The sequence below is a fragment of the Streptomyces kanamyceticus genome, from assembly GCF_008704495.1.
Lineage (GTDB): Bacteria > Actinomycetota > Actinomycetes > Streptomycetales > Streptomycetaceae > Streptomyces > Streptomyces kanamyceticus.
This window is the reverse complement of sequence record NZ_CP023699.1, coordinates 3,329,696-3,385,961: the sequence shown is the minus strand read 5'-3', so window position 1 is coordinate 3,385,961 and position 56,266 is coordinate 3,329,696. Positions and strand designations below refer to the sequence as shown.

The 56,266-nt window shown below is 70.2% G+C and carries 57 protein-coding genes (2 of these 57 cut by a window edge); 36 read left to right on the top strand and 21 right to left on the bottom strand.

Features of this window, described 5'->3' with window-relative positions; genetic code table 11:
• The 20 genes from thrB to CP970_RS13520 form a co-directional block, all read left to right on the top strand.
• Nucleotides 1-659, top strand: the 3' portion of a protein-coding gene (gene thrB, locus CP970_RS13615; protein WP_055543569.1) for a homoserine kinase. The gene continues 259 nt to the left of window position 1, outside the view; only the last 659 of its 918 coding nucleotides appear in the window; the start codon falls outside the window, past its left edge; its stop codon occupies nt 657-659.
• Nucleotides 660-1,047: 388 nt separating this feature from the next.
• Entirely contained in the window at nt 1,048-3,084 is a 2,037-nt protein-coding gene (rho, locus tag CP970_RS13610) for a transcription termination factor Rho (RefSeq protein WP_055543568.1), read from the top strand.
• A 338-nt stretch (nt 3,085-3,422) separates the two neighbouring features.
• Nucleotides 3,423-4,547, top strand: coding sequence for an LCP family protein (locus tag CP970_RS13605; protein ID WP_055543567.1), 1,125 nt, complete (start codon nt 3,423-3,425; stop codon nt 4,545-4,547).
• Between the two features lie 160 nt (nt 4,548-4,707).
• Nucleotides 4,708-4,929: a 50S ribosomal protein L31 gene (rpmE, locus tag CP970_RS13600; RefSeq protein WP_055543566.1), complete on the top strand. Its 222-nt coding sequence runs from the start codon at nt 4,708-4,710 to the stop codon at nt 4,927-4,929.
• Nucleotides 4,930-5,044: 115 nt separating this feature from the next.
• A complete protein-coding gene (gene prfA / locus CP970_RS13595) occupies nt 5,045-6,121 on the top strand; it encodes a peptide chain release factor 1 (RefSeq protein ID WP_055543565.1) in 1,077 nt (358 codons plus the stop codon).
• A gap of 80 nt (nt 6,122-6,201) precedes the next feature.
• A complete protein-coding gene (gene prmC, locus CP970_RS13590) occupies nt 6,202-7,041 on the top strand; it encodes a peptide chain release factor N(5)-glutamine methyltransferase (RefSeq protein ID WP_055543564.1) in 840 nt (279 codons plus the stop codon).
• Between the two features lie 47 nt (nt 7,042-7,088).
• Nucleotides 7,089-7,736, top strand: a complete 648-nt coding sequence (locus tag CP970_RS13585; RefSeq protein WP_055543563.1) for an L-threonylcarbamoyladenylate synthase — start codon at nt 7,089-7,091, stop codon at nt 7,734-7,736.
• Entirely contained in the window at nt 7,733-8,383 is a 651-nt protein-coding gene (locus CP970_RS13580; RefSeq protein ID WP_055543562.1) for an arsenate reductase/protein-tyrosine-phosphatase family protein, read from the top strand. Before CP970_RS13585 ends, CP970_RS13580 begins: the two co-directional genes overlap by 4 nt.
• Before the next feature lie 78 nt (nt 8,384-8,461).
• Nucleotides 8,462-9,733 (top strand): serine hydroxymethyltransferase, encoded by a 1,272-nt coding sequence (locus CP970_RS13575; RefSeq protein ID WP_079043100.1) that lies wholly within the window; start codon nt 8,462-8,464, stop codon nt 9,731-9,733.
• A gap of 124 nt (nt 9,734-9,857) precedes the next feature.
• A complete protein-coding gene (locus CP970_RS13570) occupies nt 9,858-11,201 on the top strand; it encodes an MraY family glycosyltransferase (protein WP_224058422.1) in 1,344 nt (447 codons plus the stop codon).
• A gap of 261 nt (nt 11,202-11,462) precedes the next feature.
• Nucleotides 11,463-11,900, top strand: coding sequence for a hypothetical protein (locus CP970_RS13565; protein WP_055543561.1), 438 nt, complete (start codon nt 11,463-11,465; stop codon nt 11,898-11,900).
• 276 nt (nt 11,901-12,176) lie between these two features.
• The gene (gene atpB / locus CP970_RS13560; protein WP_055543560.1) at nt 12,177-12,944 is read left to right on the top strand and encodes a F0F1 ATP synthase subunit A; all 768 of its coding nucleotides are present in this window, start codon (nt 12,177-12,179) and stop codon (nt 12,942-12,944) included.
• 78 nt (nt 12,945-13,022) lie between these two features.
• Nucleotides 13,023-13,277 (top strand): ATP synthase F0 subunit C, encoded by a 255-nt coding sequence (atpE, locus tag CP970_RS13555; protein WP_055543559.1) that lies wholly within the window; start codon nt 13,023-13,025, stop codon nt 13,275-13,277.
• Nucleotides 13,278-13,315: 38 nt separating this feature from the next.
• On the top strand, nt 13,316-13,864 hold the full coding sequence (locus CP970_RS13550; RefSeq protein WP_055543558.1) for a F0F1 ATP synthase subunit B: 549 nt from the start codon (nt 13,316-13,318) through the stop codon (nt 13,862-13,864).
• Nucleotides 13,861-14,685 carry a F0F1 ATP synthase subunit delta gene (locus CP970_RS13545; RefSeq protein ID WP_055543557.1) on the top strand — a complete coding sequence of 275 codons (825 nt, stop codon included), beginning with the start codon at nt 13,861-13,863 and terminating at the stop codon, nt 14,683-14,685. The genes CP970_RS13550 and CP970_RS13545 overlap by 4 nt, the downstream gene beginning before the upstream one ends.
• 112 nt (nt 14,686-14,797) lie before the next feature.
• Nucleotides 14,798-16,390 (top strand): F0F1 ATP synthase subunit alpha, encoded by a 1,593-nt coding sequence (atpA, locus tag CP970_RS13540; RefSeq protein ID WP_055543556.1) that lies wholly within the window; start codon nt 14,798-14,800, stop codon nt 16,388-16,390.
• Between the two features lie 20 nt (nt 16,391-16,410).
• Nucleotides 16,411-17,328 (top strand): F0F1 ATP synthase subunit gamma, encoded by a 918-nt coding sequence (locus CP970_RS13535; RefSeq protein ID WP_055543555.1) that lies wholly within the window; start codon nt 16,411-16,413, stop codon nt 17,326-17,328.
• Nucleotides 17,328-18,770 carry a F0F1 ATP synthase subunit beta gene (gene atpD, locus CP970_RS13530; RefSeq protein ID WP_055543554.1) on the top strand — a complete coding sequence of 481 codons (1,443 nt, stop codon included), beginning with the start codon at nt 17,328-17,330 and terminating at the stop codon, nt 18,768-18,770. Before CP970_RS13535 ends, atpD begins: the two co-directional genes overlap by 1 nt.
• Nucleotides 18,771-18,902: 132 nt before the next feature.
• A complete protein-coding gene (locus CP970_RS13525; protein ID WP_055543553.1) occupies nt 18,903-19,274 on the top strand; it encodes a F0F1 ATP synthase subunit epsilon in 372 nt (123 codons plus the stop codon).
• A gap of 126 nt (nt 19,275-19,400) precedes the next feature.
• Nucleotides 19,401-19,850: a DUF2550 domain-containing protein gene (locus CP970_RS13520; protein WP_055552327.1), complete on the top strand. Its 450-nt coding sequence runs from the start codon at nt 19,401-19,403 to the stop codon at nt 19,848-19,850.
• A gap of 121 nt (nt 19,851-19,971) precedes the next feature.
• On the opposite strand, the gene CP970_RS13515 is transcribed toward CP970_RS13520, so the two are convergent.
• The 3 genes from CP970_RS13515 to CP970_RS13505 form a co-directional block, all read right to left on the bottom strand.
• The gene (locus tag CP970_RS13515; protein ID WP_224058420.1) at nt 19,972-21,810 is read right to left on the bottom strand and encodes a glycoside hydrolase family 18 chitinase; all 1,839 of its coding nucleotides are present in this window, start codon (nt 21,808-21,810) and stop codon (nt 19,972-19,974) included.
• Between the two features lie 240 nt (nt 21,811-22,050).
• On the bottom strand, nt 22,051-22,701 hold the full coding sequence (locus CP970_RS13510) for a response regulator (protein WP_055552331.1): 651 nt from the start codon (nt 22,699-22,701) through the stop codon (nt 22,051-22,053).
• A complete protein-coding gene (locus tag CP970_RS13505) occupies nt 22,698-23,888 on the bottom strand; it encodes a sensor histidine kinase (RefSeq protein ID WP_055552333.1) in 1,191 nt (396 codons plus the stop codon). The genes CP970_RS13510 and CP970_RS13505 overlap by 4 nt, the downstream gene beginning before the upstream one ends.
• A 214-nt stretch (nt 23,889-24,102) precedes the next feature.
• On the opposite strand from CP970_RS13505, the gene CP970_RS13500 reads away from it, so the two are divergent.
• Entirely contained in the window at nt 24,103-24,681 is a 579-nt protein-coding gene (locus tag CP970_RS13500; protein ID WP_055552335.1) for a hypothetical protein, read from the top strand.
• Here CP970_RS13500 and CP970_RS13495 read toward each other — a convergent pair.
• From CP970_RS13495 to CP970_RS13485, 3 genes are read right to left on the bottom strand one after another with little or no spacing between them, the layout of a single operon-like run.
• Complete coding sequence (locus CP970_RS13495; protein ID WP_055552337.1) at nt 24,678-25,250, bottom strand: cob(I)yrinic acid a,c-diamide adenosyltransferase; 573 nt, start codon at nt 25,248-25,250, stop codon at nt 24,678-24,680. The genes CP970_RS13500 and CP970_RS13495 overlap by 4 nt on opposite strands.
• Before the next feature lie 13 nt (nt 25,251-25,263).
• Entirely contained in the window at nt 25,264-26,019 is a 756-nt protein-coding gene (locus tag CP970_RS13490) for an ABC transporter permease (protein WP_055552339.1), read from the bottom strand.
• Nucleotides 26,020-26,037: 18 nt separating this feature from the next.
• Nucleotides 26,038-26,829, bottom strand: coding sequence for an ABC transporter ATP-binding protein (locus CP970_RS13485; protein WP_055552356.1), 792 nt, complete (start codon nt 26,827-26,829; stop codon nt 26,038-26,040).
• Between the two features lie 71 nt (nt 26,830-26,900).
• Here CP970_RS13485 and CP970_RS13480 point away from each other — a divergent pair, with 71 nt between their 5' ends.
• The 4 genes from CP970_RS13480 (at nt 26,901) to CP970_RS13465 (ending at nt 31,766) form a co-directional block, all read left to right on the top strand.
• On the top strand, nt 26,901-27,542 hold the full coding sequence (locus tag CP970_RS13480) for a TetR/AcrR family transcriptional regulator (RefSeq protein ID WP_055552341.1): 642 nt from the start codon (nt 26,901-26,903) through the stop codon (nt 27,540-27,542).
• A 147-nt stretch (nt 27,543-27,689) separates the two neighbouring features.
• On the top strand, nt 27,690-28,538 hold the full coding sequence (locus tag CP970_RS13475) for a 3-hydroxyacyl-CoA dehydrogenase family protein (RefSeq protein WP_055552343.1): 849 nt from the start codon (nt 27,690-27,692) through the stop codon (nt 28,536-28,538).
• Between the two features lie 197 nt (nt 28,539-28,735).
• Entirely contained in the window at nt 28,736-29,059 is a 324-nt protein-coding gene (locus CP970_RS13470; protein ID WP_030792181.1) for an STAS domain-containing protein, read from the top strand.
• 208 nt (nt 29,060-29,267) lie between these two features.
• Nucleotides 29,268-31,766: an ATP-binding protein gene (locus CP970_RS13465; protein WP_055552346.1), complete on the top strand. Its 2,499-nt coding sequence runs from the start codon at nt 29,268-29,270 to the stop codon at nt 31,764-31,766.
• An 89-nt stretch (nt 31,767-31,855) separates the two neighbouring features.
• On the opposite strand, the gene nucS is transcribed toward CP970_RS13465, so the two are convergent.
• Nucleotides 31,856-32,527: an endonuclease NucS gene (nucS, locus tag CP970_RS13460; protein WP_055552348.1), complete on the bottom strand. Its 672-nt coding sequence runs from the start codon at nt 32,525-32,527 to the stop codon at nt 31,856-31,858.
• A gap of 242 nt (nt 32,528-32,769) precedes the next feature.
• On the opposite strand from nucS, the gene CP970_RS13455 reads away from it, so the two are divergent.
• Complete coding sequence (locus CP970_RS13455; protein WP_055552350.1) at nt 32,770-33,162, top strand: SCO5389 family protein; 393 nt, start codon at nt 32,770-32,772, stop codon at nt 33,160-33,162.
• A 72-nt stretch (nt 33,163-33,234) separates the two neighbouring features.
• On the opposite strand, the gene CP970_RS13450 is transcribed toward CP970_RS13455, so the two are convergent.
• Nucleotides 33,235-34,269: an LLM class flavin-dependent oxidoreductase gene (locus CP970_RS13450; protein ID WP_055552352.1), complete on the bottom strand. Its 1,035-nt coding sequence runs from the start codon at nt 34,267-34,269 to the stop codon at nt 33,235-33,237.
• Nucleotides 34,270-34,480: 211 nt separating this feature from the next.
• On the opposite strand from CP970_RS13450, the gene CP970_RS13445 reads away from it, so the two are divergent.
• Complete coding sequence (locus tag CP970_RS13445; RefSeq protein WP_055552354.1) at nt 34,481-34,822, top strand: hypothetical protein; 342 nt, start codon at nt 34,481-34,483, stop codon at nt 34,820-34,822.
• 11 nt (nt 34,823-34,833) lie between these two features.
• Here CP970_RS13445 and CP970_RS13440 read toward each other — a convergent pair whose 3' ends face one another.
• The 8 genes from CP970_RS13440 to mce form a co-directional block, all read right to left on the bottom strand.
• On the bottom strand, nt 34,834-35,673 hold the full coding sequence (locus tag CP970_RS13440; protein ID WP_398656929.1) for an ABC transporter permease: 840 nt from the start codon (nt 35,671-35,673) through the stop codon (nt 34,834-34,836).
• A gap of 92 nt (nt 35,674-35,765) precedes the next feature.
• The gene (locus CP970_RS13435; RefSeq protein WP_055549048.1) at nt 35,766-36,914 is read right to left on the bottom strand and encodes an ABC transporter ATP-binding protein; all 1,149 of its coding nucleotides are present in this window, start codon (nt 36,912-36,914) and stop codon (nt 35,766-35,768) included.
• 109 nt (nt 36,915-37,023) lie between these two features.
• A complete protein-coding gene (locus CP970_RS13430; protein ID WP_055549050.1) occupies nt 37,024-37,848 on the bottom strand; it encodes a hypothetical protein in 825 nt (274 codons plus the stop codon).
• Nucleotides 37,849-37,900: 52 nt separating this feature from the next.
• Nucleotides 37,901-38,671, bottom strand: coding sequence for an ABC transporter permease (locus CP970_RS13425; RefSeq protein WP_055549052.1), 771 nt, complete (start codon nt 38,669-38,671; stop codon nt 37,901-37,903).
• 3 nt (nt 38,672-38,674) lie between these two features.
• Nucleotides 38,675-39,652 carry an ABC transporter ATP-binding protein gene (locus tag CP970_RS13420; protein WP_055549054.1) on the bottom strand — a complete coding sequence of 326 codons (978 nt, stop codon included), beginning with the start codon at nt 39,650-39,652 and terminating at the stop codon, nt 38,675-38,677.
• A 121-nt stretch (nt 39,653-39,773) separates the two neighbouring features.
• Complete coding sequence (locus CP970_RS13415) at nt 39,774-40,709, bottom strand: coiled-coil domain-containing protein (protein ID WP_055549056.1); 936 nt, start codon at nt 40,707-40,709, stop codon at nt 39,774-39,776.
• A gap of 183 nt (nt 40,710-40,892) precedes the next feature.
• On the bottom strand, nt 40,893-44,840 hold the full coding sequence (scy, locus tag CP970_RS13410; RefSeq protein WP_055549058.1) for a polarized growth protein Scy: 3,948 nt from the start codon (nt 44,838-44,840) through the stop codon (nt 40,893-40,895).
• 247 nt (nt 44,841-45,087) lie between these two features.
• A complete protein-coding gene (mce, locus tag CP970_RS13405) occupies nt 45,088-45,528 on the bottom strand; it encodes a methylmalonyl-CoA epimerase (protein WP_055549060.1) in 441 nt (146 codons plus the stop codon).
• Between the two features lie 136 nt (nt 45,529-45,664).
• Between mce and CP970_RS13400 the strand changes: the two genes are divergently transcribed.
• Nucleotides 45,665-46,867, top strand: a complete 1,203-nt coding sequence (locus CP970_RS13400; RefSeq protein WP_055549062.1) for an acetyl-CoA C-acetyltransferase — start codon at nt 45,665-45,667, stop codon at nt 46,865-46,867.
• A gap of 45 nt (nt 46,868-46,912) precedes the next feature.
• A complete protein-coding gene (meaB, locus tag CP970_RS13395; RefSeq protein WP_055549065.1) occupies nt 46,913-47,869 on the top strand; it encodes a methylmalonyl Co-A mutase-associated GTPase MeaB in 957 nt (318 codons plus the stop codon).
• Nucleotides 47,870-47,946: 77 nt separating this feature from the next.
• On the opposite strand, the gene CP970_RS13390 is transcribed toward meaB, so the two are convergent.
• Complete coding sequence (locus CP970_RS13390) at nt 47,947-48,633, bottom strand: PepSY domain-containing protein (protein WP_055549067.1); 687 nt, start codon at nt 48,631-48,633, stop codon at nt 47,947-47,949.
• A gap of 161 nt (nt 48,634-48,794) precedes the next feature.
• Between CP970_RS13390 and CP970_RS13385 the strand changes: the two genes are divergently transcribed.
• Together CP970_RS13385 and CP970_RS13380 are read left to right on the top strand one after the other, a co-directional pair.
• The gene (locus CP970_RS13385) at nt 48,795-49,460 is read left to right on the top strand and encodes a response regulator transcription factor (protein ID WP_055549069.1); all 666 of its coding nucleotides are present in this window, start codon (nt 48,795-48,797) and stop codon (nt 49,458-49,460) included.
• Nucleotides 49,457-50,932 carry a sensor histidine kinase gene (locus CP970_RS13380; protein WP_055549071.1) on the top strand — a complete coding sequence of 492 codons (1,476 nt, stop codon included), beginning with the start codon at nt 49,457-49,459 and terminating at the stop codon, nt 50,930-50,932. Before CP970_RS13385 ends, CP970_RS13380 begins: the two co-directional genes overlap by 4 nt.
• Nucleotides 50,933-50,999: 67 nt before the next feature.
• Here the strand turns inward: CP970_RS13380 and CP970_RS13375 are convergent, their stop codons facing one another.
• From CP970_RS13375 to CP970_RS13360, 4 genes are all read right to left on the bottom strand, one after another.
• The gene (locus CP970_RS13375; protein ID WP_055549073.1) at nt 51,000-51,476 is read right to left on the bottom strand and encodes a MarR family winged helix-turn-helix transcriptional regulator; all 477 of its coding nucleotides are present in this window, start codon (nt 51,474-51,476) and stop codon (nt 51,000-51,002) included.
• Nucleotides 51,477-51,594: 118 nt separating this feature from the next.
• Nucleotides 51,595-52,350 (bottom strand): AIM24 family protein, encoded by a 756-nt coding sequence (locus tag CP970_RS13370; protein ID WP_055549088.1) that lies wholly within the window; start codon nt 52,348-52,350, stop codon nt 51,595-51,597.
• Between the two features lie 47 nt (nt 52,351-52,397).
• Nucleotides 52,398-53,048 carry an AIM24 family protein gene (locus tag CP970_RS13365; RefSeq protein WP_055549075.1) on the bottom strand — a complete coding sequence of 217 codons (651 nt, stop codon included), beginning with the start codon at nt 53,046-53,048 and terminating at the stop codon, nt 52,398-52,400.
• A gap of 1 nt (nt 53,049) precedes the next feature.
• The gene (locus CP970_RS13360) at nt 53,050-53,688 is read right to left on the bottom strand and encodes an AIM24 family protein (RefSeq protein WP_079043623.1); all 639 of its coding nucleotides are present in this window, start codon (nt 53,686-53,688) and stop codon (nt 53,050-53,052) included.
• 168 nt (nt 53,689-53,856) lie between these two features.
• On the opposite strand from CP970_RS13360, the gene CP970_RS13355 reads away from it, so the two are divergent.
• The 5 genes from CP970_RS13355 to CP970_RS13335 form a co-directional block, all read left to right on the top strand.
• Nucleotides 53,857-54,201 (top strand): DUF3817 domain-containing protein, encoded by a 345-nt coding sequence (locus tag CP970_RS13355; protein ID WP_055549077.1) that lies wholly within the window; start codon nt 53,857-53,859, stop codon nt 54,199-54,201.
• The gene (locus CP970_RS13350; RefSeq protein WP_055549079.1) at nt 54,198-54,491 is read left to right on the top strand and encodes an MTH1187 family thiamine-binding protein; all 294 of its coding nucleotides are present in this window, start codon (nt 54,198-54,200) and stop codon (nt 54,489-54,491) included. The genes CP970_RS13355 and CP970_RS13350 overlap by 4 nt, the downstream gene beginning before the upstream one ends.
• A gap of 240 nt (nt 54,492-54,731) precedes the next feature.
• Nucleotides 54,732-55,436 (top strand): hypothetical protein, encoded by a 705-nt coding sequence (locus tag CP970_RS13345; protein WP_055549081.1) that lies wholly within the window; start codon nt 54,732-54,734, stop codon nt 55,434-55,436.
• Nucleotides 55,433-56,122, top strand: a complete 690-nt coding sequence (locus CP970_RS13340; RefSeq protein ID WP_055549083.1) for a DUF4166 domain-containing protein — start codon at nt 55,433-55,435, stop codon at nt 56,120-56,122. The genes CP970_RS13345 and CP970_RS13340 overlap by 4 nt, the downstream gene beginning before the upstream one ends.
• A protein-coding gene (locus CP970_RS13335) for a TetR/AcrR family transcriptional regulator (protein ID WP_055549085.1) crosses the window boundary here: on the top strand, nt 56,119-56,266 show its beginning. 506 nt of this gene lie beyond the right edge of the window; the window shows 148 of its 654 coding nt (coding positions 1-148); it begins with the start codon at nt 56,119-56,121; its stop codon lies beyond the right edge, outside the window. Before CP970_RS13340 ends, CP970_RS13335 begins: the two co-directional genes overlap by 4 nt.

The window sequence follows — 56,266 nt, the reverse complement described above, 5'->3', positions numbered from 1 at the left end:
AGATCGTCTGCGCCAACCGCATCCCGCACGGCCGGGGCCTCGGCTCCTCCTCCGCCGCCATCTGCGCCGGAATCGTCGCCGCGCGCGCCGTGACGATAGGTGGCGAGGCCAAGCTGGACGACGCCGCGCTGCTCGAACTCGCCACCGAGATCGAGGGGCACCCCGACAACGTCGCCGCGTGCCTGCTCGGCGGATTCACGCTCTCCTGGATGGACGGGGGAGCGGCGCGCGCGATCAGGATGGAACCCGCCGATTCCATCGTTCCGGTGGTTTTCGTGCCGGGAAGGCCCGTCCTCACCGAGACCGCGCGCGGACTGCTCCCGCGCACCGTCCCGCACGTCGACGCGGCCGCCAACGCGGGCCGGGCCGCGCTGCTCGTCGAGGCCCTGACCAGGCGCCCCGAGCTGCTCCTGCCCGCCACCGAGGACCGTCTGCACCAGGAGTACCGCACCCCGGCCATGCCGGAGAGCGCCGCCCTGGTGGAGCGGCTGCGCGCCGACGGCGTGCCCGCGGTGATCTCCGGCGCGGGGCCCACGGTCCTCGCGCTGGCCGAAGACAGTGCGGCCGACAAGGTCGCACGTTTGGCAGGAGAGGGCTGGGCGGCCAATCGCCTGGCGCTCGACGCCACAGGCGCGAGCGTGCTGCCGCTTGCGCCCTGAGGCGGGAAAACGCGCGAATCCGGGGTGTCCGGGTTCGGAGAGGGGGAATGTTTGTTGGATCCGGTAGTGTTAATCTCAAGTCTGCACCCGACCCCACCATGGCGAGGTGCTTTGTGTCCCCGTCCGGGACAACCATTCTTCCGGGAGCCTCCCAAACTGTTCTGTGCCTCGCACTGAACGGTCCTGAGCACGCTCCGGAACCGGCGTGACCGAGCCGGGTGACACCGCACATCAGTGGCACCGCACCGGGAATCGCCATCACCAGTGAATTCTTCCGCCGCGTTGGCGGACCACCGCCCCGGCACGTTCCCCACCACAGGGACCGCCGGACAGCACAACCGGTCGCCGAGCCAGACAGGCCGACGTCCGCTCCAGGGAAGGACCCTTCGTGAGCGACACCACCGATCTGATGGGCGTGACTGCCGACACGCCCGCCACGGACGCCTCCGCGGCGCCTGCCACCGGTGCTTCGGCCGGGTCCCGGCGGCGCCGCGGCACCGGCCTCGAGGGCATGGTGCTGGCGGAACTGCAGCAGGTCGCATCGGGCCTTGGGATCAAGGGCACCGGGCGCATGCGCAAGAGCCAGCTGATCGAGGTCATCAAGGAGGCGCAGGCAGGGGGCGGAGCCCCGGCGAAGAGCGCCGCCGCCGCGGACACCGCGGAGACCAAGCCGAAGCGCCGCGCCACCTCCAAGGCCCGTACGGGCGAGGACGCCGCGGAGAGCACCGGCAAGGCGGGCAAGGCCGCCGACAAGAGCGAGGGCGGCAAGGCCGAGAAGGTCACCGCCAAGGCCGCCGCCCAGCAGCAGATCGACATCCCCGGCCAGCCCGCCAGCGAGGACAAGGCCGCGGGTGAGCGTCGTCGTCGCAGGGCCACCGCCGACGCGGGCAGCCCGGAGACCGTCACCGCCGAGGCGAAGGGCGAGTCGAAGGCCGAGGCCAAGGGCGACGCGTCCGAGGCCAAGGGCGGCGAGGGCGCCGGCGACAACGCCGAGGGCCGCCGCGACCGCCGCGACCGGCAGGGCCGCGGCCGTGACCGCGACCGCCGCGGCAACAAGGGCGACGACCAGCAGCAGGGTGGCGGCCGCCAGGACCGCCAGGACCGTCAGCAGCAGGGCGGCGGCCGTCAGGACCGCCAGGACCGGCAGCGGGACAACGGTCCGCAGGACGACGACGACTTCGACGGCGGCCGCCGCGGCCGCCGCGGCCGTTACCGGGACCGCCGGGGCCGTCGCGGCCGTGACGAGGGCGGCTTCGGCAACGAGCCGCAGGTCTCCGACGACGACGTCCTGATCCCCGTTGCGGGCATCCTGGACATCCTCGACAACTACGCCTTCATCCGTACGTCGGGTTACCTCCCGGGTCCGAACGACGTGTACGTCTCGCTCGCCCAGGTCCGCAAGAACGGCCTGCGCAAGGGTGACCACATCACCGGAGCCGTCCGCCAGCCCAAGGACGGCGAGCGCCGCGAGAAGTTCAACGCGCTCGTCCGCCTCGACTCGGCGAACGGCATGGCGGCCGAATCCGGGCGCGGGCGACCGGAGTTCAACAAGCTGACGCCCCTTTACCCGCAGGACAGGCTCCGCCTGGAGACCGACCCGGGCGTGCTCACCACCCGCATCATCGACCTCGTCGCGCCCATCGGTAAGGGACAGCGCGGTCTGATCGTGGCCCCGCCGAAGACCGGCAAGACCATGATCATGCAGGCGATCGCCAACGCGATCACGCACAACAACCCCGAGTGCCACCTGATGGTCGTCCTGGTCGACGAGCGTCCGGAAGAGGTCACCGACATGCAGCGGTCGGTGAAGGGCGAGGTCATCTCCTCGACCTTCGACCGTCCCGCCGAGGACCACACCACGGTCGCCGAGCTCGCCATCGAGCGCGCCAAGCGTCTGGTGGAGCTGGGCCACGACGTCGTCGTGCTGCTCGACTCGATCACGCGTCTGGGCCGTGCGTACAACCTCGCCGCCCCGGCCTCGGGCCGCATCCTGTCCGGTGGTGTCGACTCGACGGCGCTCTACCCGCCCAAGCGCTTCTTCGGCGCCGCGCGCAACATCGAGGACGGCGGCTCGCTGACCATCCTCGCGACCGCGCTCGTCGACACCGGTTCGCGCATGGACGAGGTGATCTTCGAGGAGTTCAAGGGCACCGGCAACGCCGAGCTCAAGCTCGACCGCAAGCTCGCGGACAAGCGCATCTTCCCCGCGGTGGACGTCGACGCGTCCGGTACCCGTAAGGAAGAGATCCTGCTCGGCAGCGACGAGCTCGCCATCACCTGGAAGCTGCGTCGCGTGCTGCACGCGCTCGACCAGCAGCAGGCGATCGAGCTGCTCCTGGACAAGATGAAGCAGACGAAGTCGAACGCGGAGTTCCTGCTCCAGATCCAGAAGACGACCCCGGCGCCGGGCAACGGCAACGACTAGTCGTCCTCAGCAGTCAAAAGGGCCGCCCCGTCACGCTGGTGACGGGGCGGCCCTTTTGTTGCGGATGGCGCGCATGGTGCGGAACGAGACCAAAGCGAGACCTTGGCCACACACATAAGAGATTCTCACGATCACGCGCAGTAGTCCGGACCTGAGGGAAACCGCAGGTGAGGGGCCGAAAAGCAGTGCCGTTGCGTACGGCGCGTAGCGGTGTGAACCCGGGGCGCTCACAGGGCGCTGTGCAACCCTTCAAGCGGTTTCGACGTCTGACAAGTGACGAAAAACCGCGCCTGTCCCTGAAAGCAGGGGGTTACCGACCGACGAGGACTGAGGAGCAGATGACCGACGAGAGCACGCCGGCCGATACGACGCCGAAGCGTCAGCGCGGCGGAGGCGGCCGACGCCGCAAGCCCCGCCCCACGCGCCACAAGGTGCTCGTCGGCACGGCATGGGCCGCGGCCTCGGTGGTCGTACTCGGCGGAGTGGGCGCCGGCTACGTGTACTTCAAGCTCAACGGCAACATCAAGGGCGTCGACATCAACGCCGCGCTCGGCACCGACCGCCCGCTCGACGTCGACAACGGCTCCCAGGACATCCTCGTCCTCGGCTCGGACTCGCGCTCCGGTGACAACGCCAAGTACGGCAAGGACGAGGGCGCGGCCCGCTCGGACACCGCGATGATCGTCCACGTCTACAAGGGCCACAAGAAGGCCAGCATCGTCTCCATACCCCGCGACACCCTGATATCCCGGCCCCAGTGCAAGTCCGTGGACGGCAAGACGACCGACCCCGGCGGCCAGCGGCAGATGTTCAACACGGCGTACGAGGTCGGCGGCCCGGCCTGCGCCGTCAAGACCGTCGAGCAGATGTCCGGCATCAGGATGGACCACTACCTCGAGGTCGACTTCACGGGCTTCAAGAAGCTCATCGACACCCTCGGCGGCGTCGAGCTCACCACGAAGCAGCCCATCAAGGACGAGAAGAGCCACCTCGACCTCGACGCGGGCAAGCACACCCTCGACGGCGAGCAGGCGCTCGGCCTCGTCCGCACCCGGCACGGCGTCGGTGACGGCAGTGACCTGGGCCGCATCCAGCTCCAGCAGGCGTTCATCAAGGCCCTGCTCAACCAGGTCAAGGACGTCGGCGTCTTCAGCAACCCGAAGAAGCTCTTCGACCTCGCGGACGACGCGACCAGCGCCATCACCACCGACTCGGACCTGAACGACGTGAAGTCCCTGGCGAGCTTTGCCAACGGCCTCAAGGGCATCGGCGCGGGCGACATGAAGATGGTCACGCTGCCCGTCGAGTACGACCCCGCGGACCGCAACCGCGTGCTGCCCCTGGAGCAGGCGGGCAAGGAGGTCTGGGGCGCGCTCAAGGCCGACAAGCCCATCCCCAAGTCCGCCACGGACAAGTCGGCGGGCGACAAGGGCTCCGTGGGCTCCGTGGTGAGCAGCGACTGAGCCCCCGGGAAGAGCGGCCGGCGAGCCCTCAGGAATAGATCGGCCCCCACCCCGGTTTTGGGAGATACGGCCGGTCCTGGCAGACTGGTACGTCGGCCCCGGTTCACGTACGAGCAATCCGCGCGTACGACCCGGCGCCCTCCCGAAACTAGGAGACACCTTGAAGCGCGACATCCACCCCGAGTACTTCGAGACCCAGGTCAGCTGCACCTGTGGCGCGGAGTTCACCACCCGCAGCACGATCTCCAGCGGCACCGTCCGTGCCGAGGTCTGCTCCGAGTGCCACCCGTTCTACACGGGCAAGCAGAAGATCCTCGACACCGGTGGCCGCGTGGCCCGCTTCGAGGCCCGCTTCGGCAAGGCTGCAGGCGCCAACAAGTAGCGAGCCACTGCGCCGGTCATCGGCCGCCCTCGGGAGGGGGTGGCCGGGACCGGCGCTTTTGCCGTCCCGCAGCCAATTCGCGTAGAAACCTCGCGTAGAAAACCAGGAGCCCCCGATGTTCGAGGCGGTCGAGGAACTGATCGGCGAGCACGCCGATCTGGAGAACAAGCTCGCGGACCCGTCGGTCCACGCCGACCAGGCCAACGCGCGCAAGCTCAACAAGCGCTATGCCGAGCTGACCCCGATCGTCTCGACGTACCGCGCCTGGAAGCAGACCGGTGAGGACATCGAGACCGCGCGCGAGTTCGCCGCCTCCGACCCGGACTTCGCCGCCGAGGTCAAGGACCTGGAGCGGCAGCGCGAGGAGATCACCGAGAAGCTGCGCCTGCTGCTCGTGCCCCGGGACCCGTCCGACGACAAGGACGTCATCCTGGAGGTCAAGGCGGGCGCGGGCGGCGACGAGTCGGCGCTCTTCGCCGGTGACCTGCTCCGCATGTACCTGCGGTACGCGGAGCGCGTCGGCTGGAAGACCGAGATCATCGACGCCACCGAGTCCGAGCTGGGCGGCTACAAGGACGTCCAGGTCGCCGTGAAGACCAAGGGCGGCCAGGGTGCCACCGAGCCGGGACAGGGCGTCTGGGCCCGGCTGAAGTACGAGGGCGGCGTGCACCGCGTGCAGCGCGTGCCCTCCACCGAGTCCCAGGGCCGCATCCACACCTCGGCCGCCGGTGTCCTGGTGACGCCCGAGGCCGAGGAGATCGACGTCGAGATCCACGCGAACGACCTGCGCATCGACGTCTACCGCTCCTCGGGTCCCGGCGGCCAGTCCGTCAACACCACCGACTCCGCGGTGCGCATCACGCACCTGCCCACCGGAGTCGTCGCCTCCTGCCAGAACGAGAAGAGCCAGCTCCAGAACAAGGAGCAGGCCATGCGTATTCTGCGTTCCAGGCTGCTCGCGGCGGCCCAGGAGGAAGCGGAGAAGGAGGCCGCGGACGCGCGCCGCAGCCAGGTCCGCACCGTCGACCGCTCCGAGAAGATCCGGACGTACAACTTCCCGGAAAACCGGATCTCGGACCACCGCGTCGGTTTCAAGGCGTACAACTTGGACCAGGTGCTCGACGGCGACCTCGACGCGGTCATCCAGGCCTGCGTCGACGCGGACTCCGCCGCCAAGCTCGCCGCCGCGTAACACCCCCGCCCGTCCACAGCTCAGCCCGGAGGACCAGCGTGCAGCAACATCTTGGGGGGCGACCCCCAAACCCCCGCGGCGTGCTGCTCGCGGAAGTGGCCCAGGCCACCCAACGCCTCGCCGACGCGGGCGTGCCCTCGCCGCGCAACGACGCGGAGGAGCTGGCCGCCTTCGTACACGGTGTGAAGCGGGGCGAGCTGCACTCCGTCAAGGACGCGGACTTCGACGCCCGCTACTGGGAGACGATCGCCCGCCGCGAGGCCCGCGAGCCGCTCCAGCACATCACCGGGCACGCCTACTTCCGGTACCTGGAGCTGCAGGTCGGCCCCGGGGTCTTCGTGCCGCGGCCGGAGACCGAGTCGGTCGTCGGGTGGGCCATAGACGCCGTGCGCGCCATGGACGTGGTCGAGCCGCTGATCGTCGACCTGTGCACCGGGTCGGGCGCCATCGCGCTCGCCCTCGCGCAGGAGGTCCCGCGCTCGCGGGTGCACGCCGTGGAGCTCTCCGAGGACGCCCTGAAGTGGACCCGGAAGAACGTCGAGGGATCCAGGGTCAAGCTCTCCCAGGGCGACGCCCGTGACGCGCTCCCCGAGCTCGACGGACAGGTCGACCTGGTGGTCTCCAACCCGCCGTACATCCCGCTCACCGAGTGGGAGTACGTCGCGCCGGAGGCCCGCGACCACGACCCCGAGCTCGCCCTGTTCTCCGGCGAGGACGGCCTCGACCTGATCCGCGGCATCGAACGCACCGCGCACCGGCTGCTCCGCCCCGGCGGTGTCGTCGTCGTCGAGCACGCCGACACCCAGGGCGGCCAGGTGCCGTGGATCTTCACCGAGGAGCGGGGCTGGGCCGACGCGGCCGACCACCCCGACCTCAACAACCGGCCGCGCTTCGCCACCGCCCGCAAGGCGATGCCGTGACCACCAAGACGTCAAGCCAGCAGTACGTGTACGAGGAGGCCCGCTAAATGGCACGGCGATACGACACCAACGACGCGACCGACCGTACGACCGGTCTGCGCGAGGCCGCGTCCGCCGTCCGCCGTGGCGAGCTGGTCGTGCTGCCCACCGACACCGTCTACGGCATCGGTGCCGACGCCTTCACCCCGGAGGCCTGCGCCGATCTCCTGGACGCCAAGGGCCGCGGCCGCAACATGCCGACCCCCGTCCTCATCGGCTCACCGAACACCCTGCACGGCCTGGTCACCGACTTCTCCGAGTCGGCCTGGGAGCTCGTCGACGCCTTCTGGCCCGGCGCCCTGACCCTGGTCGCCAAGCAGCAGCCGTCCCTCCAGTGGGACCTCGGCGACACCCGCGGCACGGTCGCCATCCGCATGCCGCTGCACCCCGTCGCCATCGAACTGCTCACCGAGGTCGGCCCGATGGCCGTCTCCTCCGCCAACCTCACGGGCCACCCGGCCCCCGAGGACTGCGACGCCGCCCAGGAGATGCTCGGCGACTCCGTCTCCGTGTACCTGGACGGCGGCCCGACCCCCGGCATCGTCCCGTCGTCGATCGTCGACGTCACGGGCAAGGTGCCGGTGCTGCTGCGGGCGGGCGCGCTCTCCGCCGAGGAGCTGCGCAAGGTCGTACCCGACCTCGAGGTGGCGAATTGACAGCCCCTGAGACGGGGCGTGGCATAGCGGGCTTCCCGGGCTCTGCGGGCGCGTTCCGCATCCTCCACGTCAGCACCGGCAACGTGTGCCGCTCGCCGATCACCGAGCGGCTGACCCGGCATGCCCTGGCCGACCGGCTCGGCGACCCCTTCACGGGCGGTCTGATCGTGGAGAGCGCGGGCACCTGGGGCCACGAGGGCGCCCCCATGGAGACCAACGCCGAGACCGTCCTCGCGGACTTCGGCGCGGACGCCACCGGGTTCATGGGCCGCGAGCTCCTCGACGACCACGTCATCCGCGCCGACCTCGTCCTGACGGCGACCCGCGACCACCGGGCGCAGGTCATCTCGATGGGCCACTCGGCGGGCCTGCGCACGTTCACGCTCAAGGAGTTCACGCGGCTCGTGCGGGCCATAGACCCGACGACCCTGCCCGACCCCGACGAGGGCGTGGTGGAGCGCGCCAGGGCCCTGGTGCGCGCCGCGGCGGCCCTGCGCGGCTGGCTCCTCGCCCCCAACGTGGAGGCCGACGAGGTGTACGACCCCTACGGGGCACCCCTGCCCTTCTTCCGCTCGGTCGGCGACGAGATCAACCAGGCCCTGGACCCCGTGGTGACGGCCCTGACCGGGGTGAACGCCCACACCTAGACTCCGGGCCCGCGCGGGCCCGCCCCCGCGGGCCTACATTGGATCTGAGGTCACCCCCGCACGGCCCCGGAGCCCACCATGTCGCTCAGCACGGTCACCACGGAGGGCACCGCGTCCAGCGGCGCCTCCGTCGCGTACACGGATCTCGACGCGCTGCGCCGACAGGACCCGGAGCTCGCCGACGTCCTGGTGGGGGAGGTCGTGCGGCAGTCCGACTCCCTGCAGCTGATCGCCGCGGAGAACTTCACCTCGCCCGCCGTCCTCACCGCCCTGGGCTCCCCGCTCGCCAACAAGTACGCGGAGGGCTACCCCGGCGCCCGGCACCACGGCGGCTGCGAGCTCGTGGACGTCGCCGAGCGGATCGCCGTCGACCGCGCCAAGGCGCTCTTCGGCGCCGAGCACGCCAACGTACAGCCGCACTCCGGGTCCTCCGCGGTGCTCGCCGCGTACGCCGCGCTGCTGAGACCGGGGGACACGGTCCTCGCGATGGGACTGCCGTACGGCGGACACCTCACGCACGGCTCACCCGCGAACTTCTCCGGACGCTGGTTCGACTTCGTCGGCTACGGAGTGGATCCCGAGAGCGGCCTCATCGACTACGACCAGGTGCGCGCCCTGGCCCGTACGCATCGCCCCAAGGCCATCGTCTGCGGCTCGATCTCCTATCCGCGGCACATCGACTACGCGGCCTTCCGCGAGATCGCCGACGACGCGGGCGCCTACCTCATCGCCGACGCGGCGCACCCGATGGGCCTGGTGGCCGGGGGAGCGGCGCCCAGCCCTGTGCCGCACGCGGACGTGGTCTGCGCGACCACGCACAAGGTCCTGCGCGGCCCTCGGGGCGGCCTCCTGCTGTGCGGGGCGGAGCTCGCCGAACGGATCGACCGGGCCGTCTTCCCGTTCACGCAGGGCGGCGCCCAGATGCACACGATCGCCGCCAAGGCCGTCGCCTTCGGCGAAGCGGCAACACCGGCCTTCACCGCGTACGCCCATCAGGTGGTGATCAACGCACGGATGCTGGCCGAGGGTCTTGCCGCCGCCGGTTTCGCGATCACCACCGGCGGTACGGACACCCATCTGATTCTGGCCGATCCGACACCCCTGGGAGTCGACGCACGCACCGCCCGCGGCCGACTCGCGGCGGCCGGGATCGTCCTCGACACGTGCGCGCTGCCGCACGGCGACACCCGCGGTCTACGGCTGGGAACCGCCGCCGTCACGACCCAGGGGATGACCGCGCCGGACATGGTGCGCATCGCGGGACTGCTGGTCGACGCGGTGCGCGAAGACCCGAACGTACGAGAAGAGGTACGCGAACTGGTGGGCAGGTTTCCGCCGTATGCGGGCTAGGACGGGGTGGGCGCGTCCGTGACCTGCGCGTGATCGTGCAACCATCGTCGCTACCCGGAAGTCCCCAACCATATGCGCGCGAAGCTAGGGTGTGGGGCTGAGATGGCCAGCGATATCTGTGGGGATGCCCGTGCGTGAATACCTGCTGATCCTCTGCATCACGGCCGCGGTGACCTACTTGCTGACCGGCCCGGTGCGGAAGTTCGCGATCGTGGCCGGCGCCATGCCGGAGATCCGCGCTCGTGACGTACACCGGGAGCCCACGCCCCGGCTCGGCGGTATCGCGATGTTCTTCGGCCTGTGCGCGGGGCTCCTGGTCGCTGATCACCTGCCGAACCTGCGGGGAGTCTTCGAGAACTCCAACGAGCCGCGCGCCCTGCTCTCCGGAGCGGCGCTGATCTGGCTGATCGGCGTCCTCGACGACAAGTTCGAGATCGACGCCCTGATCAAGCTCGGCGGCCAGATGATCGCCGCGGGCGTCATGGTCATGCAGGGTCTGACGATCCTGTGGATCCCGGTCCCCGGCGTCGGCACGGTCTCGCTGACCCAGTGGCAGGGCACGCTGCTCACCGTCGCGCTCGTCGTGATCACCATCAACGCGGTGAACTTCGTCGACGGCCTCGACGGCCTCGCGGCGGGCATGGTGTGCATCGCCTCCGCCGCGTCCTTCATGTACGCCTACCGGATCTGGTACGGGTACGGCATCGAGGCCGCGGCCCCCGCGACGCTCTTCGCCGCCATCCTGATGGGCATGTGCCTGGGCTTCCTGCCGCACAACATGCACCCCGCCCGGATCTTCATGGGCGACTCGGGCTCGATGCTCATCGGCCTGATCCTCGCGGCGGGCGCGATCTCCGTCACCGGACAGGTCGACCCGGCCGCGATGAAGCTGAACTTCGGCGGCACCCGCGACGCCACGCACGCGATGCTCCCGGTCTTCATCCCGCTCCTGATGCCGCTGACGATCATCGCCATCCCGTTCGCCGACCTGGTCCTCGCGATCGTGCGGCGCACCTGGAACGGCAAGTCGCCCTTCGCCGCCGACCGCGGCCACCTCCACCACCGGCTCCTGGAGATCGGGCACTCGCACAGCCGCGCGGTCCTGATCATGTACTTCTGGTCGGCGCTCATCGCCTTCGGCACCGTGGCGTACTCGGTGCACTCCACGAGCGTGTGGATGCTGCTCCTCATCGTGGCGCTCAGCGCGGTCGGCCTCGTGCTCCTGCTGCTGCCGCGCTTCACACCGCGCACACCGCGCTGGGCCGAGGCGTTCGTGCCGCCTCGCTACCGCCGCAGCGGCGCGGCCGAACAGGGCGCCCACGGTGGGGCGGAGGGGGTGCACGGGGGAGCGGAGACCCCTGTGGACCAGGAGGAGAAGACGCCGGTCGCCGCGGGCGTCAACGGAGCGACCGCGATCGGCGCCCGTTCGCGCTTCCAGGATCGGCGCGAGGCGGGTTCGTCGCGCTGAGGCGCGACACTAAATCGCCCCATTACCAGACAAGTTGGCGCCGAGCGTGCACAGACGCGCAGGTTCACTCTCATGTGTGACAGTGAGCACACCGAGCAGGTAAAGACCTCATCAAATAGTTTGTGATACCGTTCACGAAACCCGGGGATAGAGCCGAAGGACCGTAGTGCGACGGTCCATTGGCCCGAGGGACCCTCTCGACCCGGGTCTACGCTCGTCCATGACGACACCCTGCCCCCATCAGTAAGCGGAGCTGCCGCCATGCCGTCTCAAGACACCCGAACTCTCCTTCAGTCCGCTGTGCCCACAGCCGCCGTCGGCGCGATCGTCGCCGTCATCAGTGGTGTGGTCGCGGGCGGCAAGGGAGCCATCGGGGCCGTCGTCGGCACTGTGGTCGTCATCGCCTTCATGGGGCTCGGCATGTACGCCTTGCAGCGGACGGCAAAATCGCTTCCGCAGCTGTTTCAGGCGATGGGCATGATGCTCTACGTCGCCCAACTCCTGCTGCTGCTCATCTTCGTGGGTCTGTTCAAGGACACTGATCTCTTCAATCCCAAGACATTCGCGCTCGCGCTCGTGATCGCGACCGTCGTCTGGATGATCGGCCAGGCCCGCGCGCACATGAAGGCGAAGATCCTTTACGTCGAGCCCGACTCCGATAACAGCGACAAGCCGGAGAAGTCGGGGTCCTCGCAGTGAAGGGTAGGGGCGGGATAAATGCCCGTTCGAGATGCTGCTATCGTCCGGTGCCAACTGCGGCACTGCTGGCGCGGGCATCTGAGCTGACGCCTGCACGATCGCGAGGCTCGATGCCTGAACGCCGCTCCCACTTCCGAAACACCAGTCCGGTGCCGACCCGCGGCTGCGCGCCGCGCCGACACGACAACGAGGTTGCCGTACCTATGCGTCACGCCGAAGGAGCCCGCGGTGAGTGCTGACCAAACTGAGCTCGCCTTTGACTGGAGCTGTCGGATCATGTCCGACGGATGCGGCTTCCCGGCTCCGGGCCTGCACTCGTTCCTCTTCAAGCCGATCTTCACGGTCGGCGGGTTCGAGTTCAACAAGGTGATGCTGCTCGCCCTGTTGACCACGCTCGTCGTCATCACCTTCTTCTATGCCGCTTTCGGCAAGGCCAAGGTGATTCCGGGCAAGCTCCAGATGATGGGCGAGGCGGGCTACGACTTCGTACGCCGCGGCATCGTCTACGAGACCCTCGGCAAGAAGGAGGGCGAGAAGTACGTCCCCCTGATGGTCTCGCTGTTCTTCTTCATCTGGATCATGAACATCTGGTCCGTGGTTCCGCTTTCGCAGTTCCCGGTCTCGTCGGTCATCGCCTATCCGGCCGTGCTCGCGCTGCTGGTCTACCTGATCTGGCTGCCGCTGACCTTCAAGCGCCATGGGTTCGTGGGCGGTTGGAAGAACGTCACGGGCTACGACAACTCGCTCGGTCCGATCAAGTGGCTCGTGTCGTTCATCGAGCTCTTCTCGAACCTGCTCGTGCGGCCTTTCACGCACGCGGTGCGACTGTTCGCCAACATGTTCGCCGGTCACCTGATGCTGGTGATGTTCACCGTCGCCTCCTGGTACCTGCTGAACAGCTACATGATCCCGGCCGCCGGTGTCTCCTTCGTGATGACCGTGGTCATGATCCTCTTCGAGCTTTTCGTGCAGGCCGTCCAGGCGTACGTCTTCGTGCTCCTCGCCTGCTCGTACATCCAGGGCGCTCTCGCGAAGCACCACTGAGCCAGCCCTCCTCCACAAGCCCCCAGATCGTCCGGTGGCCAACCCCCACCGGCCAGTGAAAGAGAAGGAAGTAACGGCATGTCCGCTGCTCTCGACATGGTCAACCTCGCCGCCGAGAAGGGCCTGCACGGCTCCACCGGTTCCATCGGCTACGGCCTCGCCGCGATCGGCCCCGGCATCGGTGTCGGCATTGTCTTCGGTAAGGGCACCGAGGCGCTGGCGCGTCAGCCCGAAGCTGCTGGCCTGATCCGCGCCAACCAGATCCTCGGCTTCGCCTTCTGTGAGGCGCTCGCCCTCATCGGCATCGTTATGCCGTTCGTGTTCGGTAAGTAAGCACTTCTTACTGACACTTTTCGACGAAAGGCATTGATGTGATCGCCAACCTGGTTCAGCTGGCGGCCGAGGAAGAGCAGAACCCGCTCGTCCCGCCGGGTCCTGAGCTGCTCGTCGGCGCCCTTGCCTTCGCCATCGTCTTCTTCTTCTTCTGGAAGAAGCTCCTCCCGAACATCAACAAGGTTCTGGACGAGCGCCGGGAGGCGATCGAAGGCGGTATCGAGAAGGCCGAGGCCGCTCAGACCGAGGCCCAGAGCGTTCTTGAGCAGTACAAGGCTCAGCTCGCCGAGGCTCGTCACGAGGCCGCGCGTCTGCGCCAGGAGGCGCAGGAGCAGGGCGCCCAGCTCATCGCCGAGATGCGGGCCGAGGGCCAGCGTCAGCGCGAGGAGATCGTCGCCGCCGGTCACGCGCAGCTCGCCGCCGACCGCAAGGCCGCCGCGCAGTCGCTGCGTCAGGACGTGGGCCAGCTGGCCACCGACCTGGCCGGCAAGCTCGTCGGTGAGTCCCTGGAGGACCACGCCCGGCAGAGCCGCACGATCGACCGCTTCCTCGACGAGCTCGAGGAGAAGGCCGAGGCAACTCGATGACAGCGCACGGAGCGAGCCGCGAGGCCCTGGCCGCCGCGCGTGAGCGCCTCGACGCGCTGACCGACAGCACCTCGGTCGACGCGAAGAAGCTCGCCGACGAGCTGGCCGCGGTCACCGCGCTGTTCAACCGTGAGGTCTCGCTGCGCCGGGTCCTGACCGATCCGGCACAGTCCGGTGAGGCCAAGGCCGAGCTCGCGGGCCGTCTCCTCACCGGCCAGGTGGGCGGCGAGACCGCCGACCTGGTGGCGGGCATGGTGCGCTCGCGCTGGTCGCGGTCGCGTGACCTGGTGGACGCCCTCGAGGAGCTGGCCGACCTCGCCGACCTGACCGGTGCGCAGAAGTCCGGCGCCCTGGACAACGTCGAGGACGAGCTCTTCCGGTTCGGCCGGATCGTCGCGTCGAGCACCGAGCTGCGCGCCGCGCTGACCGACCGCGCCGCCACCGGCACGGCCAAGGGCGAGCTGCTGCGCAGCCTGCTCGGCGGTCGCGCCGAGACCGTCACGGAGCGGCTCATCGAGCGCCTTGTGACCGCGCCGCGTGGACGTAGCCTGGAAGAGGGACTCGAGTCCCTCTCCAAGCTGGCCGCGGACCGTCGCAACCGCATGGTCGCCGTCGTCACCTCCGCCGTTCCGCTCTCGGACCGGCAGAAGGAGCGTCTCGGCGCCGTCCTGGCCAAGGTGTACGGACGCTCGATGCACCTCAACCTCGATGTGGACCCCGAGGTCCTCGGCGGGATCACGGTCCAGGTGGGCGACGAGCTCATCAACGGCTCGATCGCGGACCGCATCGAGGAAGCCGGTCGCCGCGTGGTCGGCCAGTAACTCAACAAGCATGACCTACGGCCCTAGTTGGGCCGTGCAGAGGATTCCTGGGGGCTGACCCCAGACCCCCCAAGAAAACTTTCGGGCCCAACAAGGAGAGCAGGGAACCCAGATGGCGGAGCTCACGATCCGGCCGGAGGAGATCCGGGACGCGCTGGAGAACTTTGTCCAGGCGTACAAGCCGGACGCGGCCTCGCGCGAGGAGGTCGGTACGGTCACCCTTGCCGGCGACGGCATCGCGAAGGTCGAGGGCCTGCCCTCGGCCATGGCCAACGAGCTGCTGAAGTTCGAGGACGGGACCCTCGGTCTCGCGCTTAACCTTGAAGAGCGCGAGATCGGTTCGATCGTCCTCGGTGAGTTCAGCGGCATCGAGGAGGGCCAGTCGGTCAGCCGTACGGGCGAGGTCCTGTCGGTCGCGGTGGGCGAGGGTTACCTCGGCCGCGTCGTCGACCCGCTCGGCAACCCGATCGACGGCCTCGGCGACATCGACACCGTCGGCCGCCGTGCCCTTGAGCTGCAGGCCCCCACGGTCATGCAGCGCAAGTCGGTGCACGAGCCGATGGAGACCGGCTACAAGGCCGTCGACGCCATGACCCCGATCGGCCGTGGCCAGCGTCAGCTGATCATTGGTGACCGCCAGACGGGCAAGACCGCCCTGGCCGTCGACACGATCATCAACCAGCGCGACAACTGGCGCTCGGGCGACGTGAACAAGCAGGTGCGCTGCATCTACGTCGCCATCGGTCAGAAGGGCTCCACCATCGCCTCCGTGCGTGGTGCGCTCGAAGAGGCCGGCGCGCTGGAGTACACGACCATCGTCGCCGCCCCGGCGTCCGACCCGGCCGGCTTCAAGTACCTGGCGCCGTACACCGGTTCGGCCATCGGCCAGCACTGGATGTACGAGGGCAAGCACGTCCTCATCATCTTCGACGACCTCTCGAAGCAGGCCGACGCCTACCGCGCCGTGTCCCTGCTGCTCCGCCGCCCGCCGGGGCGCGAGGCCTACCCGGGTGACGTCTTCTACGTCCACTCGCGTCTGCTCGAGCGCTGCGCGAAGCTCTCCGACGAGCTGGGCAAGGGCTCGATGACCGGTCTGCCGGTCGTCGAGACCAAGGCGAACGACGTGTCGGCGTTCATCCCGACCAACGTCATCTCCATCACCGACGGCCAGTGCTTCCTGGAGTCGGACCTCTTCAACGCCGGTCAGCGCCCCGCGCTGAACGTCGGTATCTCCGTCTCCCGAGTCGGTGGTTCCGCGCAGCACAAGGCGATGAAGCAGGTTTCCGGTCGCCTCCGTGTGGACCTCGCCCAGTTCCGTGAGCTGGAGGCGTTCGCCGCCTTCGGTTCCGACCTGGACGCCGCGTCCAAGGCCCAGCTCGAGCGCGGCCAGCGCATGGTCGAGCTGCTCAAGCAGCCGCAGTACGAGCCGATGGCGACCGAGGACCAGGTCGTGTCCGTGTGGGCCGGTACCACCGGGCGCATGGACGAGGTGCCGGTCAAGGACATCCGTCGCTTCGAGCGCGAGCTGCTCGAGTACCTGCACCGCAAGGAGCAGGGCCTCATGACCTCCATCAAGGAGGGCGGCAAGATGTCGGACGACACGCTCACCGCTGTCAGCGACGCCATCGCGGAGTTCAAGAAGCAGTTCGAGACCTCGGACGGGAAGCTTCTCGGCGAGGACGCTCCGGCCGCCGCCGGTAAGTGACGACGGAAGGGACCTGACTCATGGGAGCCCAGCTCCGGGTCTATAAGCGTCGCATCAAATCCGTCACCGCGACCAAGAAGATCACCAAGGCGATGGAGATGATCGCCGCCTCGCGTGTCGTCAAGGCACAGCGCAAGGTGGCGGCCTCCACGCCGTACGCGACCGAGCTCACGCGCGCGGTCACCGCGGTCGGCACGGGCTCGAACACCAAGCACCCGCTGACGACGGAACCGGAGGCGGCGACGCGCTCCGCGGTGCTGCTCCTCTCGAGCGACCGCGGTCTCGCCGGTGCCTTCAACTCCAACGCCATCAAGGCCGCGGAGCAGCTGACCGCGCGTCTCGAGGCCGAGGGCAAGGAGGTCGACTCGTACATCGTCGGCCGCCGTGGTCTGGCCCACTACAAGTTCCGCGAGCGCAAGGTCGTGGAATCGTGGTCGGGCTTCACCGACGAGCCCACGTACGCGGACGCCAAGAACATCGCGGCACCGCTGATCGAGGCGATCGAGAAGGAGACGGCGGAGGGCGGCGTGGACGAACTCCACATCGTCTACACCGAGTTCGTCTCGATGATGACGCAGACGGCCATCGACGGCCGACTGCTGCCGCTCAGTCTCGAAGAGGTCGCGGAGGAGTCGTCCACCAAGGGCGAGATCCTTCCGCTGTTCGACTTCGAGCCGTCGGCGGAGGACGTCCTCGACGCCCTGCTGCCGCGCTACGTCGAGAGCCGTATCTACAACGCGCTGCTCCAGTCGGCTGCTTCCAAGCACGCCGCCACGCGCCGCGCGATGAAGTCGGCGACCGACAACGCCGGGGACCTGATCAACAGCCTCTCCCGGCTTGCCAACGCGGCCCGCCAGGCCGACATCACCCAGGAAATCAGCGAGATCGTCGGCGGCACTGCAGCCCTGTCCGACGCGACCGCGGGGAGTGACAAGTAATGACGACCACTGTTGAGACGGCCGTTGCCACGGGCCGCGTCGCCCGGGTGATCGGCCCGGTCGTCGACGTGGAGTTCCCCGTCGACGCGATGCCGGAGATCTACAACGCCCTGCACGTCCAGGTCGACGACCCGGCCGAGGAGGGCGCTCGCAAGACGCTGACCCTCGAGGTCGCCCAGCACCTGGGCGACGGCGTGGTCCGCGCGATCTCGATGCAGCCCACCGACGGCCTGGTCCGCCAGGCGCCCGTCACCGACACCGGCAAGGGCATCTCGGTGCCGGTCGGCGACGTGACCAAGGGCCGGGTGTTCAACACCCTCGGTGAGGTCCTGAACGACGACCCGTCCACGGTCGCCGACGCCGAGCGCTGGACCATCCACCGCAAGGCCCCGGCGTTCGACCAGCTCGAGTCGAAGACCGAGATGTTCGAGACCGGCCTGAAGGTCGTCGACCTTCTCACCCCGTACGTCAAGGGTGGAAAGATCGGTCTGTTCGGTGGTGCCGGTGTCGGCAAGACCGTGCTCATCCAGGAAATGATCGTCCGTGTGGCCAAGCTGCACGACGGTGTCTCCGTCTTCGCGGGCGTCGGCGAGCGCACCCGTGAGGGCAACGACCTCATGGTCGAGATGGACGAGGCGGGCGTGCTGGACAAGACCGCCCTGGTCTTCGGCCAGATGGACGAGCCGCCGGGCACGCGTCTGCGCGTCGCCCTGGCCGGTCTGACCATGGCGGAGTACTTCCGCGATGTGCAGAAGCAGGACGTGCTGTTCTTCATCGACAACATCTTCCGCTTCACGCAGGCCGGTTCCGAGGTCTCGACCCTGCTCGGCCGCATGCCCTCCGCGGTGGGCTACCAGCCGAACCTGGCCGACGAGATGGGTCTCCTCCAGGAGCGCATCACCTCGACCCGTGGTCACTCGATCACCTCGATGCAGGCGATCTACGTCCCCGCGGACGACCTGACCGACCCGGCCCCGGCGACCACGTTCGCCCACCTCGACGCGACGACGGTGCTTTCCCGTCCGATCTCCGAGAAGGGCATCTACCCGGCCGTGGACCCGCTGGACTCCACGTCCCGCATCCTGGACCCGCGCTACATCGCGCAGGACCACTACGACACCGCCATGCGTGTCCGTACGATCCTGCAGAAGTACAAGGACCTCCAGGACATCATCTCGATCCTCGGCATCGACGAGCTCGGCGAAGAGGACAAGCTCGTCGTCAGCCGTGCCCGTCGCGTGGAGCGCTTCCTGTCCCAGAACACCCACGCCGCCAAGCAGTTCACCGGCGTGGACGGTTCGGACGTGTCCCTCGACGAGTCGATCGCGGCCTTCAACGCGATCTGCGACGGCGAGTACGACCACTTCCCGGAGCAGGCCTTCTTCATGTGCGGTGGTCTCGAGGACCTCAAGAAGAACGCCAAGGAGCTCGGCGTCTCCTGAGCTTCGTAGCTCATCGCGGAGAGGGGCGGGTACACCCCGCGCAGGGGCCGTGTCCCGCCCCTCTTCGTACGCCCACTAGAATTTGACCCAACACCCGGCCGAACCGCCGGGTGGTGACCCGAGGAGCCACCCTTGGCTGCTGAGCTGCATGTCGAGCTGGTCGCAGCGGACCGCAGTGTCTGGTCCGGTGAGGCCACCCTGGTCGTCGCGCGCACCACGTCCGGCGACATCGGCGTCATGCCCGGTCACCAGCCGCTGCTCGGTGTGCTGGAGTCGGGCCCGGTGACCATTCGTACGAGCGACGGCAACACTGTCGTCGCCGCTGTCCACGGCGGATTCATCTCCTTCGCGGACGACAAGCTGTCGCTGCTGGCCGAGATCGCGGAGCTGTCCGACGAGATCGACGTCCAGCGTGCGGAGCGGGCGCTGGAGCGCGCGAAGTCGGAGGCCGACGCCTCCGCCGAGCGGCGTGCCGACGTCCGACTGCGTGCGGTGGCGCGCTGACCCCAGCGCGCGGCGTAACGTGACTCAGCCGCGGCCAGGTCCGGGAACATTCCGGACCGGGTCGCGGCTGAGGCAATGCGGGTGCAATGTATTGGTCCGTTCGAAGAGGCGAGGAGGTCGGTGCCGATGATCCTCACTCTGCTCGTGTGCGGACTTGCTGTGATCGCGCTGGTATTGGTGGGGCTCTTCGTCTTCGGCCTGCGCCGTCGGCTGATCCAGCGCTCCGGCGGAACGTTCGATTGCAGCCTGCGCTGGGACGCGCCCGAGAAGGGCGACACGTCCGGCAAAGGCTGGGGCTACGGGGTCGCCCGCTACAACGGTGACCGGATCGAGTGGTTCCGCGTCTTCTCCTACGCTCCCCGACCCCGCCGGGTCCTCGAACGCTCGGCCATCGAGGTCGTCGACCGCCGCGCCCCCGACGGCGAGGAGGAGCTGGCCCTGCTCTCCGACGCCATAGTCCTGGGCTGCCTGCACCGTGGCGTCCGCCTGGAACTGGCGATGAGCGAGGACGCGCTGACGGGTTTCCTGGCGTGGCTTGAGGCGGCACCGCCGGGCCAGCGAGTGAACGTGGCGTGAGTACGGGCGCCCCGTAAGGGGCGCGGGGAACTGCGCGCCCAGCCGCATACGGCCCGCGGATAAAGACACGAAAGCCCGGGAAACAGGGGGCGTACCTGTCTCCCGGGCTTCTGTAGACGGGCTACTTCAGCCCGTCGTTAATGGCACTCACCAACTCCCCGTTGGAGGTGTCCCCACTGAACTCCCAGAAGAAGGCGCCTCCCAGGCCCTGCTCCTTGGCCCAGGCCATCTTCGCGCGGATCGTGGCGGGCGTGTCGTACGACCACCAGTTGCTGCCGCAGTGGGCATACGCCGTACCGGCGACCGTCCCGTTGGACGGGCAGGAGTTCTTGAGGACCTTGTAGTCCTCGATGCCCGCCTCGTACGTCCCGGGCGCCGCGCCGGTAGCCGTGCCACCCGGCTCCTTCTGGGTGACACCCGTCCAGCCCCGCCCGTAGAAGCCGATGCCGAGCAGCAGCTTCGCGGAGGGCACGCCCTTCGCCTTCAGCTTGGCGATCGCGGCCGCGGAGTTGAAGCCGTCCTTCGGGATGCCCGGGTAGGCCGTGAGCGGCGAGTGCGGGGCCGTCGGTCCCTTGGCGTCCCACGCGCCGAAGAAGTCGTACGTCATCACGTTGTACCAGTCGGCGTACTGCGAGGCGCCGCCGTAGTCCGCGGCGTCGATCTTGCCGCCCGGGGAGCCGTCGGCAGTGATCGCGGCCGTGACGAGGTTCTTGGCGCCGAACTCGGTGCGGAACGCCTGCATCATGTTCTTGAAGACGGCCGGGCCCGAGGTGTCGCAGGACAGGCCGCAGGCGTTCGGGTACTCCCAGTCCAGGTCGATGCCGTCGAAGACGTCGGCCCAGCGCGGGTCCTCGACCAGGTCGTGACAGGACTTGGCGAAGGCCGCCGGGTTCTTCATGGCGTCGGTGAAGCCGCCGGACCAGGTCCAGCCGCCGAAGGACCAGAGGATCTTGATGTTCGGGTACTTCGCCTTCAGCTTGCGCAGCTGGTTGAAGTTGCCGCGCAGCGGCTGGTCCCAGGTGTCGGCGACGCCGTCGACGCTCTGGTCGGCGGTGTACGCCTTGTCGATCGCCGCGTAGGAGTCGCCCATGGTGCACTTGCCGCCCTGGACGTTGCCGAAGCTGTAGTTGATGTGCGTGATCTTGCCCGCCGAGCCGGAGGTGGCGATGTTCTTCGCGTGGTAGTTGCGCTGGTAGACGCCCCACTCCGTGAAGTAGCCGAGCTTGACCTTGTCACCGGGGCCCGGGCCCGGGTCGGTGCTGCCGGTGGTGCGGACCTTGACGGCGCCGCTGGCGGGGCCCGTCTGGTCGGCGGTGTCACGGGCCTGCACGGTGTAGGAGTAGTCGGTGCCCTTGGTCAGGCCCGTGTCGGAGTACGAGGTCCCCGTCACCGTCGAGACCTTGGCGCCGTCGCGCAGCACGTCGTAGTTCTTGACGCCCTTGTCGTCGGTGGCGGCCTTCCAGTCGAGCTTCACCGAGGTGTCGGTGATGCCGGAGGCCACGGGGGTGCCGGGGGCGCTCGGCGGGTTGTCGCCGGGGACGCTGCCGCCGTCACAACTGCCGCCGTTCAGCGTGCACTTGGAGGGGGCGCCGGACCCGGAGCCGTTGAACCCGAAGGAGACCGAGGCGCCGGGGGCGAGCGTCCCGTTCCAGGCGAGGTTCTTGGCGGTCCAGCGGGTGCCGGAGTTGGTGACGGTGGCGTCCCAGGCCGAGGTCACCTTCGTGTCGGCGGGGAAGTCCCACTGGACGTCCCAGGAGCTGAGCGTGGTGGTGCCGGTGTTCTTGATGGTCCACTTGCCCTCGAAGCCGCTGCCCCAGTCCTGGGTCTTGGCGTACGTGGCGGTGGCTTCGGAAGCGGCCTGGGGTGCGGCCTGGGGAGCGGCCTCCGGGGCCGCCTCGGCCGAACCGCCGAGGGCGACCAGGGTGGCGAGCGGTAGCAGCAGGGTGGTCAGTCCGGCCACGGTTCGATGTCTGAGTCTGAGTCTCGAGCGTGCGTGCTGGCTCTGTGTGAAGCGCACGAGGTGCTCCTCGGGTGAGTTCCGGGGGGTCTTAGGGGTTGGGACCCTGCGCCGCCCGTGAGCACGTGGAACACGTGGGGGAGTGCTCACCGCAGTGCGGTGAGAATAGAAAGGTCTGGACCAGCGGTCAAGAGGTCTGAACCAATGGCCGGATTGTGCCCCTCGTGCGCCGTGATCCGCGGATCAGATCCCCAACTCCTGCGCCAGGACGGCCGCTTGGACCCGGCTGCGCAGCTCCAGCTTGCCGAGCATCCGGCTCACATGGGTCTTCACCGTCGCCTCCGCCATGGAGAGCCGGTCCGCGATCTCCGCGTTGGACAGTCCTTCGCCGATGCACGAGAGGACCTCGCGCTCGCGGCGCGTGAGGCTCTCGATGATTGCCGGGTCCGGCGCGTTCTCCCTGCGTACGGCCTTGGCGGGGGCGGCGAACTCCGCGATCAGACGGCGCGTGACGGCCGGGGCGATCAGGCCCTCGCCGCGCGCGACCGTGCGTACTCCTTCGAGGAGGTCCTTCGCCTCGGTGTTCTTCAGGAGGAAGCCGGAGGCGCCCGCGCGCAGCGCCCCGAAGACGTACTCGTCGAGGTCGAAGGTGGTCAGGACGAGGACGTCCGCAAGCCCCTCGGAGACCACCTGGCGCGTTGCCGACACCCCGTCGAGGCGGGGCATCTGAATGTCCATCAGGACCAGGTCGGGGCGGAGCTCGCGGGCGAGCTCGACGGCCTGCTCGCCGTCCGCCGCCTCGCCGACCACCTCGATGTCGGACGCGCTGCGCAGGATCAGGACGAGTCCCGCGCGCACGGCTGACTGGTCTTCGGCGACAAGCACCCGGATCATTCCTTGGCTCCTTCGTCTGCGGGGTCGACGGGCAGGGCGGCGGACACGGTCCACACCTTGCCTTCGTGGGTGCTCTCCGGGCCCGATTCGAAGGTCCCGCCGAGCAGCTCGGTGCGTTCGCGCATGCCGACGAGGCCGGCTCCCGAGCCGGGCGCGCGCGGTCCCGACGGGTCGTCGTACGGGCTCGTCACATGGATCCGCAGGGCGCGCGGCTCCTGGGCGAGCGCCACGGTGACCGGGCCGGGAGAGGCGTGCTTGAGGGCGTTGGTGAGGGACTCCTGGACGATGCGGTACGCCGCCATCTCGACCGGCGCGGGCAGCTTCGGTCCTTCCGCGGCGCGGGCGTCGTCGAGGGTGACGTCGAGCCCGTTGGTGCGGGCGCCCGCGATCAGGGAGCCGAGGCCGTCGAGGGTGGGCGCGGCCGCCGGTTCCAGGTCGCCGCTGTCGGAGCGCAGGATGCCGATGAGGCGGCGCATCTCGGCCAGGCCCTCGACGCTGTTCTCGCGGATGACGGCGAGCGCGTCCTTGCTGGTCTGCGGGGTGTCCAGGGAGAGCGCGGCGGTGGAGTGGATGGCGATCGCCGAGAGGTGGTTGGCGACCATGTCGTGCAGCTCGCGGGCCATCCTGGCGCGCTCCGCCATGACGGCCTGGACGCGGTCCATCTCGGCGAGCAGCGCGGTCTGCTCGGCGCGCAGCTTGGCGGCGTCCGCGGCCTCGCGGTGGTTGCGCACGAGCACGCCCGTGGTGGCGGGCGCGAAGGAGACCACTCCGGCGAGTACGCCGATGAGGATGGCCTCCGGGATCCGGAGCCACGCGAGGAAGCCGATGGTGACCGCGACCGTGAACAGTCCCGTGGTGACCGGGATGCGGCGGGCGGCGGCCGGTGAGCCGTACACGACGGACGCGTACACGATGTCCGTGAACATCAGGATCGACGCGAGATTTCCGTCCGTGAACTGGTCGGCGGCCAGCGTGAGCGTCGCGCAGACCAGGGCGAACTGCGGGGCCGTGCGCCGCAGCAGCGAAAGGCCCGCGAGGACGAACAACGGGATCAGGGCCCAGTCGGCGTCGAGCGGCCGGTCCGTCTGCGCGTGCAGGCCGAGCGCCCACAGCGCGAGCCCGCTGAGCAGGCTGACCGAGGCGATGGTGACATCGACGCGGTGCGGGCGGGCGAGGGGCAGGGCCATGCCCCCATCCAACACGGTGAGCCGGGTGCGCTGCCTGGTCCTGGGGGAGGAACCCGGCCGGTGGCGACTACATCGAAGTGCCTACCGCGGCCGCCGCAGGGGCGCCGCTACATCGAAGGATGCAGCCCCACTTCGTCACTGGCGACGATGATCGGCGGCGCGTGCGGCGGGAGTCTTGGAGGGTGACAGAGGAAGCGACCAGAAGGAGCCAGCCGTGATCGTCACGCTGATCATCATCTGCGAGGTGGGCTTCTGGGTGTTGCTCGCCGCGGGTCTCGCCACCCGCTATCTGCTGCGGATGCCGCGCCTGGGCATCGCGATCCTGCTGTGCGAGCCGCTCCTCGAAGTGCTGCTCCTGATCGTGACCGCCGTCGACCTGAAGAACGGCGCGGACCCCAGCTGGAAGCACGGCCTGGCCGCCCTCTACATCGGCTACACCGTGGGCCACGGCCACCGCACCGTGAAGTGGCTCGACGGCCACGCGGCGCACCGCTTCAACGGCACCCCGGTGCCGCGCCCGCCGCGCTACGGAACGCCCCGCGCCCTGCACGAGGCCAAGGTCTGGCTCGGCTCCGTGGTGGCCGCGGCCGTCGCGAGCGGCCTGCTGCTGCTCGCCATGTGGTACGTGGACGACCCGAGCCGCACCTCGTCGCTGGAGAGCTGGATGTACACGGCCTGGCGCACGGCGGGCATCCACGGCCTGATCGCGCTCAGCTACACGCTGTTTCCGAAGAAGGCCCCGGCGGCCGAGCCCGAGCGGACCGACCGCGAGGACATCCTGAGCAAGCGCTAGCGCTCCCCGCCCGGCACCCACAGCACGTCTCCGACCTCCTTGTTGGCCGTACGGGCCAGGATGAACAGGAGGTCGGAGAGGCGGTTCAGATACGTCGCGGTCAGCGGGTTCATGACCGCTCCGTGGGCCTCGAACGCCGCCCACGTCGAGCGCTCGGCCCGGCGCACCACCGTGCACGCCTGGTGCAGCAGCGCCGCGCCCGGCGTGCCGCCGGGGAGGATGAAGCTGCGCAGCTTCTCCAGCTCTTCGAGGAAGCGGTCGCAGTCCCCCTCCAGCTTGTCGACGTAGGACTGCTCGACGCGCAGCGGCGGGTACTCGGGGTTCTCGACGACCGGCGTGGAGAGGTCGGCGCCGACGTCGAAGAGGTCGTTCTGGACCCGTACGAGGACCTTCACGACCTCCTCGTCGAGCGAGCCGAGGGCGATCGCGGTGCCGATGGCGGCGTTCGCCTCGTTGGCGTCGGCGTACGCCGAGATCCGCAGATCGGTCTTGGCGGTCCTGCTCATGTCGCCGAGGGCCGTCGTCCCCTGGTCGCCGGTCCGGGTGTAGATGCGCGTCAGATTGACCATGCGGCCAGCGTAGTTAGGCACCGGCCTTCTGGAAGACACGTGTGCCCACCGTCACGGAAACCAGGACGAAGCCGAGCGCCATCAGGACGCCGTACAGCATGGCCGTCGTGCCGTATGCGCCCACGTAGCCCGCCCGTACCGCGTCCACGAGATAGCGGAACGGCATGAAGTGCGAGAGCACGTCGAGCCAGGCGGGCGCGAGTGCCATCGGCAGCATCAGGCCCGAGAGCAGCATCGCGGGCAGGCTGATGGCGTTCACCGCGGGCCCGAACTCGTGCGCCTTGGAGACCTTCATCGCCAGGGCGTACGAGAGGGAGGCGAGCCCCGCGCTCAGCACCGCCACGAACACGAACCCGATGAGGATGCCGCCGACCGGCGCGCGCAGCCCCATCGCCAGGGCGGCGATGACGAGCAGCACCGATTGGAAGACGAAGAGCAGGGCGTCGCGGAGCACCCGGCCGAGCAGCAGCGCGAGGCGGCTCACGGGTGTCACGCGCATCCGCTCCACCACGCCGAACTGCTTCTCGACGATGATCGCGAAGCCGCTGAACGAGGCGCCGAACAGGCCGAGTTGGAGCAGCAGTCCCGGCACGAGCACCTGCCAGGAGTCGCCCCGCGAGCCGAGCGGCAGGTCGGAGAGGAGCGGACCGAAGAAGAGCAGGTACAGCAGGGGCGTCAGGACGCCGAAGAGCATCTGGAACTTGGAGCGCAGGGTCTGCCGGGCGTACCGCCCGAAGATCAGCGCGGTGTCGGAGAGCAGTGCGGGCATCGAAGGGGTCCTGGGGTCTCAGACGGCGACGGGGGCCGTGTCGGCGGTGGGCTGGGGGTCGATGTCGCGTCCGGTGATGGCGAGGAAGGTGTCCTGGAGCGTGGCGTCGATCGAGCCGCCGTACCGGAGCTTGAGCGCGCTCGGGGTGCCCTCGGCGACCACCACGCCCTTGTCCACGATGACCAGGCGGTCGGCGAGCGCGTCGGCCTCGTCGAGGTAGTGCGTGGTGAGGAAGACCGTCGTGCCGTGCTCGTCGCGCAGCTGCCGCACCAGTTTCCACAGGTCGGCGCGGCTGCCCGGGTCCAGGCCCGTGGTCGGCTCGTCGAGGAAGAGCACCTCGGGCCGGTGGGTGAGGCCGAGGGCGAGGTCCAGGCGCCTGCGCTGGCCGCCGGAGAGCGCGGCGCAGGGGCGCTCCATCAGCTCGGTCAGGCCGAGGTCGCGCGCGAGTTCCTCAGCGCGCGCGGCCGCCTGATCCTTCGTCAGCCGGTACAGGCGGCCCTGGGTGACCAGCTCCTCGCGTACGGAGACGCTCAGGTCGACGCCGCCGGACTGGGCGACGTACCCGATCCTCGCGCGCACGCCCTCGGGGTCGCGGGCCAGGTCGCGGCCCGCGACGGTGGCGGCGCCCCCGGTGGGCGGCAGGAGCGTGGTCAGCATCCGCAGGGTGGTGGTCTTGCCCGCGCCGTTGGGGCCGAGCAAGCCGAGGATCTCGCCGGGCTCGACGCGCAGGTCGATGCCGCGGACGGCCTCGACGGGGCCGCCCTTGGTCTGGAAGGTCCGGGCGAGCCCGGAGGTGCTGATGATTGCCATGGCGACCACAAAAACAGAGTCCATGCAATTTTGCAATCTCTCCAAAATTTCAGAGACCCTAGGATGGAGGGATGAGTGAGGGCCTGAGGGAGCGCAAGAAGCGGCAGACCAAGCAGCGGATCTCGGACATCGCGACCGGGCTCTTCCTGGAACACGGCTTCGTGACCGTTACCATCGCGGAGATCGCGGACGCCGCCGACGTCTCGGTCAACACGGTCTACAACTACTTCCCGGCCAAGGAGGACCTCTTCCTCGACCGGGGCGAGAGCGTCGTCGACCGGCTCTCCGGCCACGTGCGCGGCCGCCGCGAGGGGGAGTCCGCGGCCGACGCCGTCCTGCGCGAGCTGCGCGCCGACGTCGAGGCGGTGTCGCCGACCGTCGGGCTCTTCCCCGGCTGGGCCGACTTCATGAAGGTCATCACCGAGGCGCACGCCCTGCGCTCCCGGCTCTGGGCCATCCAGCAGGAGGTCGTCGACCGGCTCACCCGGACCCTCGCCGAGGAGACCGGCGCCGCCGAGGGGGACCCGCTGCCCGGGCTCGTCGCGGGCCAGCTCGCCTGGGTCCACAGCACGCTCATGGCCTGGATCGGCGACGAGATGACCAAGTGCCGCAAGCCCGCCGAGGTCTCCCGCGAAGCGCTCGTCCTGCTCGACGAGATGGAGGACCTGCTCAGCGAGAAAGTCCTCAACTACGCGGTGCGTGGCGCCAAATGATCCGTGTCAGTGTGATGTCCGTCATCTGAGACGTGACGCGCATCTCTTCGCGGACACATGCGCCCTCACGACCGCTAACGTGCGCCGAAGAGGCATGCGTAAACAGCGTGTAAGCCAAGCGTGATAAGCGGTAGGGGAGTCGGAACAGTGGCACGGAAGCTCGCCGTCATCGGAGCCGGACTCATGGGGTCCGGCATCGCTCAGGTCTCCGCCCAGGCGGGCTGGGACGTCGTCCTGCGAGACGTCACCGATGAGGCCCTGACCCGTGGCACCGACGGGATCAAGGCCTCCTACGAGAAGTTCGTGAGCAAGGGCAAGCTCGCCGCCGAGGACGCCGAGGCGGCGCTCGGGCGCATCACGACCACCACCGACCTGGACGCCGTCGCCGACGCGGACATCGTCGTCGAGGCCGTGTTCGAGAAGCTCGAGGTCAAGCACGAGATCTTCCGTACGCTCGACAAGCTCGTGCGCGAGGACGCCGTGCTCGCCTCCAACACCTCCGCCATCCCGATCACCAAGATCGCGGCCGTGACGGAGCGCCCGGAGCGCGTGGTCGGCGCCCACTTCTTCTCGCCCGTACCGATGATGCAGCTCTGCGAGCTCGTGCGCGGCTACAAGACCAGCGACGAAACCCTCGCCCGCACCCGTGAGTTCGCCGAGTCCGTCGGCAAGACCTGCATCGTCGTCAACCGTGACGTCGCGGGCTTCGTGACGACCCGGCTGATCTCCGCCCTCGTCGTCGAGGCCGCCAAGCTCCACGAGTCGGGCGTCGCCACCGCCGAGGACATCGACATCGCCTGCAAGCTCGGCTTCGGGCACGCCATGGGACCGCTCGCGACCGCCGACCTCACGGGCGTCGACATCCTGCTGCACGCCACCGAGAACATCTACACGGAGTCCCAGGACGAGAAGTTCGCGCCGCCGGAGCTGATGCGCCGGATGGTTGACGCCGGTGACATCGGGCGCAAGAGCGGGCAAGGGTTCTACAAGCACTGAACCAGTACTGACGTACGCCGCCTGACGCCTCGTCGGACGCTTCGTCGCCTCGCGGGTCACCCCTCGGAGTGAATTCGGTATCGGTTCGCTTACAGACGGCAACTTCCTTGCCCGCGCGGCAGTCAGTTGCAGTGACATACGCAGAACGCGTTACGGATCAGACGTCACAGCAGACACAGCACTCTCGGGGAGCGCATATGCACATCAGGGGCGACCAGGCCCAGCTGGTCGTCGGGGGACGCCTCGACGTACGCAGCGCGGCGGACGCCCGTACGGTCCTGCACTCGGCCGTCGACGACGGAGCCGGCGATCTGGTGCTCGACCTGTCCGAACTCGACTCGTGGGACGCCACGGGACTCGGCGTCATCATGGGCGCGCACCGCAGAGCGGGCAGGTGCGGACGCAGGCTCGTGCTGCGCCACGTGCCGCCCCAGATGCAGCGCCTCCTCGTGGCGACCCGGCTGCACCGGATCCTCGCCATCGAGGGCGGCATCGGCGTCGAATCGCTCCCCAGAGCCTGAACCCGCACCTCACGCACAATCCTCACGAGACTGTGACGTCTCGGGCGGGGCGGTACCCCGCCCTCTCGTAGATACTGAGCAAAGGTCTAGGGTTCGGTCGCCCACCGATATACGAACCCGCACGGGGGCACCGGACCAGAAGCGACAGCGCAGTGTGCACGAAGGCCGGAGGGGGCTCTGCACACCACGCATCTGGGGGGCTAAGACCATGGACCCGATGAACCGGGGACCGGAAGAGTACGGCCAAGACGGCTTCGACGACGGCTACGACAACGACTTCGACGACGACGGATCGGCGCGCCCCGCGCGCCCGCAGCGCGACCCCATGACACCGGACTTCGGCCAGCCCGCACCCGTGCTGGCCCGCACCGTGCAGCTCGTCTCGGGTGACTTCCTGCTCACCGTCAATCCCGTCGACGGCAGCGAGATCGAGGCCTGCCCGCCCGGCGAACGCCCGGGCAGGCCCACCAAGCACACCGCGGCCGAGCGCGCCGAACTGCGCAGGGCCGCGATGCCGCCCGTGCCGCCGGGGCCCGCACTGCCCAGGCTGCCGCTCCTGGAGCGCCAGGAAGAGCGCGAGCGGCTCGTACGACTGCTCGCGCGCGGCCGCTCCGTACGGCTCACCGGACCCGCGGGATCGGGGCGCACGACGCTCCTGAACGCCGTCGCGGACGACTGCGCGGACCTGGCGCCCGACGGCGTCGTCCGGCTCTCCGGCTACCGCAGGACGGTCACGGAGCTGCTCCACGACCTCTTCGCGCACGTCTACAACGCACCGCTGCACCGGCCCGAGCGCGCCCTGCTGCTCGAACTCGTCCACGACATCGGCGCCGTCGTCGTCCTCGACGACCTGGAGTTCGGCGGCGCGGGCCTGGACGAGCTGCTGGACGCGACACCCGAGTGCGCCTTCGTCATCTCCGCCACGCCCGACGTCGCGGCGCCGTCCGCCGAATCCTCCCTCGAAGAGGTCTTCCTCGGCGGACTCGGCCGCGGCGGGGGCCTGGAGCTCCTGGAGCGCGTCGTCGGCCGCGTCCTCGACGACGAGGAGGCCAACTGGGCGGGCGACCTCTGGTTCGAGTCCGAGGGGTTGCCGCTGCGCTTCGTGCAGGCCGGCGCCCTGCTCCGGCAGCGCGACCAACTGCGCGCCGACCCCGCCGCCTTCGAGGAGAACGGCTACTACGTCGAGAGCCCGGTCGACGCGCCCTTCGACGCCGTCGAGGGCCCCGACGTACCGCTGCCCTCGCTCGCCGACGGCGCGGCGCCCGCGGCCCTGCTCGCGTCCCGGCTCAGCCCGTCGGCCCGCGCCACGCTGCGCTTCGCCGTCGCGCTCGGCGGCGAACTGCCGCACCAGGCGCACCTGCCGGCCCTGGTGGGCGACACGCACGCGGACGCGGCCCTCGCCGAACTGGTGAGCTGCGCCCTGGTCGGCGCGGTCGGCGCGCACTACCGCCTCGCCGCCGGGGTCCGCACCCAGCTGGAGTCCTTCGGCTACACCGACGACGACGCCGCGCAGGCCAAGGCCGCCGCCCAGCACTACGCCTGGTGGTCCGGTCACCCCTCGGTCACCCCCGAGCGGGTCGCCGCCGAGGCGGACGCCGTGCTCGCCGCGCTCGGCGCGCTGGTCGCCCCGGCGAGCGGCGCCGCCGTGCTGCTGGCCCGCACCGCGGCGCCCGCCTTCGCGGGCGGGCTCGACTGGGGCGCCTGGGAGCGCGCCCTGCGATCCGGCCAGGAAGCCGCGCGGAACGCCGGTGAGGTCGCCGAAGAGGCCTACTTCCACCACGAGTTGGGCATCCTCGCGCTCTGCGGCGGACAGCTCGACCGGGCCCGCGCCGAGCTGGAGGCCTCCATAGGCCTGCGCGGCGCACTCGCCGACAAGCGCGGCATGATCTCCGGGCGCAGGGCCCTCGCCCTGGTCGCCGACCGCTCGGGCGGCATGCTGCCGGGCGGCGGCGCCACCGCGGGCGAAGAGGTGCCCGACGCGCGGTACGAGGAGTCGGCGTCGCCCCCCGGCGGCATCCCCGCGGCCTTCGCCCTGCCGGAGCCGCCCCCGGAGCCGGACACCCTGGTCACCAGCAGGATCAGCCCCGTCGTGGGCTCGGGACCCGCGCCGAGCCGCCGCTCCATCATCAGCGGCACCCGGCGCAACCTCATCGCGGCGGGCGCGGGCGCCCTGCTCGTCGCCGTCCTCGGCACGGTCGTCACGCTCGGCGCCACCTCCGACAACAACGACCCGTCCCAGGGCGACAAGGTCAAGACGGAGCAGTCGGCGAAGGAGGACCGCGACGGCGGCGGCCTCGACGCCGACAAGCCGCAGAAGGACTCCACGAGCCGTCCCGACGACCCGGGCAAGGACGGCGTCGTCGGGACGTCGGACGACCCCACGCCGAGCGACAGCGGGAAGCCTTCGGGCTCGCCGACCGAGAGCGGCAAGCCGTCGGGCGATCCGACCGACGAGCCGACGAAGCCGACGGACAAGCCCACCAAGCCGACCGACGAGCCCACCAAGCCGACGAAGCCCCCGACGAAGCCGCCGACGACCCCGCCGACCAAGCCGCCGACGACCCCGCCGACGACGCCGCCCACGACCCCGCCGACGACTCCTCCCACGAGCGACGCCCCGCCGTCCTCGCCCGACACCTCGGTGTCGGCGAGCGGCCCGGCGAGCAGCAGTGGGCCGCAGTCCCCGGCCGAGTCGGGGACGGCTTAGGCGCTCCGGCGCGACGGGCGCATACGGAGAGGGCCGGGTCCACCAGGACCCGGCCCTCTCCGTATGCGTACGAGCGTGTGTACGACGGGTCAGAACAGCCGCAGCTTGTCGTCCTCGATGCCGCGCAGTGCGTTGTAGTCCAGGATGGCGCAGCCGATGCCGCGGTCCGTGGCGAGCACCCGGGCCTGCGGCTTGATCTCCTGTGCGGCGAAGATGCCCCTGACCGGCGCCAGGTGCGGGTCGCGGTTCAACAGCTCGAGATAGCGCGTGAGTTGCTCCACGCCGTCGATCTCGCCGCGCCGCTTGATCTCCACGGCGACGGTCTGTCCGTCGGCGTCGCGGCAGAGGATGTCCACCGGGCCGATCGCCGTCATGTACTCGCGGCGGATCAGCGAATATCCGTCGCCGAGTGTCTCGATCCGGTCGGCGAGGAGCTCCTGAAGGTGTGCTTCCACGCCGTCCTTGATGAGGCCGGGGTCGACGCCCAGTTCGTGGGAGGAATCGTGCAGGATCTCCTCCATCGTGATGATGAGCTTCTCGCCCCCCTTGTTCACGACGGTCCACACCCCGGCGTCGTCCCCCGAACCCTCCTTCAAGGTGCAGGGCGGGGACATCCAGTTCAGTGGTTTGTAGGCCCTGTCGTCCGCGTGGATCGACACGCTGCCGTCCGCCTTCACGAGGATCAGGCGGGGGGCCGACGGGAGATGGGCGGTGAGCCTGCCCGCGTAGTCCACGGAGCATCGGGCAATGACGAGACGCATGGGGCGCAACGCTACTCGACCGGGGCCGGTGCACGCGATTCGCCCACCCCTCTCCGTCACGCGCACGACTTGTCCGACGATGAACCTGTTCGATCCTGGCCGGTTATGTGCCCAATCTCCTGGTGCCGTTACCGCCCGTTGCCTACCGTAGAAGCGGGAGGTCGTCATCCGTGCACGCTGCGTATGCGGACTCCTTCCCTGTCCGTAAGCCCCCGCTCCCCGGGGGTGTGAGAGGAGAACCCATGTCGCTGGACGTCTCACCGGCACTGTTGGAACAGGCCGAGCGAGGCGAGGTGGACGAAGCAGCATTCGTCGACTGCGTCCGGAGCTCCCTGCCTTACGCATGGGAGATGATCAGCTCCTTGGTGGCCCAGCTGAAGGTTGACGGCGGCGAGTTCGCCGACAACCAGACGCCGCCGCCGGACGAGCAGGCACGCGGACAGCTGTTGCGCGCGCTCGCGAGCGACGCGATTCGCGGCGCTCTGCAGCGGCACTTCGGAGTGCGTCTGGCATTCCAGAACTGCCACCGCGTGGCGGTGTTCCCGCTGGACCCGTCGGTGGACGAACGACTCGCCCGCTTCACCTCGATCCGGGGCCAGTTGCTCAACCAGTCACCCGAACTGCGCGACTGCTGACGCCTGTTGCTGCCGCTCCGTACGCGGGAGGTGTTCAGTCCGGAGCGGCAGCTCCGCAGCGCGAGGGCAGCCTCAGCCGAGCTGGGGCAGCACTTCGGCGCCCAGTCTCCGTACGTTCTCCTCGGTGGCGGTGAGATCACCGGAGCCCTCGACGAGCAGCGCGAAGCGCGTGATGCCCGTGCGCTCCGAGGTGGCGGCGAGCCGGTCGGCACAGACCTGTGGGGTGCCCACGGGGTGCAGCCCGCAGAGCAGTTCGGTGTAGGCGAGCGGATCGCGCATGGCCCGCTTGCGGCCGTCCACCGTGACATGGGCGTCCAGACCCTGTTTGAGCCAGCCGGGCATGGCCTTCTGTAACATCTCCGCCGCCTCCAGACGCCGGTCGGCGATCTGGGCGACACCGGCGGAGACGTGCGCGGCGGTGGCGATTTCCTCGGGCGTATGCCCCGAAGCACGTGCGTGCCGATTCCACAAGGCCACCATTTCGGCCTTCTCGACGTCGCCCACGTGCATGCCGAGCAGCATCGGCAGACCGCGCTGCGCGGCGAGCCGCACGCTCGACGGCGACGTGCAGGCGACGACGACCTCGGGGCCGCTCTCGCCCTGGCCGCCGAGCGCCTCCTGCGGGCGCGGTACGACGGCGACCTCGCGGAAGGCGAACCGCTCGCCCGCGCTCTCGACCCGGGGTTCCCGCAGCCACTTGAGCAGCAGGTCGAGGGATTCGGGGAACCCCTTCTCGTACGCGTCGAGACCGGATCCGAAGACCTCCAGGTCCACCCACGGGCCGCCGCGTCCGACGCCGAGCGAGAAGCGTCCGCCGGACGTCAGGTGCAGCAGCGCCGCCTGCTCGCCGAGCGCGACGGGGTGCACGGTGGGCAGGACGCTCACCGCCGTACCGACGTGGATACGCCGGGTCCGCCCGAGGAGCAGTGCCGCCAGCGTCACCGCCGACGGGCACGTGCCGTACGGAACGAAGTGGTGTTCGGCGAGCCAGACCGCGTCCAGCCCCGCCTCCTCGGCCACCTCGGCGGACCGCACCGCCCGGTGCAGCGCCTCCCCCTGCCCCTGACCGGGGAACTGGGCGGCCAGAACAAAACTACCTACACGCATGAAACTCCTGCCTCCTTGGCGCCGACGCAGGCACTCCCCCTACGGGCAACAACGCGTGACACGTGCCAAAGGCACGGCCTGGCGTGAAGATTGTTGGATTTTCTGCGCAATGGCAGGGGGCCCTGTGGGCGCCGGTGCGGGACGGGTACCCCTCGACGTGGCGCGTAGGCTGGTCGCACCCCTGATAGCCGTACAGCCCGTGAGGTGTCCTGTGTCCCCGCGTCGCAACCGCCCCAAGGGCGCCGGAGAGTCGAGCCCGTCCGCGCCGTCCGCCGACGCGGAACAGGGCGGCCGCTACGGAAGCTTCGAGCGCTCCGAGGACTGGCAGGGCGAGACGTGGAAGGTCCGGCACGTCGCGGGCGCGAGCGCGGCGGGCAAGCGCTACCGCTGCCCCGGCTGCGACCAGGAGATCCCCTCGGGCCTCGCGCACGTGGTGGCCTGGCCCGAGCACTCGGGCGTGGACGAGCGCAGGCACTGGCACAAGGCGTGCTGGAACGCGAAGGACCGCCGCACCACGCGGGTGCAGCGGTCCCGTAACGCTCCGAGGTACTGAGCCTCGTACGGCTAGACGTCGCGCTTCTCCAGGAGGGCGAAGGCGCCCGCGACGGCCGCGGCCGTGACGACGACGAGCACCGTCAGCTGCGAACCGCCGCCGGTGCCGTCGTCCTCCGCGCCGAAGATCTTGGCGAGGGCGGTGATGGCGTTGTAGTCGTTCATCTTCTCGCCGAGCGACTGCGTGCTCTCCCAGATCATCAGGAACGCGGGCATGATCGCGGGGACCAGGACCACGCCGAGCATCGCGGTGATGGCGCCCGCGGAGTGCCGCAGCATGGAGCCGACGGCGAGCGCGAGCACACCGAGCAGCGAGACGTACAGGCTGCCCTTGAAGACCGTGCCCGCCCAGGGGATGTCGCCCGCCTCGGGGCCGCTGTTCAGGCTCGACGTCACCAGGCCGACGAACAGGATGGAGCCCGCGGACACGACGAAGGCCGTGGCGAAGAAGACCAGGATCTTCGCGGCGAGGACGCGGTGGCGCTGCGGCGAGGCCGTGAACGTCGTACGGATCATGCCCGTGCCGTACTCGGACGAGGTGACCAGGACGCCGAGCGTGATCAGGCAGATCTGCCCGAGCATCAGGCCGAAGAAGGCCGGGACGGTGAACGGCATCTCCGCGTAGTTGCGCGGCTCGGTGTTCGCGGCCGCGAGCAGACCGATGCCGACGACGAGGGCCAGGAAGGTGCCCAGGGTCCACATCGTCGAGCGGACCGACTTGATCTTCGTCCACTCGGAGCTGAGCGCGTTGCCGAGGTGGGTCTTCTTGACCGGGATCGGCGAGGTGTAGGCGTTGGCCATCGCCTGCTGCCAGGCGGACGGCGGCGCGGGGGCGGCGGGCGGCGGGGCCATCGGGGCCGCGTGCGGCGCGGGCGCCCCGGCCGGGGCGTACATCTGCTGGGGCTGCTGCGCCTGCGGCTGCTGCTGCGGAGTCGGAGGCGTGGTCATCGTGCATCCTCGTTGTCGGTGGCGCGCTTGGACATGTCGGGGGCGGGAGCCGCGGCGTACGGGTTCTGCCCGTCCTGCGGCTGCGGCATCGCGAAGGGCTGACCGCCCTGCTGGGGCGGCGGCGGCGCGTACCAGCCGGGCTGGCCCTGGCCGGGCAGCGGCGGCTGGCCTTGGCCGGGCAGCGGCGCGCCGGGCGGCAGCTGCTGCTGGAGGCCCGCGCGCTGGTCGACCGTGGAGCGGTAGTCGACGGCGCCCTGCGTCATCCGCATGTACGCCTCCTCCAGCGAGGCCTGGTGCGGGGAGAGCTCCCACAGGCGGACGTCCGCGCCGTGCGCGAGCTCGCTGATGCGGGGGAGCGGCAGGCCGGTCACGCGCAGCGCGCCGTCCTGCTCGGGCATGACCTGGCCGCCCGCCTCGGACAGCGTGGCCGACAGCTTCTCGCGCTGCTGCCCGTCGCCTTCCGGCGTGCGCACGCGCGCGAAGTCGGCGGAGTTGTGGGAGATGAAGTCCGTGACGCTCATGTCGGCGAGCAGCTGGCCGCGGCCGATCACGATCAGGTGCTCGGCGGTGAGGGCCATCTCGCTCATCAGGTGCGAGGAGACGAAGACCGTACGTCCCTCGGCGGCGAGCGACTTCATCAGGTTGCGGACCCAGAGGATGCCCTCGGGGTCGAGGCCGTTGACCGGCTCGTCGAAGAGCAGCACCTGCGGGTCGCCCAGGAGCGCGGCCGCGATGCCCAGGCGCTGGCCCATGCCGAGCGAGAAGCCCTTGGAGCGCTTCTTCGCCACCTCCTGCAGACCCACGACGCCGAGCACCTCGTCGACCCTGCGGGCCGGGATGCCGGAGAGCTGCGCGAGGCACAGCAGGTGGTTGCGGGCGTGCCTGCCGCCGTGCACGGCCTTGGCGTCGAGCAGCGCGCCGACCTGACGCGGGGCGTTGGGGAGCTTGCGGTACGGGTAACCGCCGATCGTCACCTGCCCCGTGGTGGGGGCGTCGAGCCCGAGGATCATGCGCATCGTCGTCGACTTGCCCGAGCCGTTGGGGCCCAGGAAGCCCGTGACGGTACCGGGCCGCACCTGGAAGGAAAGGTTGTACACGGCTGTCTTGGCGCCGTAGCGCTTCGTCAGGCCGACTGCCTCGATCATTCTCCGCACCCATCGAATGGTTCAGGACGTCGGGGCACACGCCCCCGTAAGGGTTAGGAGGATAACGGGGAGCTGACGGTTCCAGCCAAGAGCTAGTAAAACCGCCGGGTCACCCGAGCGGGGTCGGAAGGTCCGTCAACGGCAGCACCCAGCCCGCGGCGGCGAAGAGCTGTGTGCCCCGCTCGCGCAGTGCGGCGTCCGCGGCGGCCCGCCGCACCCAGGCCGCCGCGTCGGGCCCGAGAAGCGCGCGCAGGGCCGGGGACGCGGCAAGGAGCGCGTCGAGCAGTGCCGCCTGGTCGCCGCCGCCGGGGCGCGGCAGGCCCGTCGCCGGGTCGGCGAGGACGCCGCGCGCGCTCACGTAGAGGTACGCGCCGTCGAGCGGCGTCCCGCCGGGCAGGGCCATCTCGTACGGGACGCCGGGCAGCCACACCCGCCGGTAGTTGGGCAGCTCCGTGCCGTCGACCGCGGCGAGCTGTGCCGCGTCCAGCCAGGAGACGACGAGGGCGCGCCGCGCGGTGGGGTCCGGGTAGGGGGCGGCCGCCACGTATCCGGCCCGGCCGATGTGGGCCGAGCAGCCCACGCCGATGCCGCGCAGCCGCACGGGGACCATCGGCACGGCACAGGAGAGGCCCAGTCCGGCGAGCTTGTGGGTCACCTGCCCGGGGGAGGCGTTCGAGCCGACGGCGATGACGGGGCGGCGCTCGGCGACGGGGGCCTGCCCGAGCCCGGTGAGGACCGCGTCGAGCGAGCGGCGCGGCCCGTGCCCCCCGACGGCCCACGCACCGGGCCCGCCGGGCCTCGCGCGCAGCGGCAGCAGCTCGGCGCCGGTCAGCAGCGAGGGGGCTCCGACCGGGCGGCCCGGGTAGGTCAGCGGACGCAGCGCGGGCACCCCGTCGAAGCCGAGTGCCGCGAGCCCGCGGTCCTGAGTGGTCACACGCCCCCCTGGGTCCGGGTGCGGGCTAGCGCCATGATCCGCCGGACAGGCCCTACGCGTCCCGCTTCTTCAGCAGTACGTACCCGCCGAGCAGCGCCGCGACGACCCACACCACCATGATCGCGAGACCGCCCCAGGGTCCGTACGGGGTGTCGTCGTCGAACGGCGTCTTGACCTGCATGATCTTGCTGCCGGCCTGGTCGGGCAGGAAGCGGCCGATCTTCTTGGTCGCCGAGACGTTGCCCAGGATGCTGGAGATCAGGAAGAAGAACGGCATCAGGATGCCCAGCGACAGCATCGGGCTGCGCAGCATCACCGCGACGCCCATCGAGAACACCGCGATGAGCGTCATGTAGATCGCGCCGCCGATGACGGCGCGCAGCACCCCTGGGTCGCCGATCTGCGCCCGGTGCGTACCGAGCATCGCCTGGCCGACGAAGAACGTGAGGAAGCTGGTGACGAGGCCCACCGCGAACGAGAGCAGCGTGGCCACCAGGACCTTGCTGAACAGGAACGTGCCGCGCTGGGGGACCGCGGCCAGCGAGGTGCGGATCATGCCGGTGCTGTACTCGTTCGAGACGACGAGCACCCCGAAGACGATCAGCGCGAGCTGGCCGAGGGACATCCCGGCGAAGCTGGTGTAGGTCGGGTCGAAGGTCAGCTTGTCCCGGGCGTCGAGCTTGTCGTAGTCGTTCTTCGACAGGATGCTGATCAACATCCCGAGCGCGATCGTGACGACCACGGCGAGGCCGAGCGTCCAGACGGTCGAGGAGACCGAGCGGATCTTGGTCCACTCCGATTTCAGTACCTGCGTCGCGGCCATCGCTCAGGCCTCCTTCCGCTGCTGCCAGCCATCGCCCCAGCCCTCGGCGGCCGGTGGTGCGCTCGGCCCGGCGTGGTCCGAGTGCGCGTGGTACTCCACGGACTCCGCGGTGAGCTGCATGAAGGCCTCCTCCAGCGAGGCCTGCTGGGGGCTCAGCTCATGGAGTACGAGCTGGTGGCTCGCGGCGAGCTCGCCGAGCTGCTCCGCGGACGTGCCGTCCACTTCGAGCGTGCCGCTGCCCGCCTCCACGGCGGTGATGCCCGCCTCGTGCAGCACGTCGAGCAGGCGCTCGCGCTGCGGGGAGCGCAGCTTGACGTACGACCGGGAGTTCTGCCGGATGAAGTCCGACATCGTCATGTCGGCGAGCAGGCGGCCCTGGCCGATGACGACGAGGTGGTCGGCGGTGAGGGCCATCTCGCTCATCAGGTGCGAGGAGACGAAGACGGTGCGCCCCTGCGAGGCGAGCGACTTCATCAGGTTCCTGATCCAGTGGATGCCCTCGGGGTCGAGCCCGTTGACCGGCTCGTCGAACATCAGGATCTCGGGGTCGCCGAGCAGCGCGCCCGCGATGCCCAGGCGCTGGCCCATGCCGAGCGAGAAGCCCTTGGCCTTCTTCTTGGCGACGGCGGTCAGGCCGACGGTGTCCAGGACCTCGTCGACGCGGCCGCGCGGGATGCCGTTGCTCTGGGCGAGGCAGAGCAGGTGGTTGAAGGCGCTGCGGCCGCCGTGCATGGCCTTGGCGTCGAGCAGGGCGCCGATGTACTTGAGGGGGTCCTTCAGCTGGGAGTAGTGCATGCCGTCGACGCGGACGGCCCCGGCGGACGGGTTGTCCAGGCCCAGCATCATGCGCATGGTGGTGGACTTGCCCGCGCCGTTCGGACCGAGGAAGCCGGTGACGATGCCGGGATGGACCGTGAAGGTCAGGTTGTTGACGGCGACTTTCTCGCCGTACCGCTTGGTCAGCCCCTCGAGCTCGATCATGCGCCAACGCTAAAACGCGACAAAGCCCCCTGCCACCGGAGTGGCAAGGGGCAGGGGCGCCCCGTCAGGGGCGCGGGGAACTGCGCGACCAGCTACAGCGGGCCCGCAGATCCCGAGAGCCTCAGCGAGTCTGCTGCGCAGGCACCCCACGAGAGATCGGCTCGTCCTCCGGGGGCGTACCCGCGGCAGCGACCGCCGCACCGGTAAGCGTCGCCAGCATCTCGCGCACATTGGTGAGCTGCGCGTTGATGGAGTCGCGGCGGTTGGTCAGAGCGGCGAGCTCGCGCTCGGACTCCGAGCGGATCCGGTCCGCCTTCGCGTTCGCGTCCGCGACGATGTCCTCGGCCTGACGCTGAGCCGTCTCCACCGTCTGACGAGCGCGACGCTCGGCATCCGTGCGGAGCTTCTCTGCCTCAAGTCGGAGCTGCTCGGCGCGGTGCTCGATCTCCGCGAGGCGCTTCTCCGCCTTCGCCTGCCGCGAGGCGAGATCGCGCTCGGACTGCTCGCGGCGCTTGGCGAGGTTCGTCTCGAAGTCCGCGGCGGCCTGCGCGGCCTTGGCGCGGGTCTCCTCGAAGAGGGCGTCCGCCTCCTCGCGCTTGGACTGGGCGTCCTTCTGCGCCTCGGCGCGCAGCGTGTTCGCCTCGCCCTTGGCCTTCTCGACGATCCGGACGCCCTCGTCCTCGGCCTTGGCCTTGCGCTCGGACGCGAACGACTCGGCGTCGTTGCGCACCTGCTGGGCGGCGGACTCGGCGAGCTCGCGGTGCTGCTCGGCGGCGCGACGGGCCTCCTCGCGCAGGTCCTTCGCCTCCTCCTCGGCGAGGCGGAGGATCTTCTCGACGCGAGCACCGAGACCGGCGTACGACGGCTCGGCGTCGGCGACCTGGGCCTGGGCGTTCTGCGTCTCGAGGTGCAGTTCCTCGATGCGCTTTTCCAGAGCAGTGATACGAGCAAGAGCGCTGTCACGGTCGGAGACGAGCTTGGAGATACGTTCGTCCACCTGAGCGCGGTCGTACCCACGCCGCACAAGCTCGAAGCCGTAGGGGGAAGTGTCGCTCATGGGGTTCCTGTCGAATGAGACCGGTGAGGTGATAGAGGGAATCCTAGGGGTCCAAGCGGCGTGTCATCGAGCAGATGCCCGTTTGATCTGGAGAATGACACCCCTTTTGAGTGGCTAACCGCCGGAGCACTTGCCAGCGACAGGGTCGAAGGTCCTTGCCGATCACGGAAGACGGCTCGTTGGCTAGCCTTCTGACGACTTGCCACCCGAACGAGTCGACCCCGCAGTTGCTCCCGCCTTGACGCCATTGTCCTTCGCGCCGCCCGACGGTGCCTCGAAAGATTCCAACGCCTCCAGCACGTCCTGGACACGGGAAATCTCCGCATTGATGTCCTCGCGGCGGCGCACCAGCACCTCGAGCTCGCGCTTGCCCTCCTCGACCATGTGCGTCGCCTCGGCCTCCGCCTCGGACTTGATCCGCTCGGCCTCGGTCACCAGCGAGGTCTTCTTCGCCTCGGCCTCCTTGAGGAGCCCCTCCGCCTTCTTGACCGCGGCGATACGGACCTTGCCCGCCTCGGAGTTGGCGTCCGACACCAGCTCCTTGGCCTTCGACTGGGCCTCGGCGAGCTGCTCTTCGGCGGCCTTGACCAGCGCGTCGCAGCGCTCGCCCGCGGACTTCATCGCCTCGGCGGACTCGCGGCGCGCACGCTCGTGCAGCTCCTCGATCTCGGTGGTGAGCCGGTCGCGCTGCTCCTCGGAGCGCTCCCTTATGGCGGTCGCGTCGCGGCGCGCCCCGACCAGGAGTTCGTCCGCGTCCGTACGGGCCTTCTCCACCAGGGAGTTGCCCTCGACCGTCGCCTCGGCGACGAGGCGCTCGGCCTCGCTGCGGGCCGCGCCGACCATCGTGTCCGCCTGCGCCTCCGCGTCCGTCGTGGCCTTGAGCGCCTTCTCCTGGGAGTCGGCCGTCAGCTTCTCGGCCTCGGCGGCGGCCTCCGTGATGAGCGTGTCGACCTGCTCGGCGGCTTCCTGGCGGCGCTTGTTGGCGGCGCCGCGGGCCTCGTCGAGGGTGCGCTCGCTCTCCTCGCGCGCTTCGGACGTGAGCCGCTCGGCCTCCCTCGCGGCGTCCGCCTTGACGCGCTCGGAGTCGCTGCGGATCCGCTCGGCGTGCTGCTGCGCGGAGTTGACCGTGTCGGACGCCTCCGCGCGCAGCCGCTCGGCGTCGCCCGTCGCGTCCGAGATGAGCTTCTCGGCCTTCGCCACGGACTCGGTGCGCAGCCGCTCCGCCTCGGTGGCCGTCTCTGTCGTGAGGCGCTCGGCCTCCGCGGTGGAGTCGGCGCGCAGCCGCTCGGCCTGCTCGGTGGCCTCGGCGCGGACGCGGTCGGCCTCCGCGATCGTCTCGTTCTGCAGCCGCTCGGCCTCGCCGCGCGCCTCGCCGATCAACTGGTCGGCCTGGCCCGCCGCGTCGCTGCGGATGCGGTTGGCGTCCTCACGGGCGTCGGCTCGCGTACGTGAGGCGTCCTGCTCGGCCGACGCGATGGTGTCGGAGGCTTCCGTACGCACCCGCTGGGCGTGCTCGGAGGCGTCCGAACGCATCCGCTCGGCCTCCGCGATCGCGTCAGCGACGGTGCGCTCCGCGAGCGACTTGGCGGCCTCCGACGACTCCGTCGCCTCGCGCCGGGTGCGGTTGGCGTCCTCGGTGGCGCGCTCCCGCTCGGCGTAGGCGTCGGAGCGGACGCGGTCCGCCTCCTCCTGCGCCTCGGTCTTCGTACGCTCCGCGGCGTGCTCGGCGGCGGAGCGCAGACCCGCGACCTCTTCCTGCGCCGTCTCGTGCAGGCCCGCGACCGAGTCCCGTACGGACTGGGCGTGCTGGTCGGCGGCCGAGACCATCTCGGTCGCGCGGCGGTCGGCCTCCTCGACCAGGCGGACCGCCTCGGCCTGGGCCTCCTCGACGCGCTTGCGGGCGGACGCGAGGAGCTCCTCGCTCTGCTCGCGGGCCCGCTCGCGCTCCTGATCGGCCTCCCCGCGCGCGGAGTTGAGGGTCTCCTCGGCCTCGCGGCGGCGCCGCGCCGCCTCGTCCTGGGCGGCGGACAGGGCCTCCGCGGCCTCCGCGCCGACGCGCTCGGCGGCCGCTGCCGCCTCCGCGCGCACCCGGTCCGCGGACTCCTGCGCCTCGGTCTTGAGCCGCTCGGCCTCGGCCGCGGCCTCCGAACGCAGCCGTACGGCGACGCTCTCGCCCTCCGCGCGGGCCTGCGAGGCGTCGGCGGCGGCCTCCGTGCGCAGCCGCTCGGCCTCCGTCTCGGCCTGGTCCTGCAGCGTGCGGATCCGCTCGGCGGACTCCGTGCGCAGCCGGTCGGTCTCCTCGGTGGCCTCCTTGCGGATGCGCTCGGCCTCGGCGCGGGCGTCGGTCAGCGCCTGCTCGGCGGCGGCCAGGCGCTCCTCGGCCTCCGTGTGCAGCCTGGCCAGCTCGTCGGCGGCCTCGGCCTGCCTGGCCGCTATGGCCCGCTCGGTCTCCTCGCGCAGCTCGCGCGCGGCGTCCTCGGCCTCCGACTTGGTGGTCTCGGCCTGCTCGGCGGCCTCCTCGCGGTGCCGCTCGGCCTCGGCGCGGGTGCGCTCCAGGGTCTCCTCGGCCTGCTTGCGCAGCGTCGTGGCGCGCTCGATGGCCTCGGTGCGGACCCGCTCGCTCTCGGTGGTCGCCGCCGACTTCAGCTCGTCGGCGTCGGCCTTCGCCTTGGCCAGGAGCTCCTCGGCGGACCTGGCCGCCTCCTCGATCTGCTGGACGGCCTCGCGGCGGGCCTCCGCCCTGATCCGCTCGCCCTCCTCCACGGCCTCGGCCCGCAGCTGCTCGGCCTCGCCGCGCAGCCTGCGCGCCTCCTCCTGCAGCTCGACGGTCTTGGCGCGGTACTCCTTGGTGTCGTCCTTCGCCGCGCCCTTGAGCCCCTCGGCGATGTCGTGCGCCTCGCCGCGCAGCCGGTCCGCCTCGGCCTCGGCCTCCGTGCGGATCCGCTCGGCCTCCTCGGTGGCGGCCTTGGTGGTCTCCTTGGCGGTCCTGGACGCCTTGTCGAGGACCTCCTCGGCGGTCCGCGCGGCCTTCGCGAGCTGGCCGGCGGTCTCCTCGGCGGTGATCGTGCGCGCCTTCTCCGAGGCGTCCGTGATCAGCTTCTCGGCCTCCGCGCGGGCGTCGGCGATCACCTGCTCGGACTCGGACCTGGTGGCCTCGGCCTCCTTGGTGGCCTCGCCGACGAGGCGGGCGACCTGCTCCTTGGCGGTGCGCGTGCGCTGTTCGTTCGCGCCCTCGGCGGCCGCGAGCTGCTTGGACGCGGTGTCCTTGGCCTCGGCGAGGACCTTCTCGGCCTCGGCGCGCGCCTCGCGAAGCGCCGTGTCGGCCTCGGTCATGCGCTGCTCGGCGGCCCGGCTCGCCTCGGCGGCCTGACGGCGCGCCTGCTCGGACTCGGTGGCCGTGCTGGAGCGCAGCTGCTCGGCGTGGTCGGTGGCCTCCTGCGCCTGCGTGGAGGCGGCGTTCAGGAGGCGCTCGGCGTCGCTGCGGGCGCGGCGCAGGGTCGCCTCCGCCTCGGCGCGGGCGGACTCGGCGTCGCTCGCCAGGCGCTGGCGGGCCTGCTCGGCGACGCGCTCGGCCTCGGCGCGGGCGGCGGCGAGCGCCTGGTCGGCCTCGGCGCGCGACTCGTCGAGCAGCCTTCGGGCCTGCTGCTCCGTACGGGCCCGGAGCTGCTCGGCCCAGGCCACGTTCTCGTTGACGTGCGACTCGACGGTCTGACGGCGCTCGTTCAGCTCCTGGTCGAGCTGCTGGCGCCGCGTCACGGCCTCGGTGTGCAGCTCGGACTGGAGCCTGGCCTGCTGCTCGGCGTGCTCCTGAAGGATGCGCTGGGTCTGCGCCCTGGCGTCCCGCAGCTCGCGCTCGGCGTCCGCGCGCAGCTGCTCGGCCTGGATCTGGGCGTTACGGAGCAGCTGCTCCGCCTGGTAGCCGATGTCCGCGCTGTCGTAGGCAGGGCGGGACGCGAGGTTGCGGCGCGCCTCGTGCAGCTTGGCGCGCAACACCTCGACCTGGTAGCCGAGATCCTCGGCGTGCTGGACGGCCTTCTCCCGATCGGTCTTCAGCCGGTCCATCTCGGCCTCGAACCGCGAAAGACTGTCGGTCTCAGCCCGCGAGTTCTCTTGGCGTTCGTAGCCCCGCACTGCGCGGTCCCATCCTTCCCCAGGCCCTCGGCTTCGCTCGAGCAGGGGAAGCCCCACTCCTGGCCGCAAGTCTCTCCAACGAGCCCCGTCCATCGGCCGAACGGGGCCCCCGGGAGAATGGTGTCAGATCAACAGCGAAGCATGGGCTGCTGCCCCGACGCTCGTCCCCCGAAACCCGGACCCCGGCACGTGACCGCCCAGAAATCGGGCGGCCGCGGCCAACCCTACCGGCCCAGATATACGGAGGTCAGTGCTCCGGTGACTCGGAAGGCGCGGAAGTGACAAGTTCCGTCAGGACGCCGTGGCAGTCCTTGGGGTGCAGGAAGGTGATGCGCGACCCCATGGAACCGATGCGGGGCTCGTCGTAGAGGACGCGTACGCCCTTGTCCTTGATGGCCGCGGCGTCCCCGTCGACGTCCGCGGTGCCGAAGGCGATGTGGTGCACGCCCTCGCCGTTCTTCTTCAGCCACTTGCCCACCGCGGAGTCGTCGCGGGTCGGTTCGAGCAACTGGAGGTAGGAGGCGCCGCCGTCACTCGTCTCGTTGATCTTGAGCATGGCCTCGCGTACGCCCTGCTCCTCGTTGACCTCGGTGTGGAACACCTCGAACCCGTACGTCGCGCGGTAGAACTCGACGGTCTTGTCGAGGTCGAAACAGGCGATCCCGATGTGATCGATTCGCGTCAGCATGGTTCAAGTGCAGCGCTTCATGCGGTGATTACGCAACGTGCGCGCGATCACAGTCGTCGCCCGATGACGCGGGGAGTACCGCTCAGTACATTCAGATAAACCCTCGTTAACTTCTCCTCCCAAGGGGCCGTGGCACATGTCTGGAACGACCGGCACCACCTCAGTGATCGTCGCGGGCGCGCGCACGCCCATGGGCCGTCTGCTCGGCTCCCTGAAGTCCTTCTCGGGTGCTGACCTGGGCGGTTTCGCCATCAAGGCCGCGCTCGACCGGGCCGGAATCGGTGGCGACCAGGTGCAGTACGTGATCATGGGCCAGGTCCTTCAGGCCGGGGCGGGGCAGATCCCGGCGCGCCAGGCCGCCGTCAAGGCGGGCATCCCGATGAACGTCCCCGCGCTCACCATCAACAAGGTGTGCCTCTCGGGTCTCGACGCCATCGCGCTCGCCGACCAGCTGATCCGCGCGGGCGAGTTCGACGTGGTCGTCGCGGGCGGCCAGGAGTCCATGACCAACGCCCCGCACCTGCTCCCCAAGTCCCGCGAGGGCTACAAGTACGGCGCGATCGAGATGATCGACTCCATGGCGTACGACGGTCTGACCGACTCGTTCGACGGTGTCGCGATGGGCGAGTCGACGGAGAAGCACAACACCCGCCTCGGCATCGCGCGCCCCGAGCAGGACGAGATCGCCGCCGCGTCGCACCAGCGGGCCGCGGCCGCCCAGAAGAACGGCATCTTCGAGGCCGAGATCACCCCGGTCGAGATCCCGCAGCGCAAGGGCGACCCGGTCCTGTTCAGCAAGGACGAGGGCATCCGCGCCGAGACGACCGTCGAGTCGCTGGCCAAGCTGCGCCCCGCCTTCGCCAAGGACGGCACGATCACGGCGGGCACCGCCTCGCAGATCTCCGACGGCGCCGCGGCGGTCGTGGTGATGTCCAAGGCCAAGGCCGAGGAGCTCGGCCTCGACTGGATCGCGGAGATCGGGGCGCACGGCAACGTCGCGGGCCCGGACAGCTCGCTCCAGTCGCAGCCGTCCAACGCCATCCAGCACGCCCTGAAGAAGGAGGGCCTCGCGGTCGGGGACCTCGACCTCATCGAGATCAACGAGGCCTTCGCGGCCGTCGCGGTGCAGTCAATGAAGGACCTCGGGGTGTCCTCGGAAAAGGTGAACGTCAACGGCGGGGCCATTGCCCTGGGTCATCCGATCGGGATGTCCGGCGCCCGCGTCGTCCTGCACCTCGCCCTCGAACTGAAGCGGCGCGGCGGCGGTGTGGGCGCGGCCGCGCTGTGCGGCGGCGGTGGCCAGGGCGACGCGCTGATCGTCAAGGTGGCGAAGAGCTGACCCCACGGCCGACCGTGTCCCGTACGTAGCGAACGGAGCTGTTTCATGCAGGACGTCCCCACCCTGGTGGCGCAGGCCCGCGAGGGCAGGCCGCGGGCCGTGGCCCGGCTGATCTCCCTGGTGGAGGGGGCGTCCCCGCAGTTGCGCGAGGTGATGGCCGCGCTGGCCCCGCTGGCCGGGCACGCGTACGTGGTGGGCCTCACCGGGTCGCCGGGAGTCGGCAAGTCGACATCGACGTCCGCGCTCGTGAGTGCCTACCGGCGTACGGGCAAGCGGGTCGGCGTCCTGGCCGTCGACCCGTCGTCGCCCTTCTCCGGCGGCGCCCTCCTCGGCGACCGGGTGCGGATGTCGGACCACGCGTCCGACCCCGGCGTCTACATCCGCTCGATGGCCACGCGCGGTCACCTCGGCGGGCTCGCCTGGGCCGCGCCGCAGGCGATCCGCGTCCTGGACGCGGCGGGCTGCGACGTGATCCTCGTCGAGACGGTCGGCGTCGGGCAGTCCGAGGTGGAGATCGCCTCGCAGGCCGACACGTCGGTGGTGCTGCTCGCGCCCGGCATGGGCGACGGCATCCAGGCGGCGAAGGCCGGAATCCTGGAGATCGGCGACGTGTACGTCGTCAACAAGGCGGACCGCGACGGCGCGGACGCGACGGCGCGCGAGCTGAACCACATGCTCGGGCTCGGCGAATCCCGCGGCCCCGGCGACTGGCGGCCGCCGATCGTGAAGACGGTCGCGGCGCGCGGCGAGGGCATCGACGAGGTCGTCGAGGCGCTGGAGAAGCACCGGGCCTGGATGGAGGAGCGGGGCGTCCTCGCGGAGCGGCGCGCGGCGCGGGCCGCGCACGAGGTGGAGGCCATCGCGGTCACCGCCCTGCGGGAACGGATCGGCTCCCTGCACGGCGACCGCCGCCTGTCCGCTCTCGCGCAGCGGATCGTGGCGGGGGAGCTGGACCCTTATGCGGCAGCTGATGAGCTGGTCGCCGGGTTGACCTCGGGGTGACGTCGGGCTGAGCGCGCGCCGGAGGCGGCGTCGGTGACGCCGCCTCGGTGGGGACGGGGGTGCCGCTCCGAGCTGCCTCAGTCGTCGGAGCCGTCGTCGTCGTGGTCCTTGCCGTCACGGTCGTCGTGGTCGCCCCGGTCGTCGTGGCGGTCCGAGCGGTCGGCCGTGACCTTGTCGCCCTTCAGGCCCACGTGCCAGTCGGCCTCGGCGCCCTTGGTGTCGGTCGTCTCGACCTCCCAGGCACCGGCCGTGCCGTCGTCGTCCAGGTCCACGGAGGTCACGGTGCCCTTGGCCGCGGCGGCCTTCGCCGCGTCCTCGGCGCTGGTGGACGCGCCCTTGAGCGCGGAGTTCACGCGGGTGGCGTCGTCACCGTCGTCACCGTCGTCGTCCTTGTCGACCCAGGAGCCGAGGACCTTGCCGGTGCCGGGGTCGACCTCGACGTTGTGCCAGGTGCTGCCCTTCAGGACGTCGACGCCCCAGACCAGGCCGCCGTCCTCGTCGTCGAGCTCGGCGGAGACCGCGGTGCCCGGGGTGTCCGCGAGGGCCGCCCTGATCGCGTCCGCCGCCGTCACCTTCGCGGCCTTGGCCTCGGTGACGTTCTCCACCGTGTCGTCGCGGTCGTCGTCCTTGACGTCCTTGACCTGGACGCTGGAGTGCTTGGCGGCCGTCGACTCGTCGTCGCCGGTGACCGCGAGGGCGGTGGCGGTGCCTCCGGCGACCAGGGCCGCGGCGGCGAAGGTGGCGATGACGATGTTGCGCTTCATGAGGGGTCCCTCCCGAGACGGTGGGCGGTGCGGCGGCGTCCTGTGGGCCGCTGCCGCTCGCTTCGTTCGCTTTCGACGAGGACCAATCTGGCGGAGCGACCCTGAACCCAGCCTGAAGCCGCCTGAAGAACTCTTCAGCTTCGCTCTGCGACCCTGAACGCATGCGTCTGTTGATCGTGGAGGACGAGAAGCGCCTCGCGCTCTCCCTGGCCAAGGGCCTGACCGCCGAGGGGTACGCCGTCGACGTCGTGCACGACGGCATCGACGGGCTGCACCGCGCGAGCGAGGGAACGTACGACCTGGTCGTCCTCGACATCATGCTGCCCGGCATGAACGGCTACCGGATCTGCGCCATGCTGCGGGCCGCGGGCCACGACGTACCGATCCTGATGCTCACCGCGAAGGACGGCGAGTACGACGAGGCGGAGGGCCTGGACACGGGCGCCGACGACTACCTCACCAAGCCCTTCTCGTACGTCGTGCTCGTCGCCCGGGTGAAGGCGCTGCTGCGCCGTCGCGGGTCCGGTGGCCCTTCGCCCGTGCACACACTGGGGGACCTCAAGGTCGACACGGCCGCGCGGCGCGTCTTCCGCGGCGATGACGAAGTCACCCTCACCACCAAGGAGTTCGCGGTCCTCGAGCAGTTGGTGACGCGGGCCGGTGAGGTGGTCTCCAAGGGCGACATCCTGGAACACGTCTGGGACTTCGCGTACGAGGGCGATCCCAACATCGTCGAGGTGTACATCAGCACGCTGCGCCGCAAGCTGGGCGCCGCCCTCATCAAGACCGTGCGCGGCGCGGGCTACCGTCTGGAGGCCCCGCGATGAGGCGGCTCTTCGGCTCGGTGCGGGCCAGGGCCACGCTCGGCGCCGGTCTTGTCGTCGCCCTCGCCCTGATCGCGGCGGGCGCGGCCGTGCTGCTCTCCTTGCGCACCAACCTCACCGACCAGGCGGGCGCCCGGGCTTCGTCCGCCGCCCGCGAGGTCGCGTCGCAGCTGGTCTCGGGCCGTTCGCCCGCCGATCTCGACCTGCCCGACGGTGAGGACGCCCCCGTCCAAGTCGTGGACGAGGACGGGCGGTTGGTCGCGGCGAGCGAGGACCTCGAGCGGATCAGCGGCACCGGGGTGGACGCGGTGAAGCCCGGTACCGCGGCAGGGAAGCCGTCGGGTGACGACGACGGCGAGGCGAAGGGCGAAGACCGGGGCAAGGGCGAAGACCGGGGGAAGGGCGGCGACGGGTCCGAGTCCGAGATCTCCGACGACACCGAGTACACCAACGGCTCCGCCACCGTCGACGGCGAGAGCGCCGACTACCGCTTCGCCGCCGTCGAGGTGAGTACGGAGAACGAGTCGACGGGCGACCTCACCGTCTACGCGGGCGGCTCCCTCTCCGACGAACAGAGCGCGGTGTCCACGGCGTTGACGTCGATGCTGGTCGGCTTCCCGCTGCTGCTCGCCGTCGTCGCGGGCACCACCTGGCTGGTGACGCGCAGGGCGCTGCGCCCGGTGGCCGCCATCACCGAGGAGATGTCCGCCATCACCGCGTCCGAGGACCTGGCGCGCCGGGTCCCCGAGCCGGACACGCACGACGAGATCGCCCGCCTGGCCCGCACCACGAACGAGACCCTCACGGCCCTGCAGACCTCCGTGGAGCGCCAGCGCCGGTTCGTCGCGGACGCCTCCCACGAGCTGCGCAGCCCCATCGCTTCGCTGCGCACCCAGCTCGAAGTGGGCGCCGCGCACCCGGAGTTGCTGGACGTCGACGGGGCGGTCGCGGACACCGTGCGGCTCCAGGAGCTCGCCGCCGATCTGCTCCTGCTCGCCCGCCTGGACGCGGGGGAGAAGCCGGGCGGCGCGCGGGTCGACCTCGCGGCGCTGGTCCGCGAGGAGCTCTCGCAGCGCACCCGGGACCGCGTCGACGTGCGCACGGACCTCAAGAGTCTCGAAGTCGCCGGTTCCCGTGGCCAGTTGGCGCGGGTGCTCGGCAATCTCCTGAACAACGCACAGCGGCACGCGCGCTCCCAGGTCGCGGTCACCACCAGGACCGATGGTGCCTGGGCGGTCCTTGAGGTGGCCGATGACGGGAGCGGCGTGCCGGAGGGCGAGCGTGAGCGGATCTTCGAACGCTTCGTACGCCTGGACGACGCACGCAGCAGGGACGACGGCGGGGCCGGGCTCGGCCTCGCGATCGCGCGGGACGTGGCGGTGCGGCACGGCGGCACCCTCGTGGTCCGGGAGGCGCCGTCGGGCGGTGCGCTCTTCGAGCTCCGGCTGCCGATCCCTCAGTCGTCGGCGGAGTGAGGGGTGCCGCTGCCGGGTGCGAAGAGCGCGCAGGGTGCGAAGACGTGCGAGGACGCGCGGGTGGGCGTCAGGGCTTGCCGCGCTGTCCCCGCAGGTGTTCCGCGATCGGGGTCAGGGCCTTGCGCAGATCGCCGAGCGACTCGGGCGAGACGAGGTCGACGAAGTGCCGCCGCACGGAGGCGACGTGGTGTGGTGCCACCTTCTGCATGGTCTCCATGCCTTCCTCGGTGAGGACGGTGTAGAGGCCGCGCCGGTCGGACTCGCAGTTCTCACGGCGCACCAGGCCCGCGTTCTCCATGCGGGTGATCTGGTGGGACAGGCGGCTCTTGGACTGCAGAGTGGCGGCGGCGAGATCGCTCATACGCATCCGCAACTCATCGGATTCGGAGAGGTGCACGAGGATGTCGTAGTCGTTCATGGTCAGGTTGAACGGCTGGAGGTCTTTTTCGAGCTGATACGTCAGCATCCTGTTGACCTCCACGTGGGTGCGCCAAGCGCGCTGTTCCTCATCGGTCAGCCACTGCGGGGCCGTCTCGGTCTCCATGGAATCGATTCTACCTAAGAAGTTGAAAGGTGAACGAATGGTGGGATGTGACGCGCCTCGCACCACCTGCCTCACGGAGGGGCACAGACGTTCGCCGTCACACTCCGCAGACTACCGCTCACAGCCCGAAGCGACGCTGGAGGTCCCCCAGTTGTCCGGGAAGACGCGGTGCGCCCGGCTGCTGTCCCGGTTGACCCGGAGTGCCCCGTCCGCCCGGGACGCCCGCCTGGTGCGGCACCTCTCCGGTGGCGTGCTCGGGCATGAGCGCCTCGGAGGACTGGAGCAGCACGGTGCCCGCGCCCACGAACTCGAACTGGTGCTCCTCCCCAGAGGTGCCGCCGATGCCGGTCAGTGCCCGCACGCCCCCGATCACGCCCGTGAGGTATCCGTGGTCGTAGTGATGGCACGGTGAAGGGCAGTCGGCCCAGCCCACGAGAGCCTGGGGATCCACCCGGATCGGCGGCTCCATGAAGACCACCTGGCCGTTCGAAGCGGCGACGAACTTGCCCGTCCCGATCAGGGTCAGAAACCCCGGAACAATCGATTGCTTGAGCGCGAGAGTTGGCTGAAAAGCGAGGAGGTTGCCGGAGCGAATGGTCAGGTTGCCCTCTTCGAGGTCGTACGAATTCACGTCGAAGGCCCGGTCGGCGAGGAGCATCTTGCCCTGGCCCTCCGCCACGACCCAGTCGCTCGCGTGCAGCGGCGAATGAAAGCTGGTCCGGACCAGGCGGTCCAGGCGGCCGTGTCCGATGCCGTTGAAGTCGACCCGCCCGTAGTAGGCGATCATCTTCCCCTTCTGCAGGAACCACTGGCTCCCCTTGAGCTCCACGCAGAAGGTGTACGCGTTGACGTTGTCGTCGCTCGGCAGCGTCATGGGGTCGAAGACGGCAGGGGCGCCCGCCGGGGTCGAGACGTTCGGGTTCACAGCTTCTCCTCCGAGGCCTGGACGTACACCGTGCCGCTGCCCGACAGCTCCAGCTGGAACGCCTCGCCGGAGCCGCGGCCCACCATGTCGCGCCAACCGAGCGCCGTGGACAGTTTGTTGCGCACGTCGCCGTGGTGCGCGACGTACGCCTGCGGGTCGACGTGCACCGGGCGCTGCGGGGTGATCGGGACCTCGATGACTCCGCCGTGCGCCATGACGGCGACCGCGCCGTGCCCCTTCAGGGTCGTGGTGAACAGGCCCTGGCCGCTGACCTGGCCGCGCACCATCCCCATGACGCCGCCCTGGGAGCCCATGAACATCGTGCCCTGCTGGAGCGTGCCGTCGAAGGCGAGCAGGCGGTCCGCCTCCACATAGAGGGTGTCTCCGGAGAGGCCGATCACCTGGATGTGATGGCCGCCGTGCCCGAAGAGGACCGTGCCGCTGCCCTCGACGGTCATCAGGGGCGTCGCCTCGCCCGCGACCCGGCGCCCGATCATGGACATCAGGCCGCCCTGCCCGCCCTGGATGTTCGGGGTGAAGGAGACGTCTCCCTTGTAGGCGAGCATGGCGCCGCGCTGGCTGAAGATCTTGGCCCCCGGCTGCACCGTGGCCTCGATCATCTTCGAGTTGATCTCCTGGAAAGGCATGTCAGACGTCCCCCGCGATCGTCGCCCGCTCACTGGGCTGCACATAGACGAGGCCGTCGCCCTCGAAGCGGATCTGGAAGGCCTCGCCGCCGCCCTCGCCCATGAACGTGCGGAAGGTGACCCCGGACTGGAAGCTCTGGTGGAGGTTCCCCTGGTGCGCGATGTACGCCCCGGGGTCGACGGTCAGCGGGTACTGCTGGGAGACGCGCAGGACCACCGCGGGCCCGTCGGAGATGATCGCGGCCTGCCCGCTGCCCTCGACGGTCGTCGTGAACAGTCCATTGCCCTGGGTCGCGCCGCGCAGCCCGGTGAAGCTGGTGCCCGTGCGCAGCCCCGCGTCGGTGCAGAGCAGGTTGCTCGCCTCGACGTAGAGCTTCTCGCCGCGCAGTTGTACGAGATTGATCTCGGTGGCGCGGTCGGCGAACCAGCACGTGCCGTGCCCCTTCACCTCCATCACCGTCATCTGCTCGCCGGTGACGCGGCGGGTCACCATGCCCCGTATGCCCTCGCCGCCGCCGGTCATCTTCTTGAAGGCCATCTGGCCGTCGTACGCGACCATCGAGCCGTTCTTCGCCTTCACGGCATCGCCGGTCATGTCGACCGCGAGCACTCTGCTCCCTTGGAGCCGGAACGTAGCCACGAACCGACGGTAGCCGCCGCGTACCCACCCAGAACAGGGTGAAGGGCCCTGAGCGAACCCCGAGAATGCCCCGATGTCACAATGGGGGTCGCTTGTGCGCGCGTTCACAAGATCGGCGCGCGCCGTGCGTCCGCCCCCTCCCGCCGCCCGCCCACCCGAAGGTGATCCGTGGACATCAAGACCGCTTCCGCACTCCGCCGCCTCCGCCTGGTCTCGGCCCCCGAGGCCGTTTCCTTCCTGCTGCTGCTCATCTGCTCGGTGCTCAAGCGGACCACGGACTTCAACGCCGTGCCCGCGATGGGCATGATCCACGGCGTGCTCTTCGTCCTCTACGTGCTGTTCTGGCTGGACGCCTGGAACCGCACCAAGTGGGACCTGAAGACCGGCGCCCTGTACTTCGTGCTCTCCGTCCTGCCGACCGGCGGCTTCTTCGCCGAGCGCAAGCTCAAGCGCGAGGCCGAGGCCGCGGTGATCGCTTCGCGCGCCCGCCGTGAGGGAGTGGTGGGCGCATGATCGTCGCCTTCTCCGTGACCCCGCTCGGGGTCGGTGACGACGTCGGCGAGTACGTCGCGGACGCGGTCCGCGTGGTCCGCGAGTCCGGGCTGCCGAACAGGACCGACGCCATGTTCACCTCCGTCGAGGGGGAGTGGGACGAGGTGATGGACGTGATCAAGCGCGCCGTCGCCGTCGTGGAGGAGCGCGCGCCGCGCGTCTCGGTCGTCATGAAGGCGGACATCCGCCCGGGCGTGACGGACGGCCTCACCTCCAAGGTGGAGACGGTGGAGCGGCACCTCTCGGCGTAATCGCTCCGCGTACGCGCTCCGCTGGTTGAGCGGTGTGTGTCCCTGCGGCCCGCTTGTGGCTGGTCGCGCAGTTCCCCGCGCCCCTTCGGGGCCGCACCTCTTCAGGGCCCGAAAAGCCCCTGCCCTCCGGGTGGGGGCTTTTTCGCGTCTGTCGACTTGAGCGACTGCTCAAACACCTGTACCTTCCGTGAAAGAAGGATTGAGCGGTCGCTCAAAAACACGCTGACGTGGGGGTTTACCGTGAGCCTGTACATCGAGGCACGCATACGCGCCGATCTCGACGACCTCTGGGCCCGCACCCAGGAGCCCGACCGGCACCAGCGCTGGGACCTGCGCTTCACCGAGATCGCCTACCTGCCGTGCCGGGAGGGCGAGCCGCAGCACTTCCGGTACGCCACGCGCGTGCTGCCCTTCCTGGCGATCGCGGGCACCGGAATCTCCGCGGGCGAGAAGCGCCGCCCCGACGGAACCAGGACCTCCGCGCTGCGCTTCGCCTCACCGCACCCGCTCTCCCTCCTAGAAGAGGGCAGCGGCTACTGGCGATACGTGCCGACCGACGACGGCGACGGCATCCGCTTCGTCACCGGCTACGACTACCGACCGCGCTGGGGCCGCTTCGGGAGGATCGCCGACCGCGCGGCCTTCCGCCCCCTGATGGGCTGGGCGACGGCCTGGTCCTTCGACCGGCTCAGGCTCTGGCTGGAGCGCGGCATCACGCCAGAGCGGGCTCTCCTGCACGGCGTCGCGGAGGTCGTCGTCCGCGTCCTGTGCGTCGTGGCGGCCGTCCTCCTGGCCCCCTGGACGGCCATCGCGACGGCGGCCCTGATGCTGATGCTGCCGCCCCTGCCGACGACTCCCGCGGCCCGCCGCTGTCTGCGCACCCCACCGGAACGCGCGCGTGCCCCGCGCGTCCTCACCACCCTCGCCAAGGAGCCACTGTCGTGAAGCAGCCCGCGTCGATCTTCAGGACAGTGCTGGGCGCCGACTTCGACCGCCTCCACCCGCAGCTCCAGCGCCGCTTCTCCGTCGGCCTGGCGAGCGGCGAGGCGTGCACCGGCCGGGGCGTGATGGACCGCGTCTGGCACGGCAGGGGCTTCGTGAAACCGTTCCTCGCGGCCGGTGGCACGCGCAACATCCTCGTACCGCGCCAGGGCAGGAACGTGCCCTTCGTCATCGAGAACGTGCCGTACGCCGACACGTACGGACGTGAGACGGTGACCTTCGTGCGCACCTTCGACCTGCCAGGCGGCCCCCGCCGCTTCGACGCCCAGATGGTCCTGAGCCCCAAGGGCGACCGCGTGCTCGACTACCTCGGCACGCACCAGCACCTCGCCAGCGACCTGCACTTCCGGGCGGAGCCCGACGGCTCGCTCGTGATCCGCTCCGGAGAACACCGTTTCCGGGAGGGTCCTGTGGACTGCCGGGTGCCCTCGCTGATCGGCGGGGACGCGGAGGTGCGGGAGTCCTTCGACGACGGGACCGGCCGCTTCCGCATCCAGGTCCGGGTCGTGAACCGGCACTTCGGGCCGCTCTTCGGGTACGAGGGGTCCTTCGAGGCGACGTACGCGGACGTCCGTGCCTGCGGAGTCCGGCCAGGGCTGCGCCCGGTGCGCGAGGAGGCGCGCGCGTGACACCCGCGAAGGACCCGGCCAAGGGCCAGGAGACCCGGACCAAGCTCCTCGACGGCGCGCTGCGCACGCTCACGGAGCAGGGCATCGCCAAGACGTCCGCGCGGACGATCGCGGCGGCGGCGGGGGTCAACCAGGCGCTGGTCT

Coding starts and splice junctions, on each gene's coding strand:
- CP970_RS13605 (WP_055543567.1), top strand. CDS start 3,423: ATGACCGACGAGAGCACGCCGGCCGATACGACGCCGAAGCGTCAGCGC.
- prfA (WP_055543565.1), top strand. CDS start 5,045: ATGTTCGAGGCGGTCGAGGAACTGATCGGCGAGCACGCCGATCTGGAG.
- CP970_RS13585 (WP_055543563.1), top strand. CDS start 7,089: ATGGCACGGCGATACGACACCAACGACGCGACCGACCGTACGACCGGT.
- CP970_RS13575 (WP_079043100.1), top strand. CDS start 8,462: ATGTCGCTCAGCACGGTCACCACGGAGGGCACCGCGTCCAGCGGCGCC.
- CP970_RS13570 (WP_224058422.1), top strand. CDS start 9,858: ATGCCCGTGCGTGAATACCTGCTGATCCTCTGCATCACGGCCGCGGTG.
- CP970_RS13565 (WP_055543561.1), top strand. CDS start 11,463: ATGCCGTCTCAAGACACCCGAACTCTCCTTCAGTCCGCTGTGCCCACA.
- atpB (WP_055543560.1), top strand. CDS start 12,177: ATGTCCGACGGATGCGGCTTCCCGGCTCCGGGCCTGCACTCGTTCCTC.
- atpE (WP_055543559.1), top strand. CDS start 13,023: ATGTCCGCTGCTCTCGACATGGTCAACCTCGCCGCCGAGAAGGGCCTG.
- CP970_RS13545 (WP_055543557.1), top strand. CDS start 13,861: ATGACAGCGCACGGAGCGAGCCGCGAGGCCCTGGCCGCCGCGCGTGAG.
- atpA (WP_055543556.1), top strand. CDS start 14,798: ATGGCGGAGCTCACGATCCGGCCGGAGGAGATCCGGGACGCGCTGGAG.
- CP970_RS13535 (WP_055543555.1), top strand. CDS start 16,411: ATGGGAGCCCAGCTCCGGGTCTATAAGCGTCGCATCAAATCCGTCACC.
- atpD (WP_055543554.1), top strand. CDS start 17,328: ATGACGACCACTGTTGAGACGGCCGTTGCCACGGGCCGCGTCGCCCGG.
- CP970_RS13520 (WP_055552327.1), top strand. CDS start 19,401: ATGATCCTCACTCTGCTCGTGTGCGGACTTGCTGTGATCGCGCTGGTA.
- CP970_RS13510 (WP_055552331.1), bottom strand. CDS start 22,701: ATGATCCGGGTGCTTGTCGCCGAAGACCAGTCAGCCGTGCGCGCGGGA.
- CP970_RS13505 (WP_055552333.1), bottom strand. CDS start 23,888: ATGGCCCTGCCCCTCGCCCGCCCGCACCGCGTCGATGTCACCATCGCC.
- CP970_RS13495 (WP_055552337.1), bottom strand. CDS start 25,250: ATGGTCAATCTGACGCGCATCTACACCCGGACCGGCGACCAGGGGACG.
- CP970_RS13490 (WP_055552339.1), bottom strand. CDS start 26,019: ATGCCCGCACTGCTCTCCGACACCGCGCTGATCTTCGGGCGGTACGCC.
- CP970_RS13485 (WP_055552356.1), bottom strand. CDS start 26,829: ATGGCAATCATCAGCACCTCCGGGCTCGCCCGGACCTTCCAGACCAAG.
- CP970_RS13480 (WP_055552341.1), top strand. CDS start 26,901: ATGAGTGAGGGCCTGAGGGAGCGCAAGAAGCGGCAGACCAAGCAGCGG.
- CP970_RS13470 (WP_030792181.1), top strand. CDS start 28,736: ATGCACATCAGGGGCGACCAGGCCCAGCTGGTCGTCGGGGGACGCCTC.
- CP970_RS13465 (WP_055552346.1), top strand. CDS start 29,268: ATGGACCCGATGAACCGGGGACCGGAAGAGTACGGCCAAGACGGCTTC.
- nucS (WP_055552348.1), bottom strand. CDS start 32,527: ATGCGTCTCGTCATTGCCCGATGCTCCGTGGACTACGCGGGCAGGCTC.
- CP970_RS13455 (WP_055552350.1), top strand. CDS start 32,770: ATGTCGCTGGACGTCTCACCGGCACTGTTGGAACAGGCCGAGCGAGGC.
- CP970_RS13450 (WP_055552352.1), bottom strand. CDS start 34,269: ATGCGTGTAGGTAGTTTTGTTCTGGCCGCCCAGTTCCCCGGTCAGGGG.
- CP970_RS13440 (WP_398656929.1), bottom strand. CDS start 35,673: ATGGCCCCGCCGCCCGCCGCCCCCGCGCCGCCGTCCGCCTGGCAGCAG.
- CP970_RS13435 (WP_055549048.1), bottom strand. CDS start 36,914: ATGATCGAGGCAGTCGGCCTGACGAAGCGCTACGGCGCCAAGACAGCC.
- CP970_RS13425 (WP_055549052.1), bottom strand. CDS start 38,671: ATGGCCGCGACGCAGGTACTGAAATCGGAGTGGACCAAGATCCGCTCG.
- CP970_RS13420 (WP_055549054.1), bottom strand. CDS start 39,652: ATGATCGAGCTCGAGGGGCTGACCAAGCGGTACGGCGAGAAAGTCGCC.
- CP970_RS13415 (WP_055549056.1), bottom strand. CDS start 40,709: ATGAGCGACACTTCCCCCTACGGCTTCGAGCTTGTGCGGCGTGGGTAC.
- mce (WP_055549060.1), bottom strand. CDS start 45,528: ATGCTGACGCGAATCGATCACATCGGGATCGCCTGTTTCGACCTCGAC.
- CP970_RS13400 (WP_055549062.1), top strand. CDS start 45,665: ATGTCTGGAACGACCGGCACCACCTCAGTGATCGTCGCGGGCGCGCGC.
- meaB (WP_055549065.1), top strand. CDS start 46,913: ATGCAGGACGTCCCCACCCTGGTGGCGCAGGCCCGCGAGGGCAGGCCG.
- CP970_RS13390 (WP_055549067.1), bottom strand. CDS start 48,633: ATGAAGCGCAACATCGTCATCGCCACCTTCGCCGCCGCGGCCCTGGTC.
- CP970_RS13385 (WP_055549069.1), top strand. CDS start 48,795: ATGCGTCTGTTGATCGTGGAGGACGAGAAGCGCCTCGCGCTCTCCCTG.
- CP970_RS13380 (WP_055549071.1), top strand. CDS start 49,457: ATGAGGCGGCTCTTCGGCTCGGTGCGGGCCAGGGCCACGCTCGGCGCC.
- CP970_RS13375 (WP_055549073.1), bottom strand. CDS start 51,476: ATGGAGACCGAGACGGCCCCGCAGTGGCTGACCGATGAGGAACAGCGC.
- CP970_RS13370 (WP_055549088.1), bottom strand. CDS start 52,350: ATGACGCTGCCGAGCGACGACAACGTCAACGCGTACACCTTCTGCGTG.
- CP970_RS13365 (WP_055549075.1), bottom strand. CDS start 53,048: ATGCCTTTCCAGGAGATCAACTCGAAGATGATCGAGGCCACGGTGCAG.
- CP970_RS13350 (WP_055549079.1), top strand. CDS start 54,198: ATGATCGTCGCCTTCTCCGTGACCCCGCTCGGGGTCGGTGACGACGTC.